The 53679-nt window shown below is 59.7% G+C and carries 58 protein-coding genes, 1 pseudogene and 1 riboswitch (2 of these 60 cut by a window edge); of the genes and pseudogenes, 36 read left to right on the forward strand and 23 right to left on the reverse strand.

Features of this window, described 5'->3' with window-relative positions; translation table 11 throughout:
* On the reverse strand, window positions 1-317 hold the 5' portion of the coding sequence (locus RHP75_RS04865; protein WP_311090697.1) for an AMP-binding protein. 1180 nt of this gene lie to the left of the window's left edge; 317 of the gene's 1497 nt are visible here — the first part of the coding sequence; the start codon lies at window positions 315-317; the stop codon falls past the left edge of the window.
* The gene (locus RHP75_RS04870; RefSeq protein WP_311090698.1) at window positions 301-990 is read right to left on the reverse strand and encodes a thermostable hemolysin; all 690 of its coding nucleotides are present in this window, start codon (window positions 988-990) and stop codon (window positions 301-303) included. Before RHP75_RS04870 ends, RHP75_RS04865 begins: the two co-directional genes overlap by 17 nt.
* 211 nt (window positions 991-1201) lie before the next feature.
* Here RHP75_RS04870 and RHP75_RS04875 point away from each other — a divergent pair, with 211 nt between their 5' ends.
* The 3 genes from RHP75_RS04875 to RHP75_RS04885 all read left to right on the forward strand — a co-directional run bounded on the left by RHP75_RS04875 (window position 1202) and on the right by RHP75_RS04885 (window position 2875).
* The gene (locus tag RHP75_RS04875; RefSeq protein WP_311090699.1) at window positions 1202-1615 is read left to right on the forward strand and encodes a hypothetical protein; all 414 of its coding nucleotides are present in this window, start codon (window positions 1202-1204) and stop codon (window positions 1613-1615) included.
* 250 nt (window positions 1616-1865) lie between these two features.
* Window positions 1866-2447: a DJ-1/PfpI family protein gene (locus RHP75_RS04880; protein WP_311090700.1), complete on the forward strand. Its 582-nt coding sequence runs from the start codon at window positions 1866-1868 to the stop codon at window positions 2445-2447.
* A 125-nt stretch (window positions 2448-2572) separates the two neighbouring features.
* Window positions 2573-2875 carry a ribbon-helix-helix domain-containing protein gene (locus tag RHP75_RS04885; RefSeq protein ID WP_289240629.1) on the forward strand — a complete coding sequence of 101 codons (303 nt, stop codon included), beginning with the start codon at window positions 2573-2575 and terminating at the stop codon, window positions 2873-2875.
* Between the two features lie 3 nt (window positions 2876-2878).
* On the opposite strand, the gene RHP75_RS04890 is transcribed toward RHP75_RS04885, so the two are convergent.
* Window positions 2879-3895: a DUF4917 family protein gene (locus RHP75_RS04890; RefSeq protein WP_311090701.1), complete on the reverse strand. Its 1017-nt coding sequence runs from the start codon at window positions 3893-3895 to the stop codon at window positions 2879-2881.
* Window positions 3896-3918: 23 nt separating this feature from the next.
* On the reverse strand, window positions 3919-4824 hold the full coding sequence (locus RHP75_RS04895) for a DMT family transporter (RefSeq protein ID WP_311090702.1): 906 nt from the start codon (window positions 4822-4824) through the stop codon (window positions 3919-3921).
* Window positions 4825-4905: 81 nt separating this feature from the next.
* On the opposite strand from RHP75_RS04895, the gene RHP75_RS04900 reads away from it, so the two are divergent.
* The gene (locus tag RHP75_RS04900; RefSeq protein WP_311090703.1) at window positions 4906-5418 is read left to right on the forward strand and encodes a MarR family transcriptional regulator; all 513 of its coding nucleotides are present in this window, start codon (window positions 4906-4908) and stop codon (window positions 5416-5418) included.
* 48 nt (window positions 5419-5466) lie between these two features.
* On the forward strand, window positions 5467-5808 hold the full coding sequence (locus RHP75_RS04905; RefSeq protein WP_311090704.1) for an FKBP-type peptidyl-prolyl cis-trans isomerase: 342 nt from the start codon (window positions 5467-5469) through the stop codon (window positions 5806-5808).
* Between the two features lie 32 nt (window positions 5809-5840).
* Here the strand turns inward: RHP75_RS04905 and RHP75_RS04910 are convergent, their stop codons facing one another.
* The 3 genes from RHP75_RS04910 to RHP75_RS04920 form a co-directional block, all read right to left on the reverse strand.
* Window positions 5841-7616 (reverse strand): GGDEF domain-containing protein, encoded by a 1776-nt coding sequence (locus tag RHP75_RS04910; RefSeq protein WP_311090705.1) that lies wholly within the window; start codon window positions 7614-7616, stop codon window positions 5841-5843.
* A 108-nt stretch (window positions 7617-7724) separates the two neighbouring features.
* Window positions 7725-8378, reverse strand: a complete 654-nt coding sequence (locus tag RHP75_RS04915) for a TIGR04211 family SH3 domain-containing protein (RefSeq protein ID WP_311090706.1) — start codon at window positions 8376-8378, stop codon at window positions 7725-7727.
* Window positions 8379-8723: 345 nt separating this feature from the next.
* Window positions 8724-10247, reverse strand: a complete 1524-nt coding sequence (locus RHP75_RS04920) for a fumarate hydratase (protein WP_311090707.1) — start codon at window positions 10245-10247, stop codon at window positions 8724-8726.
* Window positions 10248-10534: 287 nt separating this feature from the next.
* On the opposite strand from RHP75_RS04920, the gene RHP75_RS04925 reads away from it, so the two are divergent.
* The 3 genes from RHP75_RS04925 to RHP75_RS04935 are packed head-to-tail and all read left to right on the forward strand — an operon-like array spanning window position 10535 to window position 13416.
* The gene (locus RHP75_RS04925; RefSeq protein ID WP_311090708.1) at window positions 10535-11662 is read left to right on the forward strand and encodes a GGDEF domain-containing protein; all 1128 of its coding nucleotides are present in this window, start codon (window positions 10535-10537) and stop codon (window positions 11660-11662) included.
* Window positions 11655-12596, forward strand: a complete 942-nt coding sequence (locus tag RHP75_RS04930) for an iron-sulfur-binding ferredoxin reductase (protein ID WP_311090709.1) — start codon at window positions 11655-11657, stop codon at window positions 12594-12596. Before RHP75_RS04925 ends, RHP75_RS04930 begins: the two co-directional genes overlap by 8 nt.
* A gap of 46 nt (window positions 12597-12642) precedes the next feature.
* Entirely contained in the window at window positions 12643-13416 is a 774-nt protein-coding gene (locus RHP75_RS04935) for an enoyl-CoA hydratase (protein WP_311090710.1), read from the forward strand.
* 61 nt (window positions 13417-13477) lie between these two features.
* On the opposite strand, the gene pyk is transcribed toward RHP75_RS04935, so the two are convergent.
* Window positions 13478-14929: a pyruvate kinase gene (gene pyk / locus RHP75_RS04940; RefSeq protein WP_170049100.1), complete on the reverse strand. Its 1452-nt coding sequence runs from the start codon at window positions 14927-14929 to the stop codon at window positions 13478-13480.
* Window positions 14930-15017: 88 nt separating this feature from the next.
* Window positions 15018-15815, reverse strand: coding sequence for a tetratricopeptide repeat protein (locus RHP75_RS04945; protein ID WP_311090711.1), 798 nt, complete (start codon window positions 15813-15815; stop codon window positions 15018-15020).
* Between the two features lie 149 nt (window positions 15816-15964).
* Here RHP75_RS04945 and RHP75_RS04950 point away from each other — a divergent pair, with 149 nt between their 5' ends.
* From RHP75_RS04950 to RHP75_RS04960, 3 genes are all read left to right on the forward strand, one after another.
* Entirely contained in the window at window positions 15965-16339 is a 375-nt protein-coding gene (locus tag RHP75_RS04950; protein WP_160088748.1) for a tetratricopeptide repeat protein, read from the forward strand.
* A 68-nt stretch (window positions 16340-16407) separates the two neighbouring features.
* Window positions 16408-16830, forward strand: a complete 423-nt coding sequence (locus RHP75_RS04955; protein WP_160088746.1) for a DUF4124 domain-containing protein — start codon at window positions 16408-16410, stop codon at window positions 16828-16830.
* A 60-nt stretch (window positions 16831-16890) separates the two neighbouring features.
* A complete protein-coding gene (locus RHP75_RS04960; RefSeq protein ID WP_090255242.1) occupies window positions 16891-17253 on the forward strand; it encodes a PilZ domain-containing protein in 363 nt (120 codons plus the stop codon).
* An 85-nt stretch (window positions 17254-17338) separates the two neighbouring features.
* On the opposite strand, the gene mqo is transcribed toward RHP75_RS04960, so the two are convergent.
* Both mqo and RHP75_RS04970 read right to left on the reverse strand, forming a co-directional pair.
* Entirely contained in the window at window positions 17339-18841 is a 1503-nt protein-coding gene (gene mqo, locus RHP75_RS04965) for a malate dehydrogenase (quinone) (RefSeq protein WP_311090712.1), read from the reverse strand.
* Between the two features lie 456 nt (window positions 18842-19297).
* Window positions 19298-19531 carry a hypothetical protein gene (locus RHP75_RS04970; protein ID WP_311090713.1) on the reverse strand — a complete coding sequence of 78 codons (234 nt, stop codon included), beginning with the start codon at window positions 19529-19531 and terminating at the stop codon, window positions 19298-19300.
* A gap of 229 nt (window positions 19532-19760) precedes the next feature.
* On the opposite strand from RHP75_RS04970, the gene RHP75_RS04975 reads away from it, so the two are divergent.
* Window positions 19761-20345, forward strand: coding sequence for a YajG family lipoprotein (locus RHP75_RS04975; protein WP_090375928.1), 585 nt, complete (start codon window positions 19761-19763; stop codon window positions 20343-20345).
* Between the two features lie 84 nt (window positions 20346-20429).
* Here the strand turns inward: RHP75_RS04975 and RHP75_RS04980 are convergent, their stop codons facing one another.
* Entirely contained in the window at window positions 20430-20636 is a 207-nt protein-coding gene (locus RHP75_RS04980) for a hypothetical protein (RefSeq protein WP_311090714.1), read from the reverse strand.
* A gap of 273 nt (window positions 20637-20909) precedes the next feature.
* Between RHP75_RS04980 and RHP75_RS04985 the strand changes: the two genes are divergently transcribed.
* Window positions 20910-21197 (forward strand): hypothetical protein, encoded by a 288-nt coding sequence (locus RHP75_RS04985; protein ID WP_311090715.1) that lies wholly within the window; start codon window positions 20910-20912, stop codon window positions 21195-21197.
* Window positions 21198-21260: 63 nt separating this feature from the next.
* On the opposite strand, the gene RHP75_RS04990 is transcribed toward RHP75_RS04985, so the two are convergent.
* Complete coding sequence (locus RHP75_RS04990) at window positions 21261-22427, reverse strand: 1-acyl-sn-glycerol-3-phosphate acyltransferase (RefSeq protein WP_311090716.1); 1167 nt, start codon at window positions 22425-22427, stop codon at window positions 21261-21263.
* A 127-nt stretch (window positions 22428-22554) separates the two neighbouring features.
* On the opposite strand from RHP75_RS04990, the gene RHP75_RS04995 reads away from it, so the two are divergent.
* From RHP75_RS04995 to RHP75_RS05005, 3 genes are all read left to right on the forward strand, one after another.
* On the forward strand, window positions 22555-22737 hold the full coding sequence (locus RHP75_RS04995; protein ID WP_090375916.1) for a CPXCG motif-containing cysteine-rich protein: 183 nt from the start codon (window positions 22555-22557) through the stop codon (window positions 22735-22737).
* Window positions 22737-22997 (forward strand): putative signal transducing protein, encoded by a 261-nt coding sequence (locus RHP75_RS05000; RefSeq protein WP_311090717.1) that lies wholly within the window; start codon window positions 22737-22739, stop codon window positions 22995-22997. The genes RHP75_RS04995 and RHP75_RS05000 overlap by 1 nt, the downstream gene beginning before the upstream one ends.
* Before the next feature lie 63 nt (window positions 22998-23060).
* Window positions 23061-23678, forward strand: a complete 618-nt coding sequence (locus tag RHP75_RS05005; RefSeq protein ID WP_311090718.1) for an SOS response-associated peptidase — start codon at window positions 23061-23063, stop codon at window positions 23676-23678.
* 64 nt (window positions 23679-23742) lie between these two features.
* Here RHP75_RS05005 and RHP75_RS21185 read toward each other — a convergent pair whose 3' ends face one another.
* Together RHP75_RS21185 and RHP75_RS21190 are read right to left on the reverse strand one after the other, a co-directional pair.
* Window positions 23743-24585 (reverse strand): methyl-accepting chemotaxis protein, encoded by an 843-nt coding sequence (locus RHP75_RS21185; protein WP_409079724.1) that lies wholly within the window; start codon window positions 24583-24585, stop codon window positions 23743-23745.
* 63 nt (window positions 24586-24648) lie between these two features.
* Window positions 24649-25878: pseudogene (locus RHP75_RS21190) on the reverse strand (methyl-accepting chemotaxis protein); the annotation flags it as partial.
* A 178-nt stretch (window positions 25879-26056) separates the two neighbouring features.
* Between RHP75_RS21190 and RHP75_RS05015 the strand changes: the two are divergent.
* Window positions 26057-26869: a M48 family metallopeptidase gene (locus RHP75_RS05015; protein ID WP_311090720.1), complete on the forward strand. Its 813-nt coding sequence runs from the start codon at window positions 26057-26059 to the stop codon at window positions 26867-26869.
* A 54-nt stretch (window positions 26870-26923) separates the two neighbouring features.
* Here the strand turns inward: RHP75_RS05015 and RHP75_RS05020 are convergent, their stop codons facing one another.
* From RHP75_RS05020 to RHP75_RS05035, 4 genes are all read right to left on the reverse strand, one after another.
* Window positions 26924-27367: a ketosteroid isomerase-related protein gene (locus RHP75_RS05020; protein WP_311090721.1), complete on the reverse strand. Its 444-nt coding sequence runs from the start codon at window positions 27365-27367 to the stop codon at window positions 26924-26926.
* A gap of 105 nt (window positions 27368-27472) precedes the next feature.
* Window positions 27473-28057 carry a TMEM165/GDT1 family protein gene (locus RHP75_RS05025; protein WP_311090722.1) on the reverse strand — a complete coding sequence of 195 codons (585 nt, stop codon included), beginning with the start codon at window positions 28055-28057 and terminating at the stop codon, window positions 27473-27475.
* A 72-nt stretch (window positions 28058-28129) separates the two neighbouring features.
* Window positions 28130-28265, reverse strand: a riboswitch (yybP-ykoY riboswitch).
* 36 nt (window positions 28266-28301) lie between these two features.
* Window positions 28302-29300, reverse strand: a complete 999-nt coding sequence (locus tag RHP75_RS05030) for a class I SAM-dependent methyltransferase (protein ID WP_311090723.1) — start codon at window positions 29298-29300, stop codon at window positions 28302-28304.
* Window positions 29301-29328: 28 nt separating this feature from the next.
* Complete coding sequence (locus tag RHP75_RS05035; RefSeq protein WP_311090724.1) at window positions 29329-30294, reverse strand: 2-hydroxyacid dehydrogenase; 966 nt, start codon at window positions 30292-30294, stop codon at window positions 29329-29331.
* A gap of 82 nt (window positions 30295-30376) precedes the next feature.
* Between RHP75_RS05035 and RHP75_RS05040 the strand changes: the two genes are divergently transcribed.
* Window positions 30377-31006, forward strand: coding sequence for a LysE family transporter (locus RHP75_RS05040; RefSeq protein WP_311090725.1), 630 nt, complete (start codon window positions 30377-30379; stop codon window positions 31004-31006).
* A 61-nt stretch (window positions 31007-31067) separates the two neighbouring features.
* Here the strand turns inward: RHP75_RS05040 and smpB are convergent, their stop codons facing one another.
* Window positions 31068-31550 carry an SsrA-binding protein SmpB gene (gene smpB / locus RHP75_RS05045; RefSeq protein ID WP_090255207.1) on the reverse strand — a complete coding sequence of 161 codons (483 nt, stop codon included), beginning with the start codon at window positions 31548-31550 and terminating at the stop codon, window positions 31068-31070.
* 166 nt (window positions 31551-31716) lie between these two features.
* Here smpB and RHP75_RS05050 point away from each other — a divergent pair, with 166 nt between their 5' ends.
* Genes RHP75_RS05050 through RHP75_RS05060 form a run of 3 tightly spaced genes read left to right on the forward strand, consistent with a single transcriptional unit; the run spans window position 31717 to window position 33902 of the window.
* Window positions 31717-33120 (forward strand): sodium-dependent transporter, encoded by a 1404-nt coding sequence (locus RHP75_RS05050; RefSeq protein WP_311090726.1) that lies wholly within the window; start codon window positions 31717-31719, stop codon window positions 33118-33120.
* A 34-nt stretch (window positions 33121-33154) separates the two neighbouring features.
* The gene (locus tag RHP75_RS05055) at window positions 33155-33589 is read left to right on the forward strand and encodes a type II toxin-antitoxin system RatA family toxin (RefSeq protein ID WP_160015947.1); all 435 of its coding nucleotides are present in this window, start codon (window positions 33155-33157) and stop codon (window positions 33587-33589) included.
* Window positions 33582-33902: an RnfH family protein gene (locus tag RHP75_RS05060; RefSeq protein WP_311090727.1), complete on the forward strand. Its 321-nt coding sequence runs from the start codon at window positions 33582-33584 to the stop codon at window positions 33900-33902. The genes RHP75_RS05055 and RHP75_RS05060 overlap by 8 nt, the downstream gene beginning before the upstream one ends.
* A gap of 75 nt (window positions 33903-33977) precedes the next feature.
* Here the strand turns inward: RHP75_RS05060 and RHP75_RS05065 are convergent, their stop codons facing one another.
* Window positions 33978-34496 (reverse strand): outer membrane protein assembly factor BamE, encoded by a 519-nt coding sequence (locus RHP75_RS05065; RefSeq protein WP_311090728.1) that lies wholly within the window; start codon window positions 34494-34496, stop codon window positions 33978-33980.
* A gap of 97 nt (window positions 34497-34593) precedes the next feature.
* Between RHP75_RS05065 and fur the strand changes: the two genes are divergently transcribed.
* Entirely contained in the window at window positions 34594-34998 is a 405-nt protein-coding gene (gene fur, locus RHP75_RS05070) for a ferric iron uptake transcriptional regulator (protein ID WP_311090729.1), read from the forward strand.
* Between the two features lie 62 nt (window positions 34999-35060).
* Here fur and recN read toward each other — a convergent pair whose 3' ends face one another.
* Window positions 35061-36734: a DNA repair protein RecN gene (gene recN / locus RHP75_RS05075; protein WP_311090730.1), complete on the reverse strand. Its 1674-nt coding sequence runs from the start codon at window positions 36732-36734 to the stop codon at window positions 35061-35063.
* A gap of 155 nt (window positions 36735-36889) precedes the next feature.
* Here recN and grpE point away from each other — a divergent pair, with 155 nt between their 5' ends.
* From grpE to RHP75_RS05115, 8 genes are all read left to right on the forward strand, one after another.
* Window positions 36890-37459, forward strand: coding sequence for a nucleotide exchange factor GrpE (gene grpE, locus RHP75_RS05080; protein ID WP_311090731.1), 570 nt, complete (start codon window positions 36890-36892; stop codon window positions 37457-37459).
* Between the two features lie 99 nt (window positions 37460-37558).
* Entirely contained in the window at window positions 37559-39475 is a 1917-nt protein-coding gene (gene dnaK, locus RHP75_RS05085) for a molecular chaperone DnaK (protein WP_311090732.1), read from the forward strand.
* Between the two features lie 126 nt (window positions 39476-39601).
* The gene (dnaJ, locus tag RHP75_RS05090; RefSeq protein WP_090255965.1) at window positions 39602-40729 is read left to right on the forward strand and encodes a molecular chaperone DnaJ; all 1128 of its coding nucleotides are present in this window, start codon (window positions 39602-39604) and stop codon (window positions 40727-40729) included.
* Window positions 40730-40800: 71 nt separating this feature from the next.
* Complete coding sequence (dapB, locus tag RHP75_RS05095) at window positions 40801-41604, forward strand: 4-hydroxy-tetrahydrodipicolinate reductase (RefSeq protein ID WP_311090733.1); 804 nt, start codon at window positions 40801-40803, stop codon at window positions 41602-41604.
* A 209-nt stretch (window positions 41605-41813) separates the two neighbouring features.
* Entirely contained in the window at window positions 41814-42962 is a 1149-nt protein-coding gene (gene carA / locus RHP75_RS05100) for a glutamine-hydrolyzing carbamoyl-phosphate synthase small subunit (protein WP_311090734.1), read from the forward strand.
* 36 nt (window positions 42963-42998) lie between these two features.
* Entirely contained in the window at window positions 42999-46220 is a 3222-nt protein-coding gene (gene carB / locus RHP75_RS05105; protein WP_311090735.1) for a carbamoyl-phosphate synthase large subunit, read from the forward strand.
* Window positions 46217-46693, forward strand: a complete 477-nt coding sequence (gene greA / locus RHP75_RS05110) for a transcription elongation factor GreA (RefSeq protein ID WP_311090736.1) — start codon at window positions 46217-46219, stop codon at window positions 46691-46693. The genes carB and greA overlap by 4 nt, the downstream gene beginning before the upstream one ends.
* Window positions 46665-47111, forward strand: a complete 447-nt coding sequence (locus RHP75_RS05115; protein ID WP_311090737.1) for a DUF4149 domain-containing protein — start codon at window positions 46665-46667, stop codon at window positions 47109-47111. Before greA ends, RHP75_RS05115 begins: the two co-directional genes overlap by 29 nt.
* A gap of 65 nt (window positions 47112-47176) precedes the next feature.
* Here the strand turns inward: RHP75_RS05115 and yhbY are convergent, their stop codons facing one another.
* A complete protein-coding gene (gene yhbY, locus RHP75_RS05120; RefSeq protein ID WP_311090738.1) occupies window positions 47177-47488 on the reverse strand; it encodes a ribosome assembly RNA-binding protein YhbY in 312 nt (103 codons plus the stop codon).
* 102 nt (window positions 47489-47590) lie between these two features.
* On the opposite strand from yhbY, the gene rlmE reads away from it, so the two are divergent.
* From rlmE to secG, 6 genes are all read left to right on the forward strand, one after another.
* Window positions 47591-48214 carry a 23S rRNA (uridine(2552)-2'-O)-methyltransferase RlmE gene (gene rlmE, locus RHP75_RS05125; RefSeq protein WP_311090739.1) on the forward strand — a complete coding sequence of 208 codons (624 nt, stop codon included), beginning with the start codon at window positions 47591-47593 and terminating at the stop codon, window positions 48212-48214.
* A gap of 181 nt (window positions 48215-48395) precedes the next feature.
* Window positions 48396-50312: an ATP-dependent zinc metalloprotease FtsH gene (ftsH, locus tag RHP75_RS05130; protein WP_311090740.1), complete on the forward strand. Its 1917-nt coding sequence runs from the start codon at window positions 48396-48398 to the stop codon at window positions 50310-50312.
* 8 nt (window positions 50313-50320) lie between these two features.
* The gene (gene folP / locus RHP75_RS05135) at window positions 50321-51172 is read left to right on the forward strand and encodes a dihydropteroate synthase (RefSeq protein WP_311090741.1); all 852 of its coding nucleotides are present in this window, start codon (window positions 50321-50323) and stop codon (window positions 51170-51172) included.
* An 18-nt stretch (window positions 51173-51190) separates the two neighbouring features.
* Window positions 51191-52528 carry a phosphoglucosamine mutase gene (gene glmM, locus RHP75_RS05140; protein ID WP_090255976.1) on the forward strand — a complete coding sequence of 446 codons (1338 nt, stop codon included), beginning with the start codon at window positions 51191-51193 and terminating at the stop codon, window positions 52526-52528.
* Between the two features lie 65 nt (window positions 52529-52593).
* Entirely contained in the window at window positions 52594-53349 is a 756-nt protein-coding gene (gene tpiA / locus RHP75_RS05145) for a triose-phosphate isomerase (protein ID WP_311090743.1), read from the forward strand.
* A gap of 4 nt (window positions 53350-53353) precedes the next feature.
* On the forward strand, window positions 53354-53679 hold the 5' portion of the coding sequence (secG, locus tag RHP75_RS05150) for a preprotein translocase subunit SecG (protein WP_275961686.1). The gene runs 58 nt beyond the window's last position; the window shows 326 of its 384 coding nt (coding positions 1-326); it begins with the start codon at window positions 53354-53356; its stop codon lies beyond the right edge, outside the window.

The following is a 53679-nucleotide window of genomic DNA, read 5'->3' on the forward strand; positions in this document are numbered from 1 at the left end:
GGGCTGGCCGGGCCGATCAGGCAGTCGATGCCCGCGCTGTCGAGGACATGCACCTGCTGGCCGCTGGAAAAGAATCCCGGCAGTGGCACGCAGACCAGCCCTGCATGCAGAGTGGCCAGGTCCCAGAGCACCCAGTCGATTCCGTTATCCAGCACCAGGGCGACACGTCGGGCGCCGAGGTGCTGCAGGTATGCGCTGCGCTGTGCGACCTCGCTCAGCAGCTGGGCGTAGCTCAACTGTTGCTCACCTTCGCGCAAGGCAATCGCCCCGCCGAAGGCGGCCAGGCGGTTAAACAGGGATTCAGCGGCAGGCCACATCAGGCATGTCCTCCAGGGCATAAAAGGCTTGGTGGGCCAGGCGTGGGTAAGCACCCAGCTGCAGCAGACGCTGGTGGCCGGCGTAGATGTCGCCGGCCATCACCTGCGGCTGGTTGTCGTAGTAGGTGCCCCAGTCCGCCTGTTCATCGCCCATGCAGTCGGGGCTGGCTGGGCCCAGCGGCAAAGGCGTCAGGCCCAAGCGCTGAAAACTGTTGAGCAGGGCCAGGGTGCCGGTGAAGCACACCCAGCGATAACCCAACGCCACCAGCAGGTCGGTCAGTGCGACGATCAGCAGGCGTGCGGCACCTGGGCTGCCAGCCGCCAGGTTGCCGACCTCCACCAGTTGTGTGCGCTGCGGCGTATTGACGACCTGCTGCGCGCCAATCACCTGTTCCGCCGGTTGCGTCAGGTAGCGCTCAAGGAACAGCGGGCCACTGGCTGCGCTGCGCAAACCCACCGCGCCGAGCAGTTGCCCGTCGCGGTCTTCCAGGCTGAGCAGGCAGGGCATGAAATGGCGGATGCGCGCCTGATGCTGAGCGGCGAAGCGCTCGCCGATAAAGGCTTCAATCCCCGCGCGGCGAGGGCTGGCGGCGTTGGCCAGATAGAGACTGAGCGGCTGCTCGCGGCCGATCTGTGCAAGCGCAGTGTCGTGATACACCCAAGGCAGCTCCATAACAGGAACCTCTTCTGAGAACTTGGGTGCGAGTGTCTGCGTCCAGGCTTAACGGCAAATTAAGTCGCAAATTCTTTTGTGCATTGTTCCGCGAGCATTTCATTGCTTGCGCTGCAACCGCATCAGCCCATAGCCTGCAAAGCCCGACTTGCTGGATAACGGCAGGTTTGATTTGCCCTGAACTTAGACGCCAAAACGCTCGGAGATAGTTATGCCCCCTATGGATACTGAGCAACAACTGGCGGCCCGTCTGGCCATTCTGGAAAACCCTGAGGCGCAGGACTGCACGGTCTACCGTGCCGATGATCAGGACCCGGAAGCAGAGGAAGTGGATCTGGGTGATGCCAAAGTGCTGTTCTGCGGCCCGTTCGAGGCTCCGGCCGATTGGGATGCGGCGGAGCGTGAAGATTATTTCGGTGACAGCGCGCCTGAGCTGTTCGTCAATGCGCGCATCGAATGCGAAGCCAAACCGGGCTCAAAGGGCCATTTCACTGTCGACATTGGTGATTACGTGGCCGCGCAGCCAGGCCAGGGTGAGGTCGTGATGTTCTATGTGCACGACTACCTGGACGACGACAGCGGCTGCACCTATGTGCTGCTGCGTGATGAAGAAGTGCTGGAATAATCCGGCTACCGCGCTGCATTGCCATTCACTTAATGCAGGTGAATGGCACCTTCCTGTAGCCCGGATGTAATCCGGGACGTTTGTGGTCGATATAACCACTCTCGGATTACATCCGGGCTATAGGCTGTCTTTCTCCATTTTCTCGTTGACCGTCTATCCATCGCTTGCCCTGTAGTACCGGGTTATTACCCGTGCTGGGCGGATCGGGATAACACTCTGTGCTTCTCAATTTATTGAAGGGAGCAGGCACATGGCAGCGAAGAAGATTCTGATGCTGGTCGGCGACTACGTCGAAGACTATGAAGTGATGGTGCCGTTTCAGGCACTGCTGATGGTCGGTCATCAGGTGCACGCGGTGTGCCCGGACAAGACCGCCGGGCAGAGTGTGCGCACCGCCATCCATGATTTTGAAGGCGAGCAGACCTACAGCGAGAAACCGGGGCATAACTTTGCCCTCAACTTCGATTTCGCTCAGGTTAACGCTGACGATTACGATGCCCTGTTGATTCCCGGTGGCCGCGCGCCGGAGTACCTGCGCCTGAATGCCCAGGTGCTGGCACTGGTGCAGGCCTTCGACAAGGCTGGCAAGCCCATCGCTGCGGTCTGCCATGGCGCGCAATTGCTCGCTGCTGCTGGCGTGCTGAAAGGTCGTGAATGCAGTGCCTATCCGGCCTGTGGCCCGGAAGTAACTTTGGCGGGTGGGCGCTATATCGATATCGCCGTGGATCAGGCTCACGTGCAGGGCAATCTGGTCACCGCTCCGGCCTGGCCGGCGCATCCCAATTGGCTGGCAGCGTTCCTTGCCCTGCTGGGTACGCAGATCACGCTATAAACGTCTGGGTAAACCCGGAGCCCGGATGAGATCCGGGGAGCGTCTATAAATGAGGGCCCCGGATTGCATCCGGGCTACGCATGTATGAGGACCTGCTTGCAGGCCTCTGTCGTCGAGGAGCCGCCATGTGCGAGCTGTATGTCAAAGCCGATCCGATTCTCTACGAATCCCGCGCCCGCTCGCTGCGTATTCGTGGTGTGGTCACCACCCTGCGTCTGGAAAACCAGTTTTGGGACATCCTGCGAGAAATCGCCGAAGTCGATGGCATGACCACCAATCAGCTGATTACCAAGCTGTATGACGAGGTGATGGACTATCGCGGTGAGGTAGTGAATTTCGCCTCGTTTCTACGCGTCAGCTGTACCCGCTACCTGAGCCAGCGCCGTGCGCCGGCAGAGCTAAGCCTGGTGCGCTCCATCAGCCAGTAACCGTTACTGCGCCGCTGGGGCCGTGATGCGTAGTTGCGGATCACCCAACGGATGGCTGAGCGCATCGAAGAAACGCAGCTCCACATTCTGCTCGGCGAACAGGCTGGCGTAGTGCTGCTTCTGCTGGGCGATAAACAGCGGGTTGTGCGGGTAGATCGAGATCGCCAGGGTTTTCAGTCCGGCCTGCTGCAAAGCCTGGGTCAGGTGCTGATCCTGCGCAGCCAGGCTGTGGCCGAAGATGCACAGCTTGTCCTTGGGCTGCGCCAGCTGGCTGTAGCAGAACGACAGGTAGTCGGAGCTACGGATGGCCTTGAGTTTGTCCGCGCTGCTGCCTTCGTTGACGAACAGCGGAATATCACCCAGCTGGTTGATGGCGAAACTGGCCAGCAGGGTGCTTTCCGATGAATTGAGAATGCGCGTGCTGCCGTCGATATTCTTTACCAGGTGCATGCCGCCGTGCAGGTAGAGCATGCGCGTGGCCTTGCCCTGGCGCTGGCAGTCGCCGGGGGCGAAGGTTGAATCCGCGCCACGGAACATATCTTCAAACGCATCCGGGGCCTGCATCACGGCCCAGTAGTTGAGCAGGTCGTAATTGCCGGAATAGACGGTCTGATACTGGCTAAGCGCGTTATTGATCCGCGCCAGGCTGGCAGCCTGCATCTGGCTCCAGGGGATATGCACCGAGCGCACGGCGTGGATCAGCGCTTCCTTGATGGCGAAGTAGCGATGGCGCGGCGACGAGGAGTTGATGGTCAGCGCGGCATTGACTCGAATGCTGTTCTTCAACGCGCTAAGCACCTGCTCGAAGTTGCTGGTATCCAGGGCGCGGAACACGCTGAGTTCGGTCGCGCTAAGCGGACGATTGCGCGTGGTCTGCGCTTCGTCGAACAGTGAGAAGTAGGCGAACTTGCGCCATACCGCCAGGCTCGCGCCATTGCCGATCAGCAGCTCGGGGAAGCCGATGCTGCTGTTCAGGGTGTTCCAGTCTTCCAGTTCGCCAGTAAATGCCGGGGTTTGCATAATCGCTAGTTGTCACCTTGTGATCAGGGCGCGACTTTAACATGGGGCGCGACAACTGCCGGCTTGACTGACGCCGCCCATTGCACCGCCAGGATGCTGCCCAGCACCGCGATCAACCCCAGCAGCGCCACGCCGGTGATGCTCTGCCCGAGCAATGCCCAGCCCAGCAGCACCGCCACCAGCGGGCTGAGCAGCCCCAATGACGACACCGCCACCGGCGCCAGCCTGGCAATGCCGCGAAACCACAGCACATAGGCCAGCAGCGCGCCGAACAACGACAGGTAGGCGTAGCCCAGCCACTGCAGCGGGCTTAATTGCGGCAGTGGTGGGTCGATCAGCCAGGCCACCGGCAGCAGGAACAGACCGCCAATCAGCAACTGCCAGCCGGTAAACGCCAGCAGCGGCACAGTCGGCCGCCAACGCCGCGTTAGGTAAGTGCCGCTGGCCATGCAGGCGGTGCCGATAAAGGCGGCGGCAATGCCGATCGGGTCCCAGCTGGCCCCCGGCGCCAGCAACAGTGCAGCCATGCCTGCGATACCCACCACACTGGCGGCGACCGCCACAGACTCAGGCCGCTGGTGATCCATCGACCACACCAGGCCCATCACCAGCAGCGGTTGAATCGCCCCGACCACCGCCGCCAAACCGCCCGGCAAGCGGTACGCGGCAACAAAGAGCAACGCCTGAAAGAAGCCAATATTCAGCGCCGCCAACACCAGCAAGCGTGGCCATTCGCTGCGCCGGGGCAGGTAGCGGCTGTACAGCACCAACAGCAGGCCGGCGGGCAGGGCGCGCAGCAGCGCGGCGGTAAACGGCCGGTCCGGCGGTAGGATTTCGGTGGTGACGATATAGGTGGAGCCCCAGATGGCAGGCGCCAGAGCGGTGATCAACACATCCAGCCAGGTATTACGTGATGCTGAGCGGTCCATGCATTTGTCTCGTATTCAAGATAAAATGCGAGGCTAATAGCAACTTGTCTTGGATTCAAGATAAATTTCAGGGGTAAGCCAATGGCAGTCCAGCGACAGATGGATGCGGTCGATGCAATTCTTCAGCAGTGGCACCGCGAGCGACCGGACCTGGATGTCAGCCCGATGGGCGTGATTGGCCGGCTGGGGCGCTGCGCGGCGCTGCTGCGGCGCGAGCTGGACAAACTTTTCAGCAGCTTTGGCCTGACCGCCTGGGAGTTCGACGTGCTGGCCACCTTGCGCCGTTCTGGTGAACCCTACCGCCTGGCCCCGACGACGCTGTTCTCGACCCTGATGGTCACCTCCGGCACCATGACCCGGCAGCTGCAGCAACTGGAAGCCGCAGGCTGGGTCAGCCGTATAGCCAACCCCAGCGACGCGCGCAGCATGCTGGTGCAGCTGACCCCGGCTGGGCTGGAACTGATCGACCGCGCGGTGACCGCGCATGTCGCCAACGAAGCGCGACTGCTGGCGCCGATTGCCTCCACCGAGCTGGCGCAACTGGAAGCGCGGCTATCCCAGCTGCTGACGGTGCTGGAGCCGGCTGGCGAGTGAGTTTTCCGCAAACCCGGCCCTGAGCAGGCCTGCTAGAAGAGGTGATTAATGAGCAATGAATTAGTGATCGAAGATATTCAACTGGGTGACGGCAAGGAAGTGGTCAAAGGAGCGTTGATCACCACGCAATACCGTGGCTGCCTGGAGGATGGCACCACGTTCGACTCTTCCTACGAGCGCGGCAAACCATTCCAGTGTGTGATTGGCACCGGCCGGGTGATCAAGGGCTGGGACCAGGGTCTGATGGGCATGAAAGTCGGCGGCAAGCGCAAACTCTTTGTACCGTCGCATCTGGGCTACGGCGAACGTCAGTTCGGCGCGCATATCAAGCCGCACTCCAATCTGATCTTTGAGATTGAGCTACTGGAAGTGCTGACGCGGGATGATTGAGGCGAGGTCCGGCCAGCACAGGTGTAATGTGCTCAACTGATAGGGGCGGCCTCTACGCGGTTGCGTCCGGCATGCTTAGCCCTGTAAAGCGCGGCATCGGCTCGTGCTACCAATTCGCCTGGCGTGTCTCCCGAGGCATACGCGGCCACTCCGAAGCTGCCAGTTTTGTAACCGACGACGGGGTGCAGTGTGTTTTCCAGAGCCCGACGCAGCTTTTCTGCCAGCTGTGTAGCGTCCGCGAGGTTGGTATTTGGCACGATGACCAGAAACTCTTCGCCCCCCCAACGACCAACAACCTCCATGGTCCGAGTATTGGCCACCAATACCTGGGCGACCTGAACCAGAACAGCGTCGCCGACCAGGTGTCCGTGAGTGTCGTTGACCAGTTTGAAATGGTCTACATCCAACAGAATGACGGCGAATGGCGTGGCATAGCGTTTAGCCAGCGCGATTTGTTCATCGATCACCTGATCCAGACGGATGCGATTGACCAATTGAGTGAGGCGGTCAGTGATCGACAGTTTGGTGACTTCCTCTATGGCCTCCTCAAGCTCTGAGGTCACAGCGTCAATGAAGCGCAAAAGCCGGGACACCACCCGCGTATGTTTATTGGCGTATGGGTCGCGATCATCTGTGCGTGGCGCCAATTTACTGGTGTGCTCGGTCTTGTCTTGAGCCTGCTTCTCGCCTTCACGCAGGCCTACCGCCACCATGGTCGAGTTGAGTAGGGTTAGTTTTGATGAGCCGAAGAACTCGCCGTATGTATAGAAACCAAAGGTCGGCGCGGTTTGCTCGAAGGGCAGGGTTTCCAGTTCGACGTCCTCCTGCATGAGAAAGCGTCGGCAGCCGCAGGTGTAGAGGAAGATTGCCTGGGGGGCAAACTGCTTCATTGATTGGTGTAGGACTTTGGCATTTTCGGCAATCAGCTCGATATCGCCATAGCCCAAGCGAAAGGTTTCGCCTTCTTGGATGTCGGCGACAAATCTCAGCACGCCGTCGTTGCAACTGGCGACTGGTACGCGCGCCAGCAATTCGCCTTCACGTTCAAGCAGAAAGGGGAACTCCAGGGCATTGAGAAAGAACTGCTCGTCGTCGGCGATATTGAGGTAGCGGCGGTAAACATCAAACGCAGGCAGGTCATCAATACGTTGCACGTGCAAACCGTCGACCTGGGTGATGCGCATTGAGCGACTCAGCGGCTGCCAGCCCAGGTAGGTTTTCGACTCAATGTGCAGGTCCGGGCCGGATAGAACAACCGCGATGGCGCCCTGAGTGATGTGCTCGTTGCCGGCAAACAGCAGCGAGTTGCTGATCTCTGCGTAATCCCCGGCACCGCCGCCAAATACCGGGTAACCGTTTAGTGTCGACTCAAGGCCTTGCAGCAAGGCTGCCGCATCCAGGCTCAAAGGGGTCGAAAGCAGCAGAACGCCGGCAATGTCTGGGGCGCAGTCGTTTATTCGCAGGCCCAGCTCTGCCCCTGCGTTGCGTTCTTCGCCGTTGTTGCACGCTAGCGCCAGCAGATTGATTCGTGAGGATACAAAGAAGGTAAAGCCGATGATCACTTGGTTGGTCATCAGTTGGCCATGTGCCACTTCGCCAACCGTTGTGGCGCCAATAATTATGGCTGTAGGCAATCTGTCGCTGATCATGCGGGTGATTGTTAGTATCTGCGGCTGATCGGCTTGTGCTGTGTAAATCTGTATTAGCTGGGCCTGAGAGTCTGCAGCCTTTTGGGCAATCGTCCCGGTGGATAGTGCTGCGCCAAGCGTGGCTAAGTCCGTAAAGACATGTGTTACATGCTGAGTCATGAATCACTCCCTAGAGCACGGCACTGCAGCCAGTGTAGGTGTATTTCGATGCTCGCCTCCAGTTTGCCTGGGCTTTAGACGGGTTACTGCGGCAGAGACGAGTGCATATCAAAGCCACTGATCATTACGCTTACGCCTTACCCGCAACATCGTCGGCAGGATCAGCCCTGCGAGTAATCCAGCGCCGGCAATGCCGCCGCCGTAGGTCATATAGCGCATCAGCACTTGCTGGTTTTCCTCGCCTAGCTGCGCTTGCAGTTCGCGTAATTCAGAGTTGGCTCGGCTCAGTTCGATATCCAGCGCCGAGCGCGCGGTTTGCAGTTCGTCGATCAGGGTTTTGCGCGAATCCAGGGTTTCCTGCATGCCCTGCACGCGGGTTTTCCAGGTGTCGTTGATGCCTTCCAGTTCGCTGCTCAGCTGCGCCACTTGCTGTTCCAGCTGCGGCAGGCGCTCGGCCTGGCCGGGCACGTCTTGCAGGTCGCGGTTGGCAATCCATACGGCGCTGCCGTTTTCACCACGCACCTGGCTGTAGTCGCCGGAGGTTTGCAACAGCGTGACCTTTTGCCCTGAGACCAGGGTGCCGACGATCCGGTAGCCGTCGGTTGGACCGCTGCGTACGTAGGTGTTCAGGCTGTCACTGACCCAGCGGTTGCTGCTGGCATTTTCTTCGGCTTGGGCGCCCACGTTTGCCAGCAGGCAGGTAGCGAAGGCGATGCTGTGCAAAGGACTAAAACTGGATGGGAGATGGTGAGATAAGGACATGGGGCAATCTTCACATGGCGATTAAACGAAACCCTCAGGCGGGGGCGATAAAGGCCGGCCAAGCGCATTGCCATGAGCAGTTAGGCGCTCGGGATGGAGTGGCGCTTGCAGCTGCGCGCTGGGCAAATGGCCATGCAATCCACCCGGCGGGCCGACAGCAGACAGACACTTGGCGAGCGCGGGGAGTTCACCCAGCGGCGGGGTGCGGGATGGATGGTTGGTATTTCTGCGTAGCTTGCCGGGTGGTTCACAGCCTGGCTGGCAGCTCAATCTGAGGCTGCGTTCGCGAGTGCTAAAAACAACAAACCTGGCACGTGGCCGGGTTTGTTGTTTTTGCCGCAGGGCTTACTTGATCTCGACGGCCAGGCTGTCGTGGATCTTTTTGTTCCAGATCGCAGGTCCTGTGATATGCACCGACTCGCCCTGGGTGTCGACCGCCACGGTAACTGGCATGTCTTTTACGTCGAACTCGTAGATGGCTTCCATACCCAGTTCGGCGAAGGCCACCACGCGCGACTTCTTGATCGCCTGGGCGACCAGGTAAGCGGCGCCGCCAACGGCCATCAGGTACACGGCCTTGTTGTCCTTGATCGCTTCGATGGCAATCGGGCCTCGCTCGGATTTACCGATCATGCCGAGCAGGCCAGTGCTTTCGAGGATCTGACGGGTGAACTTGTCCATCCGCGTGGCGGTGGTCGGGCCGGCTGGGCCGACGACTTCTTCGCGCACCGGGTCGACCGGGCCGACGTAATAGATAAAGCGGCCTTTGAGGTCTACCGGCAGCTCTTCACCCTTGTTGAGCATGTCGACCATGCGCTTGTGCGCGGCGTCGCGGCCGGTGAGCATCTTGCCGTTTAGCAACACGGTTTCGCCCGGCTTCCAGCTCTGCACGTCTTCCGGGGTCAGGGTGTCGAGGTCGACGCGGCGCGCGCTCGGGCCGGCTTCCCAGACGATTTCCGGGTAGGCGGACAGGTCCGGCGCTTCCAGCTCGGCCGGGCCAGTGCCGTCGAGCACGAAGTGGGCGTGACGGGTGGCGGCGCAGTTGGGGATCATGCACACCGGCAGGGACGCGGCGTGGGTCGGGTAATCCATGATCTTCACGTCGAGCACGGTGGTCAGGCCGCCGAGGCCCTGGGCACCGATGCCCAGCTGGTTAACTTTTTCGAACAGTTCGAGGCGCATTTCCTCGATCTTGTTCTGCGGGCCGCGGGCTTTCAGCTCATGGATGTCGATGTGCTCCATCAGCACTTCCTTGGCCATTACCGCGGCTTTCTCGGCGGTGCCGCCGATGCCAATGCCGAGCATGCCTGGCGGGCACCAGCCAGCGCCCATTTCTGGAACAGTCTTCAGCACCCAGTCGACGATCGAATCGGACGGGTTGAGCATGGCCATCTTCGATTTGTTCTCGGAGCCGCCGCCTTTGGCTGCGACATCCACTTCCACCTTGTCGCCGGGGACGATGGAGTAGTGGATTACTGCCGGGGTGTTGTCCTTGGTGTTCTTCCGCGCGCCAGCTGGGTCGGCGAGGATCGAGGCGCGCAGGACGTTTTCCGGCAGGTTGTAAGCGCGGCGTACGCCTTCGTTGATCATGTCGTCGACGCTCATGGTGGCGCCAGTCCACTGCACGTCCATGCCGACGCGGATAAACACGGTGACGATGCCGGTGTCCTGGCAGATCGGCCGATGACCGGTGGCACACATGCGCGAGTTGATCAGGATCTGCGCCATGGAGTCGCGCGCGGCGGGGGACTCTTCGCGCAGATAGGCCTCATGCATGGCCTGGATAAAATCCACGGGGTGGTAATAGGAGATGAACTGCAGTGCGTCGGCGACGCTCTGGATCAGGTCGTCTTGCTTGATCACGGTCATGCTTGGCGCTCCTTTTTGTAGGGGAGGAGTAGGGCAGGAACTTCGAACAGCGCAGGGGCACGGCCCGGCGCAGGGCTATCAAGGTCAAAGGACAAGGCCAAAGCACAAGATAAAAAGGCGCGGCAGTATACCGCGCACACCGCCAGGCGGACACCTGTGCCGGCCCAGACCATGGTCGCTGGTCGGCTGTTTGAGCCGACTAATGACGCGGCAGCGGCCTAGGCATTCTGTGATCACAGGGGTAGAGTGGCGGCTAGATGCCAGCATGGGACGGAGCCCATAAACCCATGAGCCTAAGTAGCCAGCGGGTAACCCAGCGATCTCTGCAAAGCCTGCTGCTGAAGCGTTTCGGCATGGCAGTGGCGACCTATGCACTGACTGGGCTGTTGTGCTGGATCAGCGTATTTGCCGGGCTGTTTCATGCCTCGCCTCTTACTGCGCTGACCATCACTGCCTTGGCCGCCGCTAGCCAGCTGGTGTTCCTCGTGCTGTTTCTGTCCCGCATCAACCTGCGATTTTCCGACCCCAGCCTGACTGAACCCCAGGTGCTGGTGGCGTTGGCCTGGCTGACGGTGCTGCTGTCACTGTTCAGCGAAGGGCGCGGCAGCATGCTGGTGATCTATCTGCTGATTCTGCTGTTCGGCGTGTTTCAGCTGCCGCCACGGGTCTTCGCCCGTTGCGCACTGTTTGCCTTCTTCGGCTTTGCCGGCTTGAACCTGTATGAAGCCTATACCTTGCAGTTGAGCGAACCGCGTGTAGCGCTTATGCAGGCGTGCGTGCTGGCGGTGGTACTGGTCTGGCTGTGTCTGTTTGCCAGTTACGCCCAGGCCATGCGTCAGCGTATGCGTCAACGGCGTTTTGCCCTGCAGGCGCATCAGGACACGCTGCGTGGCATGATGCGCCAGCTGGAAGACCTGGCCGCCACGGACGAGTTGACCGGCCTGTGCAACCGTCGGCACTTTCTGCGCCTGGCCAGCCGTGAGCTGGAAGGGCTGCGCAACGGGCGCCAGCATGGCCTGGCGTTGCTCGATCTGGATCATTTCAAGCGGATCAACGATATCCACGGCCACGCCGCCGGGGACCGCGTTCTGCAGACGTTCGCCGCCGTCGCCCGCGCCTGCCTGCGCGATGGTGATGTGGTAGCCCGCTACGGCGGTGAGGAATTTGTGTTGTTGTTACCCAATACCGAAGCCGATCAGTTCACCGCCTGCTGCGAGCGCCTGCGTGAGGCGTTCAGTCGCGCCGAGCCGCTGGGCGTGAAGGTGGCCAGCCTGAGCGTGTCCATCGGTATGACGTTGCTGACCGTGCACGATGATCTCGACGAAGCCCTGCAACGTGCCGATCAGGCGCTGTACCAGGCCAAACGCGACGGGCGTAACCGTTGCGCGGCGACCTGGGAGGATGTGGATGCCTGAGTTACGGGCCGCTGATCGCTGCCTTGAGGTCGCCCCCGCCAGTAACCTGCTGGACAGCCTGCTGGCTGCCGGCATCGCCGTGCCCTACAGCTGCCGCGCCGGCAGTTGTCATGCCTGCCTGGTGCGTTGCGTGGGCGGCGAGTTGCTCGATGGCAAACCGGAAGCCCTGGACGCTGCGCGGCGTGAGCAGGGTTGGCGCCTGGCTTGCCAGTGTCGGGTGATCGAGGACGTGAGCGTCGAGGTGTTCGACCCGCTGCGTGATGCGGCTCCAGCCGTTATCCACAGTTGCGATTGGCTCAGCAGCGATGTGCTGCGTCTGCGCCTGACCCCAGAGCGACCGCTGCGCTACAGCGCCGGCCAGCACCTGCAACTGTGGGCCGAGGACGGCATTGCCCGCCCCTATTCCCTTGCCAGCCTGCCGGGCGAAGACCCATGGCTGGAGTTTCACATCGATTGCCGTCAGGGCGGTGCCTTTGCCACGGCAGCGCGGGCGTTTCAGCCGGGTGGCAGCCTACGATTGGGCGAATTGCGCGGTGCGGCGCTGCACTATGACCCGGACTGGCAAGCCCGACCGCTCTGGCTGTTGGCCGCCGGCACCGGGCTGGCGCCGCTTTATGGTGTTTTGCGAGAAGCATTGCGCCAGGAACATCAGGGCGCTATTCGGCTTATTCACCTGGCCCATGATGCGTCCGCGCATTATCTGACTGAGCCCTTGCAGACGTTGGCGGCCCGCCATCCGCAGCTGCAGGTCGAGCTGCTCACCACGGCCGAGTTGACGGCTGCTTTGGCCGAACTACGCCTTGTGTCGCGGCAAACCATCGCCTTACTCTGCGGCCACCCCGACAGCGTCGAAACCTTTGCGCGCCGCCTGTATCTGGCGGGTGTACCGCGTAGCCAGGTTTTCGCTGACGTCTTTTTGCCCCACGCGCGCTAGCCGTTCAGGTTTTCAGCGCGCGGGTGGCCTGCCGTGAGGAGTGATGATGAGCGAGCATCTGCTGGTTGAGCGTGAACAAGGGTTGCTGACCTTGCGCATGCACCGCCCCGACAAGAAGAATGCCCTGACCCGCGCCATGTACAGCGGTATGGCCGAAGTGCTGGTGCAGGCCGATCAGGATAAAAGCGTGCGCGCTGTGCTGATCACCGGCAGCGAGAGCTGTTTTACCAGCGGCAATGATGTCGCCGACTTTATCAAGGCGCCGCCCACCGGGCTGAACAGCGAAGTGTTCCAGTTTATGCAGGCGCTGTTCGAGTTCAGCAAGCCAGTGGTGGCCGCCGTCAACGGCCCTGCGGTGGGTATCGGCACCACCATGCTGCTGCACTGCGACCTGGTGTATGTCAGCCGTGATGCCACGCTGAAGATGCCCTTCGTCAACCTTGGCCTGTGCCCCGAATACGGTTCCAGCCTGATTCTGCCGCGTTTGCTCGGCCACGCCCGCGCTGCCGAACTGCTGTTGCTCGGGCAGAGCTTTACCGGTGAGCAGGCTGCAACCTGGGGCATCGCCAATCAGGCGCTGGATAGCGGCGCGGCAACCCTGGGCAAGGCCCGGGAAATGGCGATGCGCTTTCAGCAGTTGGCTCCAGCTGCCGTGGCCGATAGCAAACGCCTGATGCGTGCGCCGGATCGTGAAGAGCTGCGCCGGGTGATTGAGGAAGAGGGCGCCTTATTCGGGCAGCGCCTACGCTCGCCGGAAGCCATCGAAGCGCTGACGGCCTTTATGCAGCGGCGCACGCCGGATTTCAGCAAGTTCGCCTGATGCCTTGAGGCAAACAAAAAGGCCGCTCAATTGAGCGGCCTTTTGCATTGCAGTGCAGCAGTTATACCAGCGCTTCACCGACATGCAGAAGCTTCATGGTGTTGGTGCCGCCGATGGTGTGGTAGCTGTCGCCCTTGGTCAGGATCACCCAATCACCGGCCTGCACCACGCCGCGCTTGAGCAACTCGTCCACCGCGGCCTGGCTGACTTCCGCCGGTTGCAAGGCGGCTGCGTCGAAAGGCACGGTGTAAACGCCGCGGAACATGGCCGCGCGGGCCTGGGTTTCGCGGTGCGGAGAGAAGGCGAAGATCGGCACCGAAGAACGGATGCGCGACATGATCAGCGGCGTGTAGCCACTTTCGGTGAGGGCGATGATCGCTTTCACGCCGGGGAAGTGGTTGGCCGTGTACATGGCCGCCAGGGCGATGCTTTCGTCGCAGCGCTCGAACTCGGTGCCCATGCGGTGGCTGGATTTTTTGCTGGTTGGGTGCTTTTCCGCGCCCAGGCAAATGCGCGCCATGGCCTGCACGGCTTCCAGCGGGTAGGCACCGGCGGCACTTTCCGCCGAGAGCATCACCGCGTCGGTGTAGTCGAGCACGGCGTTGGCCACGTCGGAGACTTCCGCGCGGGTCGGCATCGGATTCTGGATCATCGATTCCATCATCTGCGTGGCCGTGATCACCGCCTTGTTGTGGCGGCGGGCGTGCAGAATGATTTTCTTCTGGATGCCGCACAGCTCGGCGTCGCCGATCTCCACCCCCAGGTCACCACGGGCCACCATCACCGCATCACTGGCGCGGATCAGGCCGTCGAGGGTTTCGTCGTCGGCCACCGCTTCGGCGCGTTCGATCTTGGCCACCAGCCAGGCGGTGCCGCCGGCTTCGTCGCGCAGCTTGCGCGCGTAATGCATGTCGTCGGCATCGCGCGGGAAGGACACGGCCAGGTAGTCCAGCTCCATCTCGGCAGCCAGTTTAATATCGGCCTTGTCTTTCTCGGTCAGCGCCGGCGCAGTCAGGCCGCCGCCACGGCGGTTGATGCCTTTGTGGTCGGACAGCGGGCCGCCGATGATCACTTCGCAGTGCAGGGCATCTGCGGTGGCTTCCATCACGCGCATGACCACACGGCCGTCGTCTAGCAGCAGCTCGTCACCGACGCCGCAATCCTTGACCAGGTCCGGGTAGTCGATGCCGACGATGTCTTGTGTCCCGGCGGTGAGCGGGTGGCTGGTGGAGAAGGTGAAGCGGTCGCCGAGTTTGAGTTCGATGCGCTTGTTGGCGAATTTGGCGATACGGATCTTCGGGCCTTGCAGATCACCCAGTAGCGCTACGTGGCGGCCGTGTTTGGCCGCCAATTCACGCACCAGCTTGGCGCGGGCTTTGTGCTCATCGGGCGAACCGTGGGAGAAGTTCAGGCGGGCGACATCCAGGCCGGCGATGATCAGTTGTTCAAGCACCTCTGGACTGTTGCTAGCGGGGCCGAGGGTGGCGACGATTTTGGTGCGGCGAAAGGTCATGCACAGACTCCTGAGTGGCAGCTGCGCATGAGGCTACTATGCCGCAACCCTGTAGTCATTGTTCCTCTGTACTACCTTGGCCCACCTGCTAGCGATTAAGTGCCTGGTCCAGATGGCGGGCGGCCTTGGTGTTCAGGTCGCTATCGGGGAATTGCACCAGTAGACGGCGCAGGTAGGTGATGGCCTTGTCGCGGCTGGCCTGCGGGTTGTCTGGTGCCAGGTACATCAGGCCGAGTTGGTACAGGGCTTTTTCCTTGATGTCGGCGGGGATGCCGGGGTCGCTCAAGGCCAGCAGGTACAGCTCTTCGGCTTCACTGACGCGGTTTTTCAGTACGGCGCGGCGCGACAGCAGGGTCATGTCGGTATCGAGGCTGGGCTTGTACAGGTCAAGTTGCTGGTTGGGTTTCCAGTGTGCCAGCAGTTCGCGCGAGGTCTTGTGCACAGGTTCGTCTGCGCGCTCGCGGATCATCACAATCCGCGCCTCGGCCCGTTCGGCAGCCCGGCTGGATGGGAACTGGTTAAGCACCTGATAGAAATAGTTGAGCGCTTTATTGTCGTCGCGCTGGTCGTTGAAACGGTTCATATAGAGCAGGCCGATCTGGTACAGCGAGATGGCCCGCACCTCATCGCTGAGCTTCTCGTCACGGTAACCGGTGAGGTACAGCTGCTCGGCTTGTTCGCTTTTGGCGTCGCGGATGGCCTGGGCGCTGTAGGTCAGCAGGTCGCCTTCATCCTCAATGGCTGCGAGCATGCGGTTGTTCTTCAGGGTTTTGTATTCGACCACTTCGTTGGTGGTGATCTGCGCAATAAACAGCGGTGTGGTGGGCGAGCAGGCGCTCAACAGAGCGGTACACAGCAGCACTAACAGGCGAGGTGACGACGACATGACAGCTCCTGGGCGCAATGGCCGTTGCGCGCTAGTCTAGTCAGGCGAGCGGGCGGTGGCCAAGTGGCTGGCGGCATTACCCATCAGAGGATATGTTGCTGCAGAATTTTCCTGGGCAGTCGATACACTGCTCATCGGAGGAGAGGCTTATGCGCTTAGTGTTTATTGTTCTGCTGGTGCTGGGTGTAGCGGGGTGCAACCGTTACTCGTTTGATCACCACCTCAATAGTGCCTATGAGGCCTATGACCGTGGCGAGTGCGAAGCAGCGATCCTGTCGCTGTCCAAGGCCGAGCGCAACAGCCGTTCGCGGCGTTACATGCAGCCGGAAATCTCCCTGCTGCGCGGCCAGTGCCTGGAACGTCAGGCGCTGTTCGTTGATGCGATGCAGACCTATCAGTTCATCGTCACCAACTACCCGGCCAGCGAGTACGCCTATCGCGCCCGTGCACGCATGGATACTCTGCGCGAGCTGGGGCATGAAGGCGCTGGTGCGGCGGTCAAGGTCACCCCGGTCAAGCCCTGACCGTTGGTCGTCACAGGACAAAGAAGGGTCTACACGGCAGTAAGCTGAGTTTTTACGGGAGGGAATCCATGCGCGTCTTGTTGTGCCTGTTGCTATTGCCGGGGTTGGCGGCGGCGGAAATCTATCGCTGGACCGACGCCAATGGCCAGGTGCACTTCGGTCAGCGTCCAGCGGCGGCTGGAGCCGAAAAGGTCGAAGTCAAACCGCAGGTGGTCGAACGCGATCAGCTGACCCGTGAGCGCGAAGAGCGTACTAATCGTTTTTACGATGCACGCCGCGACGAGCAGGCGCAGGTTTCGGCTGTGGCTGCGGAAAAACAGGCCAAACGCGCCGAGGAATGTCACGAGCTGCGCAAAAAACTGGCCTCGATCCCTGAGGGGCGAAGCTATTACCGCACCGAGGCGGATGGTCAGCGCAGCTATTACAGCGATGAGCAGGTTGATACCGCCCGTCAGCAACTCCAGAGTCGGGTGTCTGAACGCTGTTCCTGAAACTGGTTTAAGCGCAGTAGTGGGGCCATACTCAATGGCCATCAATAGCGATTTGCCACTATGCAAAAGCATATTCAGCGCAGCATCGAACGCCATCAACTGCCCTACTACCTGAAGGTATTCAATCGCATCACCGACAAGCCCATGGGCTATATCGGTAATGTCTCATTGGACGGGTTGATGTTAATCAGTCAGCTACCCCTGTTAGTGGGCGCGCGTTTTGATATGCGTCTGAAAATTCCTGGGCACGATGCCCCGCACTACATCGACTTTTCGGCCACCTGCCAATGGTCCCGAGAGGATGTAACGCCCGGCAGTTATGACTCGGGTTTCGCCCTAGTCGCGCCCCCAGGTGATTACGTCGAGATGGTTGATGCCTTGCGGCATTACTTCAGTTTCCGGCCGATGCCCGCATCCGCTTAAATACGCGATTAGCCTGAAACGGCCTTCAGCGAATGAAAGGCAATAAAAAACCGCCCCGAGAGGCGGTTTTTTATTGCAGTACGGTTTAGGCGCTGACGGCTTGTTCCAACTGCAGCAACGCGTCGGAGCGCGATTGCACTTCGCGGTAGCGCTCGGCATCGCTGGCGAGCACTGCGCCCATGGCTGGGAAGATCTCGTTCAGCTTGCTGCGCCACTGCTCTGATTTGACCTGCGTGCCGAAGCAGCGCTGGATCAGATCAAGCATGATCGACACGGTGACCGAGGCACCTGGCGATGCGCCGAGCAGGGCAGCGATGGAGCCGTCCTGGGCAGCCACCAGTTCGGTACCGAACTGCAGGATGCCGCCGTTCTTCGCGTCCTTCTTGATGATCTGCACGCGTTGGCCAGCCATCTCCAGGCGCCAGTCTTCGGCTTTGGCCTCTGGATAGAAGCCGCGCAGGGTTTCCAGGCGCTGTTCTTCGGACTGCAGCACTTCCTTGACCAGATAGCGGGTCAGGTCGAAGTTGTCGCGCGCAACTGCCAGCATTGGACCGATGTTGTTCGGGCGTACCGACAGTGGCAGGTCGAGGAAGGAGCCGTGACGCAGGAACTTGGTCGAGAAGCCGGCGTAAGGACCGAACAGCAGCGAGGTTTTGCCATCCACTACGCGGGTGTCCAAGTGCGGTACCGACATTGGCGGCGAGCCGACTGCGGCCTGGCTGTAGACCTTGGCCTGGTGCTGTTTGACCACTTCCGGGTTGTCGCAACGCAGCCACTGGCCGCTGACCGGGAAGCCGCCAAAGCCCTTGCCTTCCGGAATGCCGGACATCTGCAGCAGCGGCAGTGCCGCGCCACCGGCGCCGAGGAAGACGAACTTGGCCTGAATCTCACGGCTGCTGCCGTTTTGCTGATCTTTGACGCTGACACGCCAGCCATCGGCATTGCGTTTGAGGCCGACAACCTTCTGGCTGCAGGTGACTTTGGCGTCTGCCTGCTGGCCGAGGTGGTCGAGCAGGTGCTTGGTCAGGGTGCCGAAGTTGACGTCAGTACCGGCCATTACGCGAGTGGCGGCAATCGGCTCGTTCGGGTCGCGACCCGGCAGCATCAGCGGCATCCACTCGGCCATGGTGGCACGGTCTTCGGTGTATTCCATCTCGGCGAAGGCGTGATGCGCGGTGAGTGCGTCAAAACGCTTCTTCAGGTAGTCGATACCTTTCTGGCCGCGAACGAAGCTCAGGTGCGGAACCGGGTTGATAAACGACTTGGGCGAGCCGAAGCGACCTTTCTCGACCAGGTAGGCCCAGAACTGCTTGGATTCTTCGAACTGGGTGTTGATGGTCACCGACTTCTTGATGTCGATCGAGCCGTCCGCCGATTCTGGCGTGTAGTTCAGCTCGCACAGGCCTGCGTGGCCGGTGCCCGCATTGTTCCAAGGGTTGGAGCTTTCAATCGCTCCTGACTCCATCATCTCGAGCACTTCCAGCTTGATCGCCGGGTCGAGCTCTTTGAGCAGTACGGCCAGGGTCGCACTCATGATGCCGGCACCAACCAGCACCACATCCATTGTTTCGTAATCGTTTTGCGCCATTACCACTTCTCCGCAAACCAGCACTCAATAGACGTTAGTCAGCTTATGTATGCACACAGCCAATCAGCAGTCGGCGAGACGCTCAGGGTTGAAGGAAGCAGGCTTCTGGGGGCAGATGCCAACCGCGAGATCGTTCATTTTCGCCACACTCTTGTGAAGTTTTCCAAACCGTTTTTTCACGCTCTTTTGGAGTCGTGAACCTCAAAACACGTCTGCCTGGGCCGACTTTTCCTCGACGTAAAGCGACCATTGCAGCAACTGCATGGCGTTTCACAGTGGGAAAAAGCGGCAGCCGGAAGGCAGCGCGAAGTGGGCGACTCTCTGGGGCGCGGCCGATGAATGGTGCATCAGCGTGACGGCAGGGCCCGAACAGGAGGCGTCCTTATAATCGGGGCGCGATTATAAGGGCAAAGCAGGAAAATTGATCGCCTGGCGTGACTTTTCTTCTTCCGCCGGTCAGGCCGCCAGCGTTTGGTGCGGGCGCAGGCATGGCGTGACCTGCACGGTTCTGACGCCAGCTGGCAGCGGGCGATTGAGCCAGCTCAGGCAGCTGTGTTGCACCTCAATCCAGCCGGAGCCTTGTGGCGCCTGGGCTGACTGGCGCAGGGCGCGGCAGGTGCCTTGCGCATCGACCAGGGCAAATGAGCGCATCGGGCGGCGTGGGGCGAGCAGGTTGCGCAGTGAGAACATGGCGGATCACTCACGAACAGAGAAGACTAAAGTCTTATGCCTGACGCGCATGACAAGGGCGTTACGGGAACCAGTGGCCGCGATAAACGTCTTAGGGGCTGTTGCCGTTTCATCGCGAGCCGCGTTGCCGCAGGAAATGGCAGCAGACCCTTTAAGCAGCGCTGTCAGGCATTTACCGCGCTGGTTATACTGCGCGCCACTTCTACCCCTTATTTATGGAGAGTTGAGCATGCTGCATCGTCTGCTGTTTGGTCTGGTGGCTGTTGCCAGCCTTACTCTGGTGGGTTGTGCCCACAGCCCGCAACAACTCAGCCCACAACCCAAACTCAATAGCCCACTGACCGCCGTTGGCCAGGGCCAGCCGGTGGTGGTACGGGTGGCCGATGGTCGTCCCTCGCCTGTACTGGGTACCCGTGGTGGCCTTTACCCGGAAACCAGTGCCATCAGCGTGACCGGCCAGGACATCCTGCCCAAGCTGCAGGCCCAGGCTGAAGCGGCTGTACGTCTGCTCGGCTTTACCCCAAGCGCCAACGCCTACAACGCGCCACAGCTAACCCTGACCCTGGCCGAACTGAAGTATCAGTCGCCGAAAGAAGGCCTGTACGTGACTGAAGCTGACATGACCGCGACTTTCCGCGTGGATGTGCAGAACAGCAGCCGGCGCTACAGCGGCCGTTACGGCGCGTCGCTGAACCAGCGCTTCGGTATGGCGCCGAATCAGGCGACCAATACCAAGCTGATCAGCGATGTGTTGAGCGATGCCCTGACTCGCGCCTTCAAGGATCCGACCATCGGCCAGATGCTCGCGCAATAACTCTTGCTGCGGTAATGAAAAAGCCCGGACTCTTCCGGGCTTTTTTACGTCTGTATCTTGCGGCCTGCGGCGATGTCCCTGGCTTTAGGCGGCCTCGCTGTAAAACTCCGGCATGCTCATGCCGGTCAGCGCATCGACATCTGGCAGGGCGTAATGCTCATGGCCGCCCATGGCGCAGTAGACCAGCCAGTGGTCGTCCTGCACATTGAAAGACAGTCCGTCGATGACGGCTTCCACGTCATCCAGTGAATCGATCAGGTAGTCACGGTCTTGCGGTTGCGCGTGCAGCATGGTGCGTTCCTCCATGGATGTTTAAGACCTGTCACCGTGCTTGAAGCCTTTTGGGCTAGGGCGTTGGGACGAGTGTTAGACCATAGCTCAGGCAGATGACAGTGTTTAGACCGCTTGGTCATAGCGACTGCGATTCGTCGGAATCGAACCGCGAGTGCGGCAACCTTCGGTAGACTCCGCGGCCGTATTTGGACTGCCCGATGCTGCATCGGGTGTGTTGCTAATCAGGCGTGACGTTGACCGCATGCCTTATAGACGTAGTCGAGGTTGAGCATGTCGTTGCAAGCGCTCTGGTTGCTGATTGAAGGTCAGCCTGGGCAGTGGCTGAATGGGCTGGCGCTGTTTTTCGCCCTGGCGGGTGCCTGGTTACTCCTGGCTACCCGTTTGCGCGAACAGCGTGCGCAGGCCCGCTTGCTGGCGGGCAATCAGTTGAATGAACTGGCGGATGAGGCTTTTGCCTGCGATGAGCCGACACTGCGCCTGAACCAGTTTTTCTACCGCTTTGGTTATGCCTGCCTGGCGTCGTCACTGCTGCTGTCCTGGCTTAGCACACAGCTGTAACCTGGTTTCTCAGGCAATAAAAACGGCAGCCATTGGCTGCCGTTTTTTCTGGCTGCGATTTGCCTACAGCGGCAGGCCAGCCTTGATCCGATACTGGTTACGCACCGGATTGGCGTATTGCAGGATCAGGTAGGGCTGCTGCTCGCTCGGGCAGTTGGCCAGGCGCCGCTGCCATTCGTTCTTGGCGGCGCTGAGCTCAGCGGCTGGGAATAACTCGGCAGCGTTGGGCACGGCTAGCTCCGGGTCGCGGTCAGCCCACATGGCATAGGCCAGGTAATGCACGGGAAACAGCCGGTAGCCGCTGAGAATCTGCCGGTCCATTTCCGCAGCCAGCAGTTTGCTGTCTTCCAGGCCCTGGCTGACTGGCGCTCCGAAGTGCACATGCACGCGGCCTTTATAGCCGGTGATACCGAGGGCGATGCTCTGATCATCCTCGCCTGCCACCTTGGTGTAGCTGCCAGTGTTGGCGCGGATAAACAACTCGCGGGCCTTGGCCTGGTCGCAGGGGTCGTACTCGTAGCTGATCGACACCGGGGTCAGGCGCAGGGCATTGATCACCTCGGCGAATGGCTCACCCTTGCGGCTCATATGGAACATCTTGAGGATCGCCGAATCGGTGCGGTCATCACCATCCTTGGCGCGGCCTTCGGCCTGGGCGATCCAGATTGATTCGCCGTCGTTGCGGATCGAGTGATTGATATAGGCCGACAGCAGCTGATAGGCCGCCAGCTTCTCGCGCCGTCCGCTGATCGAACGGTGCACGATAAAACTCTTGTTTAGGCGCATCAGGTCGCTGACAAAGGGCTTCTGCAGCAGGTTGTCGCCGATGGCAATACGCGGCGTTGGCAGGCCGGCGTGGTACACCGCGTAGTTGACGAACGCCGGGTCCATGACGATATCGCGGTGGTTGGCCAGGAACAGATAGGCGTTGCCGGCTTGCAAGTGTTCGATGCCGGAATAGCTCACGCCATCGGTGGCCTGCTCAATGGTGCGGTCGACATAACTCTCGATGCGCGTCTGCAATTGTGCCACCGAGCTCACGTCACGAAACTCAAGACGCAGGCGATAGGCTATAAGTGGTTTAAGCAACCAGCCTAAAGGTGCCGCAAGGCGCGGGAAGCGGAACTGGGTGAGGATGCCAAGAAACGCATCATCGGCCAGCAGGCGCGCCAGCACGGCAGGGACTTCGGCGTCGGCGTAAGGTCGGATGGCATCGAATTCGCCCATCATGCTCTCTTGTTGTGGTTGGCTGTGGAGATGCTCATTGCACCGGTCGTCGCGCGTGGTATGGATAGTGCGCGACTGCAGGGCCAGCTATAGACCGGCGATTATAACGCCAAGTCACAAGGAGACAGCGATGCTGGAAAGCCAGGACTACCAATGCCCCTACTGTGGCGAGCAGGTAGAGGCGCTGCTCGACCTTTCTGCTGGCGATCAGCAGTACATCGAAGACTGTCCGGTGTGTTGCCGGCCCATCGTGTTTTCGCTGCAGACCGACGGTGAGGACTGGAGCCTGGACGTGCGCGGGGAGAATGACTGATGCAGCGAATCTACGAGCCGCAGGACCTGATGGAGGGCGAGTTGCTGCTGGCTATGCTGGCCAGTGAGGGCATCGAAGCCTATCTCACTGGGCGGCATCTGGCTGGCGCTGTGGGTGAGTTACCGGCCTGCGGTTTGCTCGGGGTGATGGTTGAGGATGACCAGGCGCACAGCGCACAACAACTGATCGCCGCGTACAATGCCGCGCTGCCGCTGCCCGGCGATGAGCCGGATAGTTTCCAAGGTACGTTGCTCTGCTAAGAGCCTTACGGTCTGCTTTGCGTCGTCCCTGCTGTCTTTATTTCGACTGTTATCGAGTTTTCCATGTGTGGACGTTATGCCCTGTTCCGTTGGACGCCTGCATTTGCGGCGATTCCCGGTTTTCCCGCTGATCAGTTGCCGCACTGGAGCATTTCCCCCAATAGCCAGGTGTTGCTGCTGCGCAACGTCGAGGGTGAGCGCCAGTTGACGCGCGCGCGTTGGGGCCTGACGCCGCCCTGGTTGACTGATCTGACCAAGACCCCGGCCCAGGCACGTGCAGAGACCCTGGTCGAGCAGCCGATGTTTCGCGAGGCGTTTCGCCTGCGTCGCGGCCTGCTCCCGGCCAACGGTTTTTACGAGTGGCGCGGCACGGCGCGCAAGCGTCCGTACTGGCTCACTGGCGAGAGCACACCGTTGTATTTCGCTGCTTTGTGGGAAGCCTATCCGGTTGAAGGTTGCGTCTACCTGAGCGCGGCAGTGGTGACTCAGGCGGCGGCCAGTCAGCGGCGGCCACTGATCCTCGATGACGCCGGGCAGGCCGCCTGGTTGGCTGCCGATACCCCGATGGCCGATTTGCAGGCTTTATTGGCGAGTGCGCAACCGGCGCTGCGCGAGCGGGTGCTGGCGAATCTGATCAATGATCCCAAGCTCGATGCGCCTGAGTGCCTGACGCCGGCCTAGGCCATTATCAGGGCGCAAAAAAGGGCGGACTGCATGGCAGTCCGCCCTTTTTGTTGCAGCTAGATCAGACTTTGAACTGGTTGATCAGGCGGCGTTGCTGTTCGGCCAGCTTGGTCAGCTCTGCACTGGCCTGGCTGGCCTCGTCGGCACCGCCGGCCACTTCATTGGCCACCTGGCCGATATTGGTGACGTTGCGGTTGATGTCTTCGGCCACCGCGCTCTGTTCCTCGGCGGCGCTGGCGATCTGCGTGTTCATGTCGTTGATCACCGAGACCGCCTGGGTGATCGATTCCAGCGCTTCGGCGGCCTGACTGGCTTGTTGCACGCTGATTTCGGTCTTGCTCTGGCTGTCTTCCATGACCGTGACCACATCGCGGGTGCCCTGTTGCAGTTGCTGGATCATGGTCTGGATTTCTTCGGTAGCCTTCTGGGTTTTCTGCGCCAGGTTGCGCACCTCGTCGGCCACCACGGCAAAGCCACGACCTTGTTCGCCCGCGCGGGCCGCCTCGATGGCCGCGTTGAGTGCGAGCAGGTTGGTTTGCTCGGCAATCCCGCGGATAGCCACCAGGATGGCGGTGATGTTCTCGCTGTCCTTGGCCAGCGTTTGCACCACAGTGACTGCGCGGCCGATTTCCTGCGCCAGGGCGGCAATTGCGTCGGCCGTGTGTTGCACTGTCTGCTTGCCCTGATTGGCGGCGCGGTCCGCGTGATTGGCTGCTTCGGCCGCATGGGTGGCGTTGCGCGCCACGTCCTGGGCGGTGGCGGTCATTTCATGCACGGCAGTGGCGACCAGTTCGATCTCCGCCAGCTGCTTCTGCACGCCGGTGTTGGTGCGGATGGCGATGTCGGCGGTGTGTTCGGAGGAGTCACTGACTTTCTGTACCGAGCTGACCACCTGGGTAATCATGCTTTGCAGCTTGCCGAGGAAGGTATTGAAGCCCTTGGCAATATCACCCAGTTCATCACTGCGGTTTACTTCCAGGCGGCAGGTCAAGTCGCCGTCGCCCTGGGCGATATCGTCGAGCATGGTCACCATCTGCCGCAGCGGGCGGGCGATACCGTAGCCGACAAACCAGATCACCAGCATGCCAATGCCGGCCACCAGTAGGCCCACCAGAGCCATACCCAGGGTGTCAGCCTCGGCTTGCTCAGTAAGTCCGGTTTGCAGCTCATTCAGGTCTGCGAATACCGCACTGGTCGGCAGTACGATGGCCAGGGTCCAGCGTGTTGATGTACCGGCAACCTGGAACGGCAGCAGCAGCTGGAGTAGTTGGCGCTCTTCGTCGAGTTTGTTGATCGTCTGGTCGTTGCTGCTCTGCTTGAGCTGACTCAGCAGCTCGACATCAATGGCCTCGCTCGCCGGCTGGCCAATCAATGCTGCGTCCTGAGTGGCGGCGATCAGGGTGCCGTTGGAGGCAATCAGGGCCAGTTCCCCTGCGCCGTCATACAGCTCGGCTTTGGCAGTTGTGAGCAGTTCTTGAATAAAGTCCAAGGCCAGATCATTGCCGGCAATGCCGCGGAACTGGCCATTGACCATGATCGGCGCGTTGAAGGCGGCGACCAGTACCTGCTTGCCGCCAAAGTCGTAGGAGGCCGGGTCAATCACGCAGGGCTTGCCGGTTTCCTTAGGGCACAGGTAATACTCGCCGGTGCGCACGCCGGTGGGTTGAACTTCCTCGCTTTCCATCTGCTCCACAGTCAGGGCGTCGAGCTTCAGTTGGTCGCCATCCCGGTACCACCACGGCATAAAGCGACCGGTATGGTCGTAGCCGCTTTCCTTCTGATTAACGTAAAGGTCGTCGTCCTGGTCGAAAGCGTTGGGCTCCCAGCCGATGTAGAGGTCAAGTAATTCCGGGTTAGCCTTGAGGTAAACACCGACCAGATTGCTCAACTCTTCTCGGGTCAGGCTGATACCGGCGCTGCCATCTGTGCTGCCCATCTGGCTGTTGAGGGTGGCGAGGGATTTGGCGACGGTCATAGGGTGTTCAAACTGGCGCTGCAGCTGGCCGACCTGAGCTTTGGCCAGAGCGTTGAGGCGTTGGTCGATCACATCCTCTAATAGGCCTTGAGTGCGTTCTTGCACTTGGGTCTGGGTGCGCGCTCCTGCGAATAGGGCGTAGAGCACCAGGGCGACGACTACTGCCAGGATGCTGGCCCCCGCCATAAGTGCTACGGAGGACTGGATCGACTTGAATCGCATAGGGACTCCTCAACGTGTCAGTTGCGCCTGTCCCTAGCTTATCGGCAGCGTAGCTTCAAAGCATTAGCTCGCCGCTGTATCTAGCAAAGAGCCTGAGGGGCCATAGTGCAAGTCGTGCGGGTTGTTTTGCCCTGGTGCACGGCCTAGCATACGGTCCCTGTCGTGAAGGAGAACTGACATGAATACCCCATTTCGTCTGGCCAGTCTGGCGCTCTGCAGCCTGCTGACGGCTTGCCAGGCTGTGAACACCACCAGTGGCGGCGCCGTAGGTGTTGAGCGCAAGCAATATATGTTCAGCATGCTCTCGACCCAAGAGGTCAATCAGATGTATGCGCAGTCTTACCAGCAGACCCTCGGCGAGGCGTCCAGCAAGGGCGTGTTGGATAAAACCAGCAATAACGCCAAACGCCTGCGCACCATTGCCGATCGCTTGATCAAGCATGCTCCGTTGTTCCGTCCGGATGCGGCGCAGTGGCAATGGGAGGTCAACCTGATCAAGAGCCCTGAGCTGAACGCCAACTGCGGCCCAGGCGGCAAGATCATTTTCTATAGCGGTATTATCGAGAAGCTCAAACTCACCGACGATGAGATCGCCGCAATCATGGGCCACGAGATGGCCCACGCCCTGCGCGAGCACAGCCGTGAGGCGATGTCCAAGGCCTATGGTGTCGAGATGGCCAAACAGGGTGCAGGTGCCTTGCTCGGTCTGGGCTCCGACAGTTTGGCCTTGGCCGATGCGGCCGTGCAGTACGGCATGATGCTGCCAAACAGTCGCGGCAATGAGAACGAAGCCGATCTGATCGGCCTGGAACTGGCAGCCCGTGGTGGCTACAACCCCAATGCTGCGGTCAGTCTGTGGCAGAAAATGGCCGCAGCCAGCGAAGGTGCTCCGCCTGAGTTCATGAGCACGCACCCCTCGTCGAGCAGCCGAATCGCTTCTCTGCAGGCAGCGATTCCCAAGGTGATGCCGTTGTATGAGCAAGCGCGCTAAAACGCGGTAAATAAAAAGCCCCCGATTGGGGGCTTTTTATTGGGTGTTATTTGTTCAGGGTAATGCCTTGGCGGCAAAGGGTTGGGTGGCCAGGCCCAGTTGTGAGCGGAAGCTTTCCATGTCGAACATGGTGCAGATTTCCTGAATCTCATTGCTCGGGGTGATGGTCCAGAAGGCCATGGCTGAAATGCTCAGCACTTTGTCGCTGGGCGGGTAGCCGAGTGCAGGTTTCTGGATGGTGCCGATCAGGGTGCTCCAGGTAACGACTTTGTTGCCCTCGGCGATGCATTCCTCGATCACCACCTGCAGATCCGGCATGGCATGGCGGATGTCCTGCACCATCTGGGCAAAGGCGGGACTGGTCAGTGGTCGGCCGATAAACGAACTCTTGTAGAGAAAGTCTTTGCTGTGCAGTTGTTCTGCTAGCGCGGTACGGCCTTTGTTCCACGACAGGTCGATATGATGGCGTACCAGTCTTTTCCGATCATCCAGTGACATAAGTGTCTCCCTGACGGCTGAGTGGGCAGGATGTTGCGCACTGTAGCAGCCGTCTGGAAACTGGGGTATTGGCCGAAACGCCAGAGCCCTGGCGTCAACTTGATGTCAAATTAGCCCGCTGAACTTCAGTGCTTGATACCCCGCATAGGCGGCCAGCGCTGCAAAGGCGCAGGCGGCCAAGCGGCGAATCAGGGTCAGTGGCAGGCGTTCGGCGGCAAAGTTGCCCGCCAGAACTACCGGCACGTTGGCGATCAGCATGCCCAGTGTGGTGCCGATGACCACCAGAATGAAGTGCGGATATTGCGCGGCCAGCATCACCGTGGCGATCTGGGTCTTGTCGCCCATCTCCGCGAGAAAAAAGGCAATCAGGGTGGTCAGGAATGGGCCGTAACGCTTGAGCTTGGAGTCTTCATCGTCATCCAGCTTGTCCGGGATCAGCGTCCACAGCGCTACGGCAACAAAGCTGGCGGCAAGAATCCAGCTAAGCGTGGTGGGGGAGAAGAAGCTGGCAACCCAGTTGCCGATGGCGCCTGCGGCGAAATGATTGGCCAGGGTGGCGACCACAATGCCCCAGATGATCGGCCAGGGTTTGCGAAAACGCGCGGCCAGCAGCAGTGCGAGCAGCTGCGTCTTGTCGCCGATTTCGGCCAAGGCAACGATAAAGGTGGGGACAAACAGGGATTCGAGCATCAGGCTTTCCTAAAGGGGCGGGTCGACACGGCTATGACACGTACAGCCTTCCCGCCCCGGGTAAGGTGTGCGTGTCATAGGTCTTGTCAAACCGCCGGCCCCTCTGAGTGGGCCTTGGGTCGCACGCGCCATGCTCTGCTGAGCAAGTATGTTGACGCGTGCCGGGCGAGCTGGCGCTCGCGGGAGACTACTCCCCTAGGACGCGCGCATTCTGCCCGCGCATCCGTGATAGGGCAAGCCCCGTTTAGCTTTTGCTGGCGCGGTAGATGCGAAAGCCCTTGGCGTCGGCCAGGGTCTTGCAGGGGCCTAGGTGTTGCTCGATCAGCGGTGGGTATTTGAGAAAGCTGTTGGCGACCAGGCGCAATTCGCCTTTGCTGGCCAGGTGCTGGCTGGCCTGCTGTAGCAGATGCTCGGTGGCCTGGTAGTGGGTGTGCACGCCTTGGTGAAAGGGCGGGTTGCTGAGGATTGCACTCAATCCCGTGGGAGCGGCATCGATACCATCACCATTGATGACATTGGCTTCAAGACCATTTGTGGCCAGGGTCAGGCGGCTGCTTTCGACGGCAAACGCATCGACATCCAGTAGGGTGATCTGGCTGTCCGGATAGCGGCGCTTCAGCGCCGCGCCGAGTACGCCGGCTCCACAGCCGAAATCCAGGATATGCCCGCTTGGCAGGCCATCGAGGTGTTCGAGCAGTAGCGCACTGCCTACGTCCAGGCGACCATGGCTGAATACGCCCGGCAGGCTAAGCACCTGCAGCGGTCCGTCGGTCAGGGCCAGTTCGTAGCGTTGTGCCAGGCTGTGTAGATCCGGCGCGGCGGGTGCGTACTCAACCCGTACTTGCCAGAGCTGGCAGTGCCGCGCGCTGTCGAGCTTGCGTGTTTGACCGAAGTTCGCCAGCTGCTTGGCGGCGCGCTCAATGCCGGCACGTTTTTCACCGACCAGAAACAGTTCGCGGCCATTCAGGCGCGCCGCCAGGGCATTGAGCAGGTATTCGGTGAGCTCGCGGGACTTCGGCAGAAACAGCACGGCTGCCTGGAAGTCGCGTTCTCCAGGTTGAGTGCCAAAGTGACAGCGAGTGCTGAAGCGGGCGTCCAGCAGTGCGTGCTCGCCGGCATGCCAGCTCCAGCCGTGGGCTTCAGGGAGTTGGCCAAGCAGATCATCTGCTGGTAAACCGGCAAGCAGCAGCGGGCCGTTGAATAGATCAGCCTGGCGTAGCAGTACTTCGCTTCGCGGGTCCATAAGCGCTCCTTGAAAAAAGTCGCGTAGCTTAGCTGACAACGCGCATAGGCGTGCCGTTGAAGAAGGCCAGAGCGTTTTCACTCAGTTGGCCGACGATACGTTGTCGCGCTTCGCGGCTGCCCCAGGCGCTGTGCGGGGTGATGATCAGCCTTGGAATATCGTCGGCGAGCAAGGGATTGCCGTTTCTCGGCGGCTCCTGAGTCAGTACATCGGTCGCCGCGCCGCCCAGGTGGCCGGCACGCAGTGCGTCAGCCAGGGCTTGTTCATTGATCAGGCCGCCGCGGGCAGTATTGATCAGAAAGGCGGTGGGCTTCATCAGGCTGAGTTCGCGGGCGTCGATCAGGTTCAGGGTGTCGCTGTTCAGCGGGCAGTGCAGGGTCAGTGCATCGACCTGAGGCAGTAGCTCATCCAGTGACAGGCGGTTTTCACGTGCAGGGCGGCCTGGCAGTTGGCCGAGCAGCACGCGCATGCCGAAGGCTTCGGCCAGTTTGGCGACTGCACCGCCCAGCTCACCATGGCCAAGCAGACCAAGGGTTTTGCCGTGCAGCTCGACGATCGGGTGATCAAGCAGGCAGAACTGCTGCGCCTGCTGCCAGTGTCCGGCGCGAACGTCGCGCTGGTAATCGGGTAGGCGTGTGGCCAGGGCAAGAAGCAACATCAGGGTGTGTTGTGCCACCGAAGGCGTGCCGTAACCCTGGCAGTTGCTGACGATCACGCCGTGGGCGCGGGCGGCGCTGAGATCAATCGGGTTGGTCCCGGTAGCGGCCACCAGTACCAGCTTCAGCTCCGGGCAGGCGGCGAACACCTCGGCATTCAGCGGCACCTTGTTGCTGATCGCCACCTGCACGCCCTGCAGGCGTTCGATGGTTTGCACCTGGGTGCTGTGCGGGTACAACTGCAGGTCGGCAAAGCAGGCGCTCAGGCTGGACAGGTCGAGGTCGCCCAGGTCGAGTGAGCTGTGGTCGAGAAAGGCGGCGCGGTGACTGTTACTCATCAGCTGTATCTATCCTGCAGGTTTGAGCGGGGAGTAAGGTGGCGAGCCTAACAGAATCATTTCGACGTCGCGGAGCCGCCCCATGTACTGGACCGAGTTTTTAGCTGTGGCCCTGATCCACCTGCTGGCTGTGGCCAGCCCTGGCCCGGATTTCGCGATTGTGGTGCGCGAGAGTGTGGCGCACGGGCGGCGTGCCGGCATCTTCAGTGCGATTGGCGTGGGCTGCGGGATTTTTATCCATGTGGCCTATTCGCTGCTGGGTATCGGCTTGATCGTGTCGCAGTCGATTGTGCTGTTTAACGCCCTGAAATGGCTGGCGGCGGCTTACCTGCTGTATATCGGCATTCGGGCATTGCGCGCCAAACCGGCCAGCCCGAGCGATGCCGAGTTGAGCCTGGATGAAGGTGAGCGCTCGCCGCGTGCCGCCTTTGTTGCCGGTTTTGTGACCAATGGCCTTAACCCCAAGGCCACGCTGTTCTTCCTGTCGCTGTTTACCGTGGTGATCAACCCGCATACGCCGCTGCCGGTACAGGCGGGCTATGGGGTTTATCTGGCGGTGGCCACGGCGCTGTGGTTCTGCATGGTTGCCCAACTGTTCAGTCATCAGCGCGTGCGTGCCAGCTTTGCCCGGATGGGCCACTGGTTTGATCGGCTGATGGGGGCGGTGCTGGTGGGCTTGGGCGTTAAGCTGGCGTTCAGCGAGTTGCGTTAAATCCAGAGCTGCAACGAAAACGCCCCGCATTGCGGGCCGTTTTCGTTAGGGCAGAGTCGATTTACTCGTCTTTGCCTTTGCTGCGCATGGCGCGCTGCACTTCGCGGTCGGCGTCGCGTTCTTTCTCGGTGTGGCGCTTGTCGAAGTCCTTTTTGCCCTTGGCCAGGGCAATTTCGCACTTGATCAGATGCGCCTTCCAGTAAATCGACATCGCCACGCAGGCGTAGCCTTTTTGCTGCACGGCACCGAATAGCTTGTCCAGTTCACGTTTATTCAGCAGCAGCTTGCGGGTGCGCGTCGGGTCAGCGATCACATGGGTGCTGGCCGCAGTCAGTGGGGTTATGTGGCAGCCCATCAGCCAGGCTTCGTCGTTCTTCAACAGCACGTAGCTGTCGACCAACTGGGCCTTGCCGGCGCGCAGACTTTTCACTTCCCAGCCGGCCAGGACCAAGCCTGCCTCGAACCTGGATTCGACGAAGTAGTCGTGCATCGCCTTCTTGTTTTGCGCGATGGTGCCTTGCGGGTGTTTCTTTTGTTTAGCCATAGGGCGCGCATTATAGGGAGTCACTGGCGCGGGCGCTATGTGTACGGCAGGGCAAAATCGGCTCTGCTTGGCGGCTAGGCACTGCGCGGTGTCGGCTGTGCTTGAGCCGCCCTGGCGAATCCCCGACAATGCGCGATCTTTTTTCAATAGAGCAGGCTAGCCGAGCATGGCGAACGATAAGGTTTCGATACACGGCGCCTGGGCCAGCCGTTGGGTGTTTATTCTGGCTGCGACTGGTTCGGCTGTTGGCTTGGGCAATATCTGGAAGTTCCCCTATATGACCGGCATGTACGGCGGTGGGGCTTTCGTGATGATGTACCTGGTGTGCATCTTTATGGTCGGCTTGCCGATCATGCTCGCCGAAACCCTGATCGGTCGGCGCGGCCGGCAGAGCCCGGTGAATACTCTCAAGACCCTGGCTATCGAGTCGGGTGCTTCGCCGAAATGGTCATGGGCGGCGCTGGTGGGGATGGTTGCCGCTCTGCTGATTCTGTCGTTCTACAGCGTGGTGGCCGGCTGGTCGCTGGACTACATCCTCAGCATGGGCGGCGGGCAATTTGCCGGCGTCAGCGCCGAGGGCGCCGGTGCGGCGTTTGGTGCGCTGACGGCTGATCCATGGCGGCTGACCCTGTGGCATACGCTGTTTATGTTGCTGACCGGCTTTGTTATCGCCCGTGGCGTGGTGGCCGGGCTTGAGCGCAGCCTGCGGATCATGATGCCGCTGCTGTTCGTGCTGCTGCTGGTGCTGCTGGGTTACAGCATGACCACCGGACACTTTATGCAGGGCTTTCACTTTCTCTTCGATTTCCAGCCGGATCGCGTGCTTGATGGTGTGCTGGCAGCCATGGGGCATGCCTTCTTTACCCTGAGCGTCGGTGTGGGCGCGATCATGGTTTACGGCTCGTATATGCCGAAGAACGCCTCGATTGGCGGCACCATTCTCACCGTCGGTATTCTCGACACCCTGGTAGCTCTCACTGCTGGTATGGCTCTGTTCCCCATCGTCTTCGCCGGTGGTCTGGAGCCTGGCGCAGGGCCAGGGCTGATGTTTGTTACCCTGCCGGTGGCGTTCGGCAATATCGCCTTTGGCCAGGTGATGGGCACGTTGTTCTTTATCCTTGTGCTGATCGCTGCCTGGACCTCGTCGATCTCCATGCTGGAGCCGGCGGTGGCCTATCTGGTCGAGCGCACCAAGCGCGGCCGGGTACTGGTGACCAGCGTGCTGGCGTTCCTCTGCTGGGTGGTCGGCATGGGTACGGTGCTGTCCTTTAACCTGGGGGCTGAAGCGAAGTTCTTTGTCTTTGGCGAGGATGGTTTCCACCTGTTCCAATGGGGCGCCGAAGGTGGGCGGAATTTCTTCGACACCATCGATTACCTGACCAGTCGCATTCTGTTGCCGTTCGGCGGCCTGGCGTTCGCCATCTTCGCCGGCTGGGTACTCAAGCGTAAAGCTGTGCGCGAAGAGCTGGCGATGAAAAGCCCGCTGCTGTTCAACGTGGTGTACTGGTTGATTCGTGTGGTCGCGCCAATTGGTGTGCTGATTGTGTTTGTCGCAGAGCTGAGCAAATGATCGCCTGCATCCTGTTTAGCCAAGTGGTTGCGTTATGAGTACTCATATTCAGCGTTCGGCGCTGTTGCCTTATCCCGCGCGGGCGCTGTTTGATCTGGTCAATGATGTGGCCAGTTACCCGCAGTTTTTGCCCTGGTGTTCTGCCAGTGAAGTGCTTGAGGTCAGCGACACGCATATGCGCGCCAGCCTTGCGGTGGCTAAAGGCGGCTTGAGCCAGCGTTTTGTCACGGCCAACACGCTGGTGCCGGGCGAGCTGATCAAGCTGACTTTGGTCGAGGGACCGTTTACCCAGCTGTATGGGCATTGGGAGTTCAAGGCGCTGGGTGACAAGGCCTGCAAGATCAGCCTCGATCTGACTTTCGACTATGCGGGGCCGCTGGTGCGGGCGACCCTCGGGCCGCTGTTCAATCAGGCCACCAATACCCTGGTCGATGCATTCTGCCAAAGGGCCAAACAACTCTATGGATAAACCAAATATCGTGGTCGAAGTGGTCTATGCCTTGGCCGATAAGCAGAAGCTGCTGCGCCTGAGTTTGCCTTATGGCACTACGGTGCGTCAGGCAGCGGTGCAGTCCGGAATGCAGGCGCATTTTCCCGATCTGGATCTGCACAACAGCCCGTTGGGGATATTTGGCAAGGCGGTGAGCAAGCCCGATGAGCGTGTGCTGGAAGAGGGTGAGCGGGTGGAGATTTACCGGCCGTTGATCGCTGACCCGAAAGAAGTGCGCAAGCAGCGTGCTGCCAAAGCAGCGCAAGCCAAGGCCGAGGAAGCTGGGCAGTAAGTGCGGAACGTGTGATTTGCAGAGATACAGGCATAAAAAAGCCCGGACATGCCCGGGCTTTTTTATCAGCAAATATTACTGCGGGGTGCTTTCCAGAGGTTCTGGAGTCGGCACTGGCACGACTTTCACGTCGTCCACTTCGCGCTGAATCTGTTCAAGCAGCGAGCCTGGCGCAGGCTTCTCTTCAACTTGCGGCTGCTGAGTGGTTTGCGGAGTGGTTACGCCGCTGTCTTCACCCAGAATGGCCTGGTCGCGGCTGACGCCCGGCATAAAGTCGCCTGACAAGCCAACCAGTTGGTCGTCGGCATTGAAGTTAACGCTTACACGCTCCTGCAGGCGCTGGCCGCCGCCAGGCTGGATGCTGTACAGGTAGTCCCAACGATTGGCGTGGAAGGTGTCAGTGAGCAGGGGGTTGCCCATGATAAACCGCACTTGCTTGCGGGTCATTCCCGGCCGCAACTGGTCTATCATGTCCTGCGTGACGACATTGCCCTGTTGGATGTCGATTTTATAAACCCCGGGGAATGAACAACCGGCGAGTGCGAGTAGCCCCGTAAGGGTGAGGCTGGTCAGCAGGAGTTTGGTTTTTTGCATCGGTGGGCGACTTCCACTATCTTGGCTGGGCAATATAACCCCGGATCATACCCGCAATAAAGGAAGCTGCGAAGCCGCTTCCGTGAGAAAGCAGACCATGGTTGAAAATAGCGAACTACGCAAGGCTGGCCTGAAAGTGACCCTGCCACGGGTCAAGATACTGCAAATGCTCGACCACGCCGGTCAGCGCCACATGAGTGCTGAAGACGTCTACAAGGCACTGATGGAGGCGGGTGACGACGTAGGTTTGGCGACTGTGTACCGCGTGCTGACCCAGTTTGAAGCAGCAGGTCTGGTGGTTCGTCATAACTTCGATGGCGGTCATGCGGTCTTCGAATTGGCGGACAGCGGCCATCACGACCATATGGTCTGTGTCGATTCCGGTGACGTGATCGAGTTTTTCGATGCCGAGATCGAAAAACGTCAGAAAGAAATCGTAAAAGAGCACGGTTTCGAGTTGGTCGATCACAATCTTGTGCTGTATGTGCGCAAGAAAACCTGATTGATGCAGGCATAACAAAGGCGACCCTAGGGTCGCCTTTGTGCTTTCTAGGGCCTGCTCAATCAGGCCTGGGCGCTGCCGACCATCTGCCGGGCATGTGCCAGGGATTCTTCGGTGAGGTCAACGCCGCCGAGCATGCGTGCAATTTCCTCGACCCGTTGCGCAGGGCTGAGTTTGCTCACCGCGGTGCGGGTGGCATCGCTTTCGCGCACTTTGTGCACGAACAGGTGCTGATGGCCTTGCGCGGCAACTTGCGGCAGGTGGGTGACGGTGAGTACCTGGCCGCGTTCACCGAGGCGGCGCAGTAGCTGTCCGACCACTTCGGCGGTGGGGCCGCCGATGCCGACGTCGACTTCATCGAATACCAGGGTTGGCACCCGCGAGGTTTGCGCGGTGATTACCTGAATCGCCAGGCTGATGCGCGACAGCTCGCCGCCTGAGGCGACCTTGGCCAGAGCCTTCAGGGGCTGGCCCGGGTTGGCGCTGACCAGAAACTCCAGCTGCTCCAGGCCATTGGGGTGAGGCTCGCTGTTGCTATTGACGGTCAGCTTGATGTTGAAACGCCCACCAGGCATGCCGAGGGTCTGCATTTCCTGCTCGACCGCGCTGGCCAGCTGGCTGGCGGCGTTGTTGCGCAGGGTGCTGAGTTCCGCTGCTTTTTCCTGGTAATGCCGTTCGAAAGCGGCCAGTTCGTCGCTCAGGCGTTCGGCGGCCTGGTCATCGGCGTTAAGGCTTTCCAGTTCTTCGAATAGCTGTTGCTGCATGGCGCTCAGCTCGGTTGGCTGGATGCGGTGCTTGCGCGCCAGGGTGTAGATCGCGTCCAGGCGTTCTTCCATTTGCTGCAGGCGCTCGGGGTCGGCGTCGAAGTGGTCGAGAAAGCGGTTCAGCTCGCCGACGGCTTCTTCTACCTGGATCTGTGCGCTGGCCAGCAGGTTGGTGGCTTCGCTGAGTGCGCCGGGCTGACCCTGAAAAGCGCCGAGGCGATTAAGGCTGCTGGTCAGGGCGGACAGCACGTTGCCGGCGTCATTCTCGCTGCATTGTTCAATCACCAGGCGACAGGCGCTGAGTAGGCTTTCCGCGTTGGTCAGGTTTTTATGTTCCTGCTCCAGTTGTTCTAGCTCGTCCTCACCCAAGGCCAGATTATCCAGCTCCTCAAGCTGGTAGCTGAGCAGCTGATGACGTGCGCGCTGTTCGTCGCCGATGCTGGAAACCCGCTCCAGCTCATTTTTGGTCTGCTTCCAGCGCTGTGCGGCGAGCTGCACCTGGCGCGCCAGCTCCTGGCTGCCGGCGTATTCGTCGAGCAGGCGGCGGTGGGTGTCGGGTTTGAGCAGGGATTGGTGCTCGTGCTGGCTGTGGATGTCGATCAGCAGCTCGCCCAGAGCCTTGAGATCGCCTTGCGGGCAGGGTGAGCCATTGATATAGCCGCGCGAGCGGCCTTCGGTGGTGATCACCCGGCGCAGGATGCACGGGCCGTCATTGTCCAGATCACGCTCGGCCAGCCAGGCGCGGGCTTCGGGGATGTCATGCAGGTCGAAACTGGCGAGGATGTCCGCCTTGTCCGCACCGGGGCGCACCACGCCGCTGTCGGCGCGATCACCCAGGGTCAGGCCGAGGGCGTCGAGCATGATCGACTTGCCGGCACCGGTTTCGCCGCTGATCACGCTCATGCCGGCGTCCAGCTCTAGATCAAGGTGTTCAACGATGGCGTAGTTGTGTACGGACAGGTGCACCAGCATGGCGAGGCCTCCCAAGTTCATGTCTGGTTATTTATACAGTGTTTTTTTGTGAGCTGACAATCCGTCTGCAGTCCTTGAAACCACATTTTTTGACCCCATATAGCGGTCAGGTACGTGAGTTGAGGCTCGCGTCGGATTTATAAGAGGAGAGACGCATGGCTGACGAACAGACCCTGGATACGCAGAACCCCGATGTACAAACAGCTGCCGAAGCGGCTGCGGGTGATGACCTGGTTGCCCGCGTGCAAGCGCTGGAAGAGCAACTGGCTACTGCGCAGGATCAGTCGCTGCGCATGGCTGCCGATCTGCAGAATGTGCGCCGCCGCGCCGAGCAGGATGTAGAGAAGGCGCACAAATTCGCTCTGGAGAAATTCGCCAACGACCTGTTGCCGGTGGTGGATAGTCTGGAGCGCGGTCTTGAACTGTCGAGTCCTGATGATGAGGCGATCAAGGCAGTACGTGAGGGCATGGAACTGACGCTCAAACTGTTCGGCGACACCCTCAAGCGTCACCAGTTGGAAGCCATTGATCCGCATGGTGCACCGTTCAACGCCGAACACCATCAGGCGATGGCGATGCAGGAAAGCACCAGTGTCGAGCCAAACAGCGTGCTCAAGGTGTTCCAGAAGGGCTACATGCTCAATGGTCGTCTGCTGCGCCCCGCCATGGTGGTGGTCAGCAAGGCGCCGGTAGAAGCGCCGCCATCGATCGATGAGCAGGCTTGAAATTCGCCGAGCTGCCCCCATTAAACAGTCAAGCGTTTTAGTGCTACCGCCGCTGGCAACGATCAGCGGCGGGATTATCAAAGTTTCGGGAGAGTGAAGATGGGCAAAATTATTGGTATCGACCTGGGGACCACCAACTCGTGCGTCTCGGTTCTGGAAAACGGTGTTGCTAAAGTTATCGAAAACGCTGAAGGCGCGCGTACTACGCCGTCGATCATCGCGTATGCCAACGACGGTGAAATCCTCGTCGGCCAGTCGGCCAAGCGTCAGGCCGTGACCAATCCGCATAACACCCTGTATGCGGTAAAGCGTCTGATCGGCCGTCGTTTCGAAGAAGACGTCGTGCAGAAAGACATCCAGATGGTGCCGTACAAGATCGCCAAGGCGGACAACGGTGACGCCTGGGTTGAAGTGAACGGCCAGAAGATGGCTCCGCCGCAAATCTCGGCTGAAATCCTGAAGAAAATGAAGAAAACCGCCGAAGACTACCTCGGCGAGCCAGTGACCGAAGCGGTGATCACCGTGCCGGCCTACTTCAACGACAGCCAGCGTCAGGCCACCAAAGACGCCGGCCGTATTGCTGGTCTGGATGTAAAGCGCATCATCAACGAGCCTACCGCAGCTGCTCTGGCGTACGGTATGGACAAGGCCAAGGGCGATCACACCGTGATCGTCTATGACCTGGGTGGCGGTACTTTCGACGTATCCGTGATCGAAATTGCTGAAGTTGACGGCGAGCACCAGTTTGAAGTGTTGGCCACCAACGGTGACACCTTCCTCGGTGGTGAAGACTTCGACATTCGCTTGATCGACTACCTCGTTGACGAATTCAAGAAAGAAAGCGGCATGAACCTCAAGGGTGACCCGCTGGCCATGCAGCGCCTGAAAGAAGCCGCTGAGAAAGCCAAGATCGAACTGTCCTCGAGCCAGTCGACCGACGTGAACCTGCCGTACATCACTGCAGACGCCACCGGTCCTAAGCACCTGAACGTGAAGATTTCCCGCGCCAAGCTGGAATCGCTGGTTGAAGACCTGGTGCAGCGCACCATTGAGCCGTGCCGTATCGCGCTGAAAGACGCCGGTATCGACATCGGTGCGATCAACGACGTGATCCTGGTCGGCGGGCAGACCCGCATGCCTTTGGTGCAGAAGCTGGTGACCGATTTCTTCGGTAAAGAAGCGCGTAAAGACGTCAACCCGGACGAAGCTGTGGCCATGGGTGCTGCGATCCAGGGTGCGGTACTGGCTGGCGACGTCAAGGACGTGCTGCTGCTCGACGTCAGCCCGCTGACTCTGGGTATCGAAACCATGGGTGGCGTGATGACTGCGCTGATCGAGAAAAACACCACGATTCCGACCAAGAAATCGCAAGTGTTCTCGACCGCCGATGACAACCAGGGCGCCGTGACCATTCACGTGCTGCAGGGCGAGCGCAAGCAAGCCAGCGGTAACAAGTCGCTGGGCAAATTCGACCTGGCCGAGATTCCACCGGCTCCGCGTGGCGTACCGCAGATCGAAGTAACCTTCGATATCGACGCCAACGGTATCCTGCACGTCGGCGCGAAAGACAAGGCGACTGGCAAGACTCAGTCGATTGTGATCAAGGCCAACTCCGGTCTGTCTGAAGAAGAAATTCAGCAGATGGTGCGTGACGCCGAGGCTAATGCTGAGGAAGACCGCAAGTTCGAAGAGCTGGCTACCGCGCGCAACCAGGGTGATCAGCTGGTGCACGCCACCCGCAAGATGATCACCGAGGCTGGCGACAAGGCTACTGCCGACGAGAAGACTGCTATCGAAACCGCATTGAGCGCGCTGGAAGTGGCGATCAAGGGTGACGACAAGGCCGATATCGACGCCAAGATGACCGCGCTGTCCGAAGTGACCGCGCCACTTGCGCAGAAGATGTACGCCGAACAGCCGCAACCAGGCGCGCAAGCCCAGGATGCTGAACAAGCCAAGGACGCAGGCGACGACGTGGTCGACGCTGAGTTCGAAGAGGTCAAAGACAACAAATAAATAGGCGCAAGCTTATGCCGCTCTGGCCGGGCGCGACGCGAGTTGCGTTCGGCATGATCCGCCGCGCGGGAGCTTGCTCCCGCGTTGGCGTGTCTGGAGTAGACGATTTAAAGGTGTTGAAGACTTATGGCTAAACGCGATTTTTACGAGGTGCTCGGTGTCGAGCGCGGTGCCAGCGAAGCGGAGCTGAAAAAAGCCTACCGCCGTCTGGCCATGAAGTATCACCCCGACCGTAACCCGGACGATAAAGCCGCCGAAGAGAAGTTCAAAGAAGCCAACGAGGCTTATGAAGTGCTCTCCGATGCGGCCAAGCGTTCGGCTTACGATCAGTACGGTCATGCCGGTGTCGACCCGCAAATGGGTGGCGGCGGTGGCGGCCCGGGCGGGGCGAACTTCTCCGATATCTTCGGTGATGTATTCAGCGATTTCTTCGGTGGCGGTGGTCGTGGTGGTCAACGTGGCGGTGCACAGCGCGGCAGTGACTTGCGCTACACCCTGGAGCTGGACCTGGAAGAAGCGGTGCGTGGCACTACGGTGACCATTCGCGTACCGACGCTGGTCAATTGCAAGCCTTGCGATGGCTCAGGCGCGAAGAAGGGCACCACGCCGGTGACCTGTACCACCTGTGGCGGTATTGGTCAGGTGCGCATGCAACAAGGCTTCTTCTCGGTGCAGCAGACCTGCCCGCGCTGCCATGGCAGCGGCAAGATGATCACTGACCCGTGCGGTTCTTGCCACGGCCATGGCCGGGTGGAAGAGCACAAAACCCTGTCGGTGAAAGTGCCGGCTGGCGTCGATACCGGCGACCGCATTCGTCTATCTGGCGAAGGCGAGGCGGGTGCCATGGGTGGCCCAGCGGGCGACCTGTACGTGGTGGTGAATGTGCGTGAGCACGCGATCTTCCAGCGCGACGGCAAGCACCTGTACTGCGAAGTACCGATCAGCTTTGCCGATGCGGCCCTGGGCGGTGAGTTGGAAGTGCCGACCCTGGATGGTCGGGTCAAGCTGAAGATCCCGGAAGGCACGCAGACCGGCAAGATGTTCCGCCTGCGTGGCAAGGGTGTTGCCCCAGTGCGTGGCGGCGGTGCAGGGGACCTGATGTGCAAGGTGGCGGTGGAAACCCCGGTCAACCTGGACAAGCGTCAGCGCGAACTGCTCGACGAGTTCCGCAAAACCCTGGAAGGCGACAGCTCGCATTCGCCGAAGGCCAATGGCTGGTTCGAAGGTGTTAAGCGCTTCTTTGGCGACCTGTAAATCCCGCTGACAGGCTGCGCGGTCGCTAAGCGGCTGCTGCAGTCTGGGGCGACAGCTTGGAGCTGATAGATATGCAACGTATTGCTGTGATGGGCGCCGCCGGGCGCATGGGCAAGACCCTGATCGAAGCCGTGCAGCTGGTCGATGGCGCAAGCCTGAGTGCGGCGATTGATCGTGCCGACAGCAGTCTGGTTGGCGCGGATGTCGGTGAGCTGGTGGCGCAGGGCAAGATTGGCGTCAATCTGTCCGGCGATCTGAATGCGGTGCTTGATCAGTTCGATGTGCTGATCGACTTTACTCATCCATCGGTCACCCTGAAGAACCTGGAAATCTGCCGCCAGGCCGGTAAATCCATGGTGATCGGCACTACCGGTTTTTCCCCAGAGGAAAAGCAGCTGCTGGCCGAGGCCGGCAAGCAGATTTCCATCGTGTTTGCTGCCAACTTCAGTGTCGGCGTCAATCTATGCCTGAAGCTGCTCGACACTGCGGCGCGGGTGCTCGGTGATGACGTGGATATCGAAATCATCGAAGCCCATCACCGCCACAAGGTCGATGCGCCGTCCGGCACCGCTTTGCGTATGGGTGAAGTAGTGGCCAATGCACTGGGGCGCGATCTGCAGAAGGTCGCTGTCTATGGTCGTGAAGGCCAGACCGGTGCGCGTGAGCGCGAAACCATTGGTTTTGCCACGGTGCGCGCCGGTGATGTGGTCGGTGATCACACTGTGCTGTTCGCTGCCGATGGCGAGCGTGTGGAAATCACCCATAAGGCATCGAGTCGCATGACCTTCGCCAAAGGCGCAGTGCGTGCGGCGTTGTGGCTGCAAAAACGTCAGCCTGGTCTGTATGACATGCAGGACGTTCTGGGGCTTAACTGAGGCATTCTGTCGCAGGAATGTGTTTTACCTGGGTCTGAGTCGCAACTGGCGGTGGACCCAAAAGGCAGTTTCCTGTAAGCTTTCTGCTTTAGTGTGTCCACTAAAGTTGCGCAGAATGAATCAGATAAAAAAGCGGGGTGACGGTCGATACGTCATCCCGCTTTTTTACAATCTGCGTTTGCTTCACGTTTTGATTTCCGGAGGTTTTCTTGAGTAAGCCAGCCCTTAAACCTGCCATTTTGGCTCTTGCTGATGGCAGTATTTTTCGCGGCGAGGCCATCGGTGCCGATGGCCAAACTATTGGAGAGGTGGTTTTTAACACCGCCATGACCGGCTATCAGGAAATCCTTACCGATCCTTCCTATGCCCAGCAGATTGTCACCCTGACCTATCCGCACATCGGCAATACCGGCACCACGCCGGAAGACGCCGAGTCCAACCGCGTATGGGCCGCTGGCCTGATTATCCGTGACCTGCCGCTGACCTCCAGTAACTGGCGCAACAAGCAGCCGCTGGATGAATACCTCAAGGAAAACGGCACCGTCGCCATCGCTGGTATCGACACCCGTCGCCTGACCCGCATTCTGCGTGAGAAAGGCTCGCAGAATGGCTGCATTTTGGCCGGCGATGACGCCACTGAAGAAAAAGCCCTGGAATTGGCGCGTAGCTTCCCTGGCCTGAAAGGCATGGATTTGGCCAAGGTGGTCAGCTGCACCGAACGTTACGAGTGGCGCTCCAGTGTGTGGAACCTGAAAGACGATAGTCATCTGCAAATCCCGGCCAGCGAGCTGCCATACCATGTTGTGGCCTACGACTATGGCGTCAAGCTGAACATCCTGCGCATGCTGGTTGAGCGAGGTTGCCGTGTGACCGTCGTGCCGGCGCAGACGCCTGCTGGCGATGTGCTGGCACTCAATCCCGATGGCGTGTTCCTGTCCAACGGCCCAGGCGATCCCGAGCCTTGCGATTACGCGATTCAGGCGATCAAAGATGTGCTGGAAACCGATATCCCGGTATTCGGCATCTGCCTCGGTCACCAGCTTTTGGCCCTGGCTTCCGGCGCCAAGACCCTGAAAATGGGCCATGGCCACCACGGTGCCAACCATCCGGTGCAGGACCTGAAAACCGGCGTGGTGATGATCACCAGCCAGAACCACGGTTTTGCCGTGGATGAAAGCAGCCTGCCAAGCAACGTGCGCGCCATTCACAAGTCGTTGTTCGACGGTTCCCTGCAGGGGATCGAACGGACCGATAAGGACGCCTTCAGCTTCCAGGGTCACCCCGAAGCGAGCCCCGGCCCAGCCGATGTGGCGCCGCTGTTCGACCGTTTTATCGAAGCCATGGCCAAGCGCCGTTAAGCCAGCCGACTGACCCAAGGATTCGAGAGAGAGAACATGCCAAAGCGTACAGACATTAAAAGTATCCTGATCCTCGGCGCTGGCCCGATTGTTATCGGCCAGGCCTGCGAGTTCGACTATTCCGGTGCCCAGGCGTGTAAAGCGCTGAAAGAAGAGGGTTACCGCGTCATCCTGGTCAACTCCAACCCGGCCACTATCATGACCGACCCGGCCATGGCGGACGCCACCTACATCGAGCCGATCAAGTGGGCCACTGTGGCCAAGATCATCGAGAAGGAGCGCCCTGATGCGCTGCTGCCGACCATGGGTGGCCAGACCGCGCTGAACTGCGCCCTGGACCTGGAAAAGCACGGCATCTTGGAAAAATTCGGTGTCGAGATGATTGGTGCCAACGCCGACACCATCGACAAGGCCGAAGACCGTTCGCGCTTCGACAAAGCGATGAAAGACATCGGCCTGGCCTGCCCGGTTTCCGGCATCGCGCACAACATGGAAGAAGCTTACGGTGTGCTGGAGAAGGTTGGCTTCCCGTGCATTATCCGTCCGTCCTTCACTATGGGTGGCACCGGCGGTGGTATCGCCTACAACCGTGAAGAGTTCGAAGAAATCTGCGCCCGCGGCCTGGATCTGTCGCCGACCAGCGAACTGCTGATCGACGAGTCGCTGATCGGCTGGAAGGAATACGAGATGGAGGTGGTCCGCGACAAGAAGGACAACTGCATCATCGTCTGCGCCATCGAAAACTTCGATCCAATGGGCGTGCACACCGGTGACTCCATCACTGTGGCCCCGGCGCAAACCCTGACCGACAAGGAATACCAGATTCTGCGTAACGCCTCGCTGGCGGTACTGCGCGAGATCGGCGTGGAAACCGGTGGCTCCAACGTGCAGTTCGGCATTTGCCCGAACACCGGCCGTATGGTCGTGATCGAGATGAACCCGCGCGTATCGCGTTCCTCGGCGCTGGCCTCCAAGGCCACCGGTTTCCCGATCGCCAAGATCGCCGCCAAACTGGCTGTGGGTTACACCCTCGACGAGCTGCAGAACGACATCACCGGTGGGCGTACCCCGGCTTCGTTCGAGCCGGCCATCGACTATGTTGTGACCAAGATCCCGCGTTTTGCTTTCGAGAAATTCCCGAAAGCCGACGCCCGCCTGACCACGCAGATGAAATCGGTCGGCGAAGTCATGGCCATCGGTCGTACTTTCCAGGAGTCCCTGCAGAAAGCCCTGCGAGGCCTGGAAGTGGGCGTCTCAGGCTTTGATGAAAAGCTCGATCTGGCTGACCCGGAAGCAGAAAGCACTCTGCGCCGTGAGCTGACTGTGCCAAGCGCTGACCGTATCTGGTACATCGCTGATGCCTTCCGCGCTGGCAAGACGGTTGCGGAAATCTTCGAGCTGACCAATATCGATGAATGGTTCCTGGTGCAGATCGAGGATCTGATCAAGGACGAAGAGCGCATCAAGACACTGGCGCTGTCGAGCATTGATCGTGACTCGATGTACAAGCTCAAGCGCAAAGGCTTCTCCGACATCCGTCTGGCCAAGCTGCTGGGCGTGACCGAGAAGACCCTGCGCAGTCAGCGCCACAAGTTGAAAGTGCTGCCGGTGTACAAGCGGGTCGATACCTGCGCTGCCGAGTTCGCCACCGACACCGCCTACATGTATTCGACCTACGAGGAAGAGTGCGAGGCCAATCCGTCGACCCGCGACAAGATCATGATCTTGGGCGGTGGCCCTAACCGTATCGGCCAGGGCATTGAGTTCGACTACTGCTGCGTACACGCCGCGCTGGCGCTGCGCGAAGACGGTTACGAGACCATCATGGTCAACTGCAACCCGGAGACCGTTTCCACTGACTATGACACCTCGGACCGCCTGTACTTTGAGCCAGTAACACTGGAAGACGTACTGGAAATCGTCCGCGTTGAGCAGCCTAAAGGCGTGATCGTCCAGTACGGCGGGCAAACCCCGCTGAAGATCTGTCGTGCTCTGGAAGAGGCCGGCGTGCCGATCATCGGTACCAGCCCTGACGCCATCGACCGCGCTGAAGATCGCGAACGCTTCCAGCAGATGGTTCAGCGTCTTGGTCTGCGTCAGCCGGCCAACGCCACGGCACGCAGCGAAGACGAAGCCCTGGCTCACTCCAAAACCATCGGTTATCCGCTGGTAGTGCGTCCATCCTACGTGCTGGGCGGTCGGGCGATGGAAATCGTCTACCAGGAAGACGAGCTCAAGCGCTACATGCGTGAAGCGGTAAAAGTCTCCAATGACAGCCCGGTGCTGCTCGACCATTTCCTCAACTGCGCCATTGAAGTCGACGTGGATGCGGTGTGCGACGGTGAAACCGTGGTGATTGGCGCGATCATGCAGCACATTGAGCAGGCGGGCGTGCACTCCGGTGACTCAGCCTGTTCGCTGCCGCCGTACTCGCTGCCGATGCACATCCAGGACGAGATCCGTGAGCAGGTCAAGAAAATGGCCCTGGAGCTCAATGTGGTTGGCCTGATGAACGTGCAGATGGCCGTGCAGGGCGAGGACATCTTCGTCATTGAAGTGAACCCGCGCGCGTCGCGTACCGTGCCGTTCGTCTCCAAGTGTGTTGGTGTTTCTCTGGCCAAGGTGGCTGCCCGTGTCATGGCTGGTAAATCCTTGGCTGAGGCCGGTTACAACGCCGAGATCATTCCGCCGTATTTCAGCGTCAAGGAAGCGGTATTCCCGTTCGCCAAGTTCCCTGGCGTCGATCCGATCCTCGGTCCAGAGATGAAGTCCACTGGTGAAGTGATGGGCGTTGGCGATACCTTCGGCGAGGCTTTTGCCAAGGCGCAGATGGGTGCCAGCGAAGTGTTGCCGAACGCAGGCGTGGCTTTTATCAGTGTGCGTGATGACGATAAGCCGTTGGTGGCTGGCGTTGCGCGCGATCTGATCGGGCTGGGCTTTGAAGTGGTGGCGACCGCCGGTACTGCCAAACTGATCGAGGCGGCTGGTTTGCCAGTGCGTCGCGTGAACAAGGTGACCGAGGGTCGTCCGCACGTGGTCGACATGATCAAGAATGATGAAGTCACCCTGATCATCAACACCACTGAAGGCCGTCAGTCCATTGCGGACTCCTACTCTATTCGTCGTAACGCTCTGCAGCACAAGATCTACTGCACCACCACCATTGCGGCGGGTCAGGCGATCTGTGAAGCGCTGAAGTTTGGTCCCGAGAAGACCGTGCGCCGGCTGCAGGATCTGCATGCAGGAATCAAGGCATGACCAAATACCCGATGACCGTCCAGGGCGCTCGCGCTCTGGAAGAAGAGCTGGCGCATTTGACCAAGGTGGTGCGTCCCAAGCTCAGCCAGGATATCGGTACCGCGCGCGAGCTCGGTGACCTCAAGGAAAACGCCGAATACCACGCTGCGCGCGAGCAGCAGGGCATGGTTGAGGCGCGTATCCGCGATATCGAAGGCCGTCTGCAGAATTCGGTGATCATTGATGTCACCAGCATCGAACACACCGGTAAGGTGATTTTCGGTACCACCGTGGAAATCGCCAACTGCGAGACTGATGAAAGCGTGGTCTATCAGATCGTTGGTGAAGACGAAGCTGACATCAAGCAGCGCAAGATTTCCGTCGGCTCACCTATCGCGCGCGCCTTGATCGGTAAGAGCGAGGGTGATGTGGTGGTGGTGCAGACGCCGAGCGGTGCGCTTGAGTATGAGATCGTCGAGGTTCGCCATCTCTAAGCCGGGCGTGCGTGATGCCGGTGCAATCAGCTGGCTGCTGGCTCAGACGCTTTGGGTTGGCGGCCTCTGGTTGCTGCATTTCCTGCTGTTACCGGCGATTGCCAAGATCGGCCTGGCCTCGTTGCTGGTCGAGGAAATCGGCAATACCCTGCGGTCACTACTGGTTGGCCTGGCGGTGGTTTGCGCCGGGTTGCAGGTGCTGGTGCTGATTCGTGCCGAGCGCCTGGCAAGCCTGTTGCGTGATACCCGCGGGCAATTGCTATTGGTCGTAGTGGCGATGGCGGGCAGTTACTTTGCTGCGCGCCAACTGCTGCCAGAGGCTGAACTGTGGCTGATGTTCAGTTATCTGGTGATGGCATTTTGTGGGTTGTTATTGGTCTTGCAGCCCGTGCCGCAAAAGCTCAGGCATAGGCTCTAGGCAGTAAGATTGGGCGGGACAGGTAGTTGCAAAGGCGCTGACCGCGCCTTGCAGCGGCCGACTAATCAACCGTGATTGCGATGAACGTTGGACAGATTCTTGTTCACTTTCGGGTTCTTGCGGTAGATCAGCGCCATTTTGCCAATCACCTGAACCAGTTCAGCTTTGCCGGCTTTGCACAGTTCATTGATGGCCGCGAGGCGGTCTTCGCGCTCAGTGATGCGTAATTGCACTTTAATCAGTTCATGATCGCCCAGTGCGCGTTCCAGTTCAGTCAGCACACCTTCGGTCAGACCGTTGTCAGCCACGATCAATACAGGCTTCAAATGGTGACCGATAGATTTGAATTGTTTCTTCTGCTCTTGAGTGAGCGGCATAATCTGATTCCTGCATTTAATCTGGTAAAAAACGGCGGTTAGTTTACCCGAGCGCCTTCGGGGCCGCCCAGATATTCATGCGTTGCACATTCGAGGTATTGCGTGGCCCGTTCCAAGACCAGTCAAGGTTGGCTGAAAGAGCATTTCAACGACCCCTACGTCAAAATGGCGCAGAAGGATGGCTATCGTTCGCGCGCCAGCTACAAGCTGCTGGAGATTCAGGAGAAGGATCGCATCCTGCGGCCTGGTATCACTGTAGTTGATCTGGGCGCTGCGCCGGGCGGTTGGTCGCAGGTCACCAGTCGGGTGATCGGTGACAAGGGGCGGTTGATCGCTTCAGATATCCTGGAGATGGACAGCATCCCCGACGTTACCTTTGTCAAAGGTGACTTTACTGACGATGAGGTGTTCGCGCAGATTCTTGAAGCCATCGGTGATCATCCTGTAGACCTTGTGATTTCCGATATGGCCCCCAATATGAGTGGGGTAAGGGAGTCAGATCAGCCGCGGGCGATGTATCTGTGCGAACTGGCGTTGGATTTGTCGACTCGGGTATTGCGACCGGGTGGTGATTTTCTGATCAAAATCTTCCAGGGTGAAGGTTTCGATCTGTATCACAAGCAGGTGCGTCAGTTATTCGACAAGGTGCAGATGCGCAAGCCGCTGTCCTCGCGTGATCGCTCCCGCGAGCAATATCTGCTGGCACGAGGCTTTCGCGGCCTCTGACGGCGTCAGGATTTGCAGCGAATTGTGGTGGGGCTTTGCGGTCTCACAACAAATAAAGGGTTACAGACGGCGCCTGCCAGGTGTGGGCGTTGTGTAGTAAGTTAGATCGGTACATAACTGGTCGTCATGCGAAGTGCGCTTCGACACGGGGCCTGCTTCAGAGGGTAGCTAATTGAACGACATGGCAAAGAATCTGGTCCTGTGGCTGATCATCGCCGCCGTCTTGGTGACGGTGATGAACAATTTCTCCAGCCCGACTGAGTCGAACAAACTCAACTATTCGCAGTTTATCCAGCAGGTTCAGGATGGCGGCGTTAAGCGAGTGACGGTTGATGGCTTCATCATCAGCGGTACCCGTACTGATGGTTCCTCGTTCGAGACCGTGCGTCCGGCGATTCAGGACAATGGCCTGATCAAGGACTTGATGGACAACAACGTCGAGATCGTCGGCAAGCAGCCTGAGCAGCAGAGCATCTGGACTCAGCTGCTGGTGGCCAGCTTCCCGATTCTGGTGATCATTGCTGTGTTCATGTTCTTCATGCGCCAGATGCAAGGTGGTGCGGGCGGTAAAGGCGGGCCGATGAGCTTCGGTAAGAGCAAGGCGCGCCTGCTCTCGGAAGATCAGGTCAAGACCACCTTTGCTGACGTCGCTGGTTGCGACGAGGCTAAGGAAGAAGTCAGTGAGCTGGTTGAGTTCCTTCGTGATCCAGGCAAGTTCCAGCGCCTCGGTGGGCGTATCCCGCGCGGCGTGCTGATGGTTGGCTCGCCAGGTACCGGTAAGACACTGCTGGCCAAGGCGGTTGCTGGCGAAGCCAAAGTGCCGTTCTTCACCATTTCTGGTTCGGACTTCGTAGAAATGTTCGTTGGTGTCGGTGCATCCCGTGTGCGCGACATGTTCGAGCAAGCCAAGAAGCACGCGCCATGCATCATCTTTATCGATGAGATCGACGCCGTGGGTCGTCATCGTGGTGCTGGCATGGGCGGCGGTCACGACGAGCGTGAGCAGACCCTCAACCAGTTGCTGGTAGAGATGGATGGCTTCGAAATGAACGACGGCATCATTGTTATCGCTGCTACCAACCGTCCTGATGTGCTCGACCCTGCTTTGCTGCGTCCGGGGCGTTTCGACCGCCAGGTCGTGGTTGGCCTGCCGGATATCCGTGGCCGCGAACAGATTCTTAAAGTGCATATGCGCAAAGTGCCGATGGGTGAAGATGTTGCCCCGGCTGTGATTGCGCGTGGTACCCCGGGCTTTTCCGGCGCGGATCTGGCCAATCTGGTCAACGAGGCATCGCTGTTCGCTGCCCGTGCCGGTAAGCGTCTGGTCGAAATGAAAGAGTTCGAGCTGGCCAAAGACAAGATCATGATGGGCGCCGAGCGCAAAACTATGGTCATGTCGGACAAGGAAAAGCTCAATACCGCCTTCCACGAAGCTGGCCATGCGATTGTCGGGCGCCTGGTGCCTGAGCATGATCCGGTCTACAAGGTGTCGATCATTCCGCGCGGTCGTGCCTTGGGCGTGACCATGTTCCTGCCCGAGGAAGATCGTTACAGTCTGAGCAAGCGTGCGCTGACCAGTCAGATCTGCTCGCTGTTCGGTGGTCGTATCGCCGAAGAAATGACCCTGGGCTTCGATGGAGTCACTACTGGTGCGTCCAACGACATCATGCGTGCCACCCAGTTGGCCAAGAACATGGTCACCAAGTGGGGGTTGTCGGAAAAACTCGGTCCGCTGATGTATGCCGAGGAAGAGGGTGAAGTATTCCTCGGCCGTAGCATGGGCAGCAATCAGAGCAACGTCTCTGCCGATACCGCCAAACTGATCGATCAGGAAGTGCGCAGCATCATTGATGAGTGCTACGGCACCGCCAAGCGTCTGCTGCAGGAAAATCGCGACAAGCTCGATGCGATGGCTGAAGCGCTGATGAAGTACGAAACCATCGACGCTGAGCAGATCGAAGACATTATGAATGGCCTCGCGCCGCGTGAGCCGAAAGGCTGGCAGGGTGGTGACGACAGCAACGGCACGCCGACTGCGCCAGTTGAAGTCGCTGAATCCACAGAGAAGCCAATTGGTGGCCCGGCCGCCGAACTCTAAGGTTTTCCATGTCTGTTGCACCAACCTTCGACCGGCTGCCCTGTGGCAGCCGGTTTCTTGATTTAAGCCGTCCGCAAGTGATGGGCATCCTCAACGTCACTCCCGACTCCTTCTCCGATGGTGGGCGCTACGGTCAGCGTGATGCGGCTTTGCGCCATGCTGAGGCGATGCTGCAGGCGGGGGCGACACTGATTGATGTCGGTGGGGAGTCGACGCGTCCTGGTGCTCGCGCGGTTTCTCCGTTTGAGGAGTTGGAGCGAGTTGCGCCTGTCGTCGAGGCTATTGCGCGCGAGCTGGATGTGATTATTTCGGTGGACACCTCAACGCCAGCAGTCATTCGCGAAGCGGCGCGGCTGGGTGCTGGGTTGATCAATGACGTGCGCTCACTGCAGCGTGATGGTGCGCTGGATGCGGCAGCGGACAGTGGTTTGCCGGTATGCCTGATGCATATGCGCGGCGAGCCCACCACTATGCAGCAGAACCCTCAATACCCTGATGTCGTCGCAGAAGTGCGCGAGTTTCTGCTTGAACGGCTGGCTGCCTGTTCGGCAGCTGGGATTGGCGCTGAGCGCGTCATCCTTGATCCGGGTTTTGGTTTTGCGAAAACCCTTGAGCACAATCTTTCGCTGTTCAAGCATTTGCAGGCGCTGCATGAGTTGGGTCGACCTCTACTGGTCGGGGTTTCGCGCAAGAGTATGATCGGCAAGGTGCTGGGGCATGAAGTGGGCGAGCGCCTCTATGGCAGTCTGGCCTTGGCTGCGTTGGCGCTGAGCAAAGGTGCGCACATTCTGCGAGTGCACGATGTGGCGCAAACGGTTGATGTAGTACGGATGATTGCTGCGGTTGAAGCGGCCGAATAAGTTAGAAGGAATTGTGGGATGGGTAGAAAATATTTTGGTACTGACGGTATTCGTGGACGTGTCGGTGACTTCCCTATTACCCCGGAATTCATGCTCAAGCTTGGCTGGGCGGCCGGGATGGCGTTTCGCAAGCAGGGCAAGTGCCGCATTCTGATCGGCAAGGACACGCGCATTTCCGGTTATATGTTCGAGTCTGCCCTAGAGGCTGGTTTGTCCGCCGCCGGCGCAGATGTAATGTTGCTCGGCCCGATGCCGACGCCAGCAATCGCCTACCTGACTCGTACCTTCCATGCCGAGGCTGGCATCGTTATCAGTGCCTCGCATAACCCCCATCACGACAACGGTATCAAGTTCTTCTCCGGGCAGGGCACCAAGCTGCCGGACGAAATCGAGTTGATGATCGAAGAGCTGTTAGATCAGCCGATGACCGTGGTCGAGTCCGAGCAGCTGGGCAAGGTCTCGCGAATCAACGATGCCGCTGGGCGCTATATCGAATTCTGTAAGAGTAGTGTGCCGAGCAGTACCGACTTTGCTGGGCTGAAGATCGTTGTCGATTGCGCCCATGGTGCGGCGTACAAGGTTGCACCTAGCGTATTCCGCGAGCTGGGCGCACAGGTTACGGTGCTTTCAGCGCAGCCCAATGGCTTGAATATCAATGACAACTGCGGTTCGACCCATGTCGAGGCGTTGCAGGCTGAAGTATTGGCGCAGCAGGCTGATCTGGGTATTGCCTTTGATGGTGATGCGGATCGGGTGTTGATGGTTGATCACTCCGGCGCCGTGGTTGATGGCGATGAGTTGCTGTTTATCATCGCGCGTGATCTGCTGGAGCGCGGCAAGCTGCAGGGTGGGGTGGTTGGCACGCTGATGAGTAACCTCGGGCTGGAGCTGGCGCTGGCCGATCTGGGTATTCCGTTTGTGCGTGCCAAGGTTGGTGATCGTTATGTGATTGCCGAGTTGCTGTCGCGCAACTGGCAGTTGGGTGGGGAAAACTCCGGTCATCTGGTGTGTTTCCAGCACACCACGACTGGTGATGCAATTATCGCTGCGCTGCAGGTGTTGATGGCGCTCAAGCGTCGTGAGCAAACCCTGGGCGAGGCCCGGCTCGGGATGCAGAAGTGTCCGCAGGTGTTGGTGAACGTTCGCTTTGCTGGCGGTGTTGACCCGCTGGAACACCCTGCTGTGCAGCAGGCCAGTGCGCGGGTGACCGAGCAGATGGCCGGTCGTGGGCGGGTGCTGCTGCGCAAATCCGGCACCGAGCCGTTGGTGCGGGTTATGGTTGAAGGTGATGACGAAGGCCAGGTGCGCGGCTATGCCGATGAATTAGCTAAAGTTGTTGCTGATGTATGTGCTTGATTCGGCTTGCCAGTCGGGTAGCTGTTGGGTAACATCTGCGCCCTCTTTGACCGACGAGGTAAAGCATGCGTCGCCCAATGGTTGCTGGTAACTGGAAAATGCACGGTACCCGCGCCAGCGTCGCAGAGCTGATCAACGGTCTCAATCAGCAGGTCTTGCCTGTTGGTGTGGATGTTGCGGTTTTTCCCTCTTGCCTGCATATGGCCCAGGTTGTTGATGGTCTGGCGGGCAAGGCGGTTGTAGTAGGTGCGCAGGATTGCGCGACTGAAGCGCAGCAAGGTGCTTTGACGGGTGAAGTAGCGGCAAGTCAGTTGCGTGATGCGCGCTGTTCGCTGGTGCTGGTTGGTCACTCCGAGCGTAGATCGTTGCTGGGCGAGAGTGATGAGGTTGTGACGCGCAAGTTTGCTGCGGCGCAATCTTCGGGCTTGCTTCCAGTGCTGTGTGTTGGTGAAACGCTGGCTCAGCGTGAGGCGGGCCGGACGCTTGAAGTGGTTGCGGCGCAGTTGTCTGCGGTGACTGATGCTTTGGGTGTTGAGGTGTTTGCCGATGCAGTCATTGCCTATGAGCCGGTTTGGGCTATTGGTACCGGTTTGACTGCGTCACCTGCGCAGGCGCAAGAGGTGCACGCGGCGATTCGCGAGCAGTTGGCGGCCAAAAACGCTGAGTTAGCAGGTAAGGTAAGAATTCTTTATGGCGGCAGCGTCAAGGCCGCCAGTGCAGCCGAATTATTCGGTATGCCGGATATCGATGGGGGGCTTGTGGGTGGAGCCTCTCTGAATGCGGATGAGTTCGGTGCGATCTGTCGCGCCGCAGGAAGCTAAAGAAATGCTGGAAACAGTTATTGTTGTTCTTCATCTGCTGGGTGCTATCGGTGTTGTTGTGCTGGTTTTGCTGCAGCAGGGTAAAGGTGCGGACGCAGGTGCTTCTTTTGGCGCGGGTGCTTCATCTACCGTATTCGGTAGCCAAGGAACTACTACCTTTTTGAGTCGCGTTACTGCTATACTCGCCACCGCTTTTTTCATGACTAGCTTGGGTTTAGCGTTCTTTGCTAAAGATAAAGCTGATGGTATGGCTCAGGTTGGTTTGCCTGATCCTGCGGTCCTGGAAGTACAACAGGCTAAGCCAGCTGTTGAAGATGTACCTGTTCTTGA

The sequence above is a fragment of the Pseudomonas sp. SG20056 genome, from assembly GCF_031764535.1.
Lineage (GTDB): Bacteria > Pseudomonadota > Gammaproteobacteria > Pseudomonadales > Pseudomonadaceae > Aquipseudomonas.

Excerpts from the sequence above, each read along its gene's own strand:
- RHP75_RS04870 (WP_311090698.1), bottom strand. The coding sequence starts at position 990 with ATGGAGCTGCCTTGGGTGTATCACGACACTGCGCTTGCACAGATCGGC.
- RHP75_RS04875 (WP_311090699.1), top strand. The coding sequence starts at position 1,202 with ATGCCCCCTATGGATACTGAGCAACAACTGGCGGCCCGTCTGGCCATT.
- RHP75_RS04880 (WP_311090700.1), top strand. The coding sequence starts at position 1,866 with ATGGCAGCGAAGAAGATTCTGATGCTGGTCGGCGACTACGTCGAAGAC.
- RHP75_RS04885 (WP_289240629.1), top strand. The coding sequence starts at position 2,573 with ATGTGCGAGCTGTATGTCAAAGCCGATCCGATTCTCTACGAATCCCGC.
- RHP75_RS04890 (WP_311090701.1), bottom strand. The coding sequence starts at position 3,895 with ATGCAAACCCCGGCATTTACTGGCGAACTGGAAGACTGGAACACCCTG.
- RHP75_RS04895 (WP_311090702.1), bottom strand. The coding sequence starts at position 4,824 with ATGGACCGCTCAGCATCACGTAATACCTGGCTGGATGTGTTGATCACC.
- RHP75_RS04900 (WP_311090703.1), top strand. The coding sequence starts at position 4,906 with ATGGCAGTCCAGCGACAGATGGATGCGGTCGATGCAATTCTTCAGCAG.
- RHP75_RS04905 (WP_311090704.1), top strand. The coding sequence starts at position 5,467 with ATGAGCAATGAATTAGTGATCGAAGATATTCAACTGGGTGACGGCAAG.
- RHP75_RS04910 (WP_311090705.1), bottom strand. The coding sequence starts at position 7,616 with ATGACTCAGCATGTAACACATGTCTTTACGGACTTAGCCACGCTTGGC.
- RHP75_RS04915 (WP_311090706.1), bottom strand. The coding sequence starts at position 8,378 with ATGTCCTTATCTCACCATCTCCCATCCAGTTTTAGTCCTTTGCACAGC.
- RHP75_RS04920 (WP_311090707.1), bottom strand. The coding sequence starts at position 10,247 with ATGACCGTGATCAAGCAAGACGACCTGATCCAGAGCGTCGCCGACGCA.
- RHP75_RS04925 (WP_311090708.1), top strand. The coding sequence starts at position 10,535 with ATGAGCCTAAGTAGCCAGCGGGTAACCCAGCGATCTCTGCAAAGCCTG.
- RHP75_RS04930 (WP_311090709.1), top strand. The coding sequence starts at position 11,655 with ATGCCTGAGTTACGGGCCGCTGATCGCTGCCTTGAGGTCGCCCCCGCC.
- RHP75_RS04935 (WP_311090710.1), top strand. The coding sequence starts at position 12,643 with ATGAGCGAGCATCTGCTGGTTGAGCGTGAACAAGGGTTGCTGACCTTG.
- pyk (WP_170049100.1), bottom strand. The coding sequence starts at position 14,929 with ATGACCTTTCGCCGCACCAAAATCGTCGCCACCCTCGGCCCCGCTAGC.
- RHP75_RS04945 (WP_311090711.1), bottom strand. The coding sequence starts at position 15,815 with ATGTCGTCGTCACCTCGCCTGTTAGTGCTGCTGTGTACCGCTCTGTTG.
- RHP75_RS04950 (WP_160088748.1), top strand. The coding sequence starts at position 15,965 with ATGCGCTTAGTGTTTATTGTTCTGCTGGTGCTGGGTGTAGCGGGGTGC.
- RHP75_RS04955 (WP_160088746.1), top strand. The coding sequence starts at position 16,408 with ATGCGCGTCTTGTTGTGCCTGTTGCTATTGCCGGGGTTGGCGGCGGCG.
- RHP75_RS04960 (WP_090255242.1), top strand. The coding sequence starts at position 16,891 with ATGCAAAAGCATATTCAGCGCAGCATCGAACGCCATCAACTGCCCTAC.
- mqo (WP_311090712.1), bottom strand. The coding sequence starts at position 18,841 with ATGGCGCAAAACGATTACGAAACAATGGATGTGGTGCTGGTTGGTGCC.
- RHP75_RS04970 (WP_311090713.1), bottom strand. The coding sequence starts at position 19,531 with ATGTTCTCACTGCGCAACCTGCTCGCCCCACGCCGCCCGATGCGCTCA.
- RHP75_RS04975 (WP_090375928.1), top strand. The coding sequence starts at position 19,761 with ATGCTGCATCGTCTGCTGTTTGGTCTGGTGGCTGTTGCCAGCCTTACT.
- RHP75_RS04980 (WP_311090714.1), bottom strand. The coding sequence starts at position 20,636 with ATGCTGCACGCGCAACCGCAAGACCGTGACTACCTGATCGATTCACTG.
- RHP75_RS04985 (WP_311090715.1), top strand. The coding sequence starts at position 20,910 with ATGTCGTTGCAAGCGCTCTGGTTGCTGATTGAAGGTCAGCCTGGGCAG.
- RHP75_RS04990 (WP_311090716.1), bottom strand. The coding sequence starts at position 22,427 with ATGATGGGCGAATTCGATGCCATCCGACCTTACGCCGACGCCGAAGTC.
- RHP75_RS04995 (WP_090375916.1), top strand. The coding sequence starts at position 22,555 with ATGCTGGAAAGCCAGGACTACCAATGCCCCTACTGTGGCGAGCAGGTA.
- RHP75_RS05000 (WP_311090717.1), top strand. The coding sequence starts at position 22,737 with ATGCAGCGAATCTACGAGCCGCAGGACCTGATGGAGGGCGAGTTGCTG.
- RHP75_RS05005 (WP_311090718.1), top strand. The coding sequence starts at position 23,061 with ATGTGTGGACGTTATGCCCTGTTCCGTTGGACGCCTGCATTTGCGGCG.
- RHP75_RS21185 (WP_409079724.1), bottom strand. The coding sequence starts at position 24,585 with ATGATTACCCAGGTGGTCAGCTCGGTACAGAAAGTCAGTGACTCCTCC.
- RHP75_RS05015 (WP_311090720.1), top strand. The coding sequence starts at position 26,057 with ATGAATACCCCATTTCGTCTGGCCAGTCTGGCGCTCTGCAGCCTGCTG.
- RHP75_RS05020 (WP_311090721.1), bottom strand. The coding sequence starts at position 27,367 with ATGTCACTGGATGATCGGAAAAGACTGGTACGCCATCATATCGACCTG.
- RHP75_RS05025 (WP_311090722.1), bottom strand. The coding sequence starts at position 28,057 with ATGCTCGAATCCCTGTTTGTCCCCACCTTTATCGTTGCCTTGGCCGAA.
- RHP75_RS05030 (WP_311090723.1), bottom strand. The coding sequence starts at position 29,300 with ATGGACCCGCGAAGCGAAGTACTGCTACGCCAGGCTGATCTATTCAAC.
- RHP75_RS05035 (WP_311090724.1), bottom strand. The coding sequence starts at position 30,294 with ATGAGTAACAGTCACCGCGCCGCCTTTCTCGACCACAGCTCACTCGAC.
- RHP75_RS05040 (WP_311090725.1), top strand. The coding sequence starts at position 30,377 with ATGTACTGGACCGAGTTTTTAGCTGTGGCCCTGATCCACCTGCTGGCT.
- smpB (WP_090255207.1), bottom strand. The coding sequence starts at position 31,550 with ATGGCTAAACAAAAGAAACACCCGCAAGGCACCATCGCGCAAAACAAG.
- RHP75_RS05050 (WP_311090726.1), top strand. The coding sequence starts at position 31,717 with ATGGCGAACGATAAGGTTTCGATACACGGCGCCTGGGCCAGCCGTTGG.
- RHP75_RS05055 (WP_160015947.1), top strand. The coding sequence starts at position 33,155 with ATGAGTACTCATATTCAGCGTTCGGCGCTGTTGCCTTATCCCGCGCGG.
- RHP75_RS05060 (WP_311090727.1), top strand. The coding sequence starts at position 33,582 with ATGGATAAACCAAATATCGTGGTCGAAGTGGTCTATGCCTTGGCCGAT.
- RHP75_RS05065 (WP_311090728.1), bottom strand. The coding sequence starts at position 34,496 with ATGCAAAAAACCAAACTCCTGCTGACCAGCCTCACCCTTACGGGGCTA.
- fur (WP_311090729.1), top strand. The coding sequence starts at position 34,594 with ATGGTTGAAAATAGCGAACTACGCAAGGCTGGCCTGAAAGTGACCCTG.
- recN (WP_311090730.1), bottom strand. The coding sequence starts at position 36,734 with ATGCTGGTGCACCTGTCCGTACACAACTACGCCATCGTTGAACACCTT.
- grpE (WP_311090731.1), top strand. The coding sequence starts at position 36,890 with ATGGCTGACGAACAGACCCTGGATACGCAGAACCCCGATGTACAAACA.
- dnaK (WP_311090732.1), top strand. The coding sequence starts at position 37,559 with ATGGGCAAAATTATTGGTATCGACCTGGGGACCACCAACTCGTGCGTC.
- dnaJ (WP_090255965.1), top strand. The coding sequence starts at position 39,602 with ATGGCTAAACGCGATTTTTACGAGGTGCTCGGTGTCGAGCGCGGTGCC.
- dapB (WP_311090733.1), top strand. The coding sequence starts at position 40,801 with ATGCAACGTATTGCTGTGATGGGCGCCGCCGGGCGCATGGGCAAGACC.
- carB (WP_311090735.1), top strand. The coding sequence starts at position 42,999 with ATGCCAAAGCGTACAGACATTAAAAGTATCCTGATCCTCGGCGCTGGC.
- greA (WP_311090736.1), top strand. The coding sequence starts at position 46,217 with ATGACCAAATACCCGATGACCGTCCAGGGCGCTCGCGCTCTGGAAGAA.
- RHP75_RS05115 (WP_311090737.1), top strand. The coding sequence starts at position 46,665 with ATGAGATCGTCGAGGTTCGCCATCTCTAAGCCGGGCGTGCGTGATGCC.
- yhbY (WP_311090738.1), bottom strand. The coding sequence starts at position 47,488 with ATGCCGCTCACTCAAGAGCAGAAGAAACAATTCAAATCTATCGGTCAC.
- ftsH (WP_311090740.1), top strand. The coding sequence starts at position 48,396 with ATGGCAAAGAATCTGGTCCTGTGGCTGATCATCGCCGCCGTCTTGGTG.
- folP (WP_311090741.1), top strand. The coding sequence starts at position 50,321 with ATGTCTGTTGCACCAACCTTCGACCGGCTGCCCTGTGGCAGCCGGTTT.
- glmM (WP_090255976.1), top strand. The coding sequence starts at position 51,191 with ATGGGTAGAAAATATTTTGGTACTGACGGTATTCGTGGACGTGTCGGT.
- tpiA (WP_311090743.1), top strand. The coding sequence starts at position 52,594 with ATGCGTCGCCCAATGGTTGCTGGTAACTGGAAAATGCACGGTACCCGC.